Annotated in this window: 54 protein-coding genes, 1 tRNA gene, 1 pseudogene and 1 riboswitch (2 of these 57 only partly in view); of the genes and pseudogenes, 45 read left to right on the top strand and 11 right to left on the bottom strand. The window is 61.3% G+C overall.

Features of this window, described 5'->3' with window-relative positions; translation table 11 throughout:
* The 4 genes in view from HY921_10605 to HY921_10590 are tightly spaced (at most 25 nt apart) and all read left to right on the top strand, a layout consistent with a single transcriptional unit that may run on beyond the window.
* Nucleotides 1–237: the 3' portion of a copper chaperone Copz family protein gene (locus HY921_10605; protein MBI5631318.1), read on the top strand. 243 nt of this gene lie to the left of the window's left edge; 237 of the gene's 480 nt are visible here — the last part of the coding sequence; its start codon lies off the left edge, out of view; its stop codon occupies nt 235–237.
* Nucleotides 230–502 carry a glutaredoxin gene (locus tag HY921_10600; protein MBI5631317.1) on the top strand — a complete coding sequence of 91 codons (273 nt, stop codon included), beginning with the start codon at nt 230–232 and terminating at the stop codon, nt 500–502. The genes HY921_10605 and HY921_10600 overlap by 8 nt, the downstream gene beginning before the upstream one ends.
* Before the next feature lie 25 nt (nt 503–527).
* Nucleotides 528–1,742, top strand: coding sequence for a cation transporter (locus HY921_10595; protein ID MBI5631316.1), 1,215 nt, complete (start codon nt 528–530; stop codon nt 1,740–1,742).
* A complete protein-coding gene (locus HY921_10590) occupies nt 1,739–2,632 on the top strand; it encodes a transporter (GenBank protein ID MBI5631315.1) in 894 nt (297 codons plus the stop codon). Before HY921_10595 ends, HY921_10590 begins: the two co-directional genes overlap by 4 nt.
* Nucleotides 2,633–2,647: 15 nt before the next feature.
* On the opposite strand, the gene HY921_10585 is transcribed toward HY921_10590, so the two are convergent.
* The 7 genes from HY921_10585 to HY921_10555 form a co-directional block, all read right to left on the bottom strand.
* Entirely contained in the window at nt 2,648–3,205 is a 558-nt protein-coding gene (locus HY921_10585; protein MBI5631314.1) for a hypothetical protein, read from the bottom strand.
* Nucleotides 3,202–5,403 (bottom strand): thioredoxin domain-containing protein, encoded by a 2,202-nt coding sequence (locus tag HY921_10580; protein MBI5631313.1) that lies wholly within the window; start codon nt 5,401–5,403, stop codon nt 3,202–3,204. Before HY921_10580 ends, HY921_10585 begins: the two co-directional genes overlap by 4 nt.
* 239 nt (nt 5,404–5,642) lie before the next feature.
* Complete coding sequence (locus HY921_10575) at nt 5,643–6,170, bottom strand: hypothetical protein (protein MBI5631312.1); 528 nt, start codon at nt 6,168–6,170, stop codon at nt 5,643–5,645.
* Nucleotides 6,167–7,177 carry a transglutaminase domain-containing protein gene (locus tag HY921_10570; GenBank protein ID MBI5631311.1) on the bottom strand — a complete coding sequence of 337 codons (1,011 nt, stop codon included), beginning with the start codon at nt 7,175–7,177 and terminating at the stop codon, nt 6,167–6,169. Before HY921_10570 ends, HY921_10575 begins: the two co-directional genes overlap by 4 nt.
* Before the next feature lie 204 nt (nt 7,178–7,381).
* Nucleotides 7,382–8,098, bottom strand: a complete 717-nt coding sequence (locus HY921_10565) for a hypothetical protein (GenBank protein ID MBI5631310.1) — start codon at nt 8,096–8,098, stop codon at nt 7,382–7,384.
* A gap of 177 nt (nt 8,099–8,275) precedes the next feature.
* Nucleotides 8,276–8,530, bottom strand: a complete 255-nt coding sequence (locus HY921_10560; protein MBI5631309.1) for a zf-HC2 domain-containing protein — start codon at nt 8,528–8,530, stop codon at nt 8,276–8,278.
* The gene (locus HY921_10555; protein MBI5631308.1) at nt 8,527–9,111 is read right to left on the bottom strand and encodes a sigma-70 family RNA polymerase sigma factor; all 585 of its coding nucleotides are present in this window, start codon (nt 9,109–9,111) and stop codon (nt 8,527–8,529) included. Before HY921_10555 ends, HY921_10560 begins: the two co-directional genes overlap by 4 nt.
* A 180-nt stretch (nt 9,112–9,291) precedes the next feature.
* Here HY921_10555 and HY921_10550 point away from each other — a divergent pair, with 180 nt between their 5' ends.
* From HY921_10550 to HY921_10365, 38 genes and pseudogenes are all read left to right on the top strand, one after another.
* The gene (locus HY921_10550; GenBank protein ID MBI5631307.1) at nt 9,292–10,329 is read left to right on the top strand and encodes an inorganic phosphate transporter; all 1,038 of its coding nucleotides are present in this window, start codon (nt 9,292–9,294) and stop codon (nt 10,327–10,329) included.
* A gap of 12 nt (nt 10,330–10,341) precedes the next feature.
* On the top strand, nt 10,342–12,882 hold the full coding sequence (locus HY921_10545) for a methyltransferase domain-containing protein (protein MBI5631306.1): 2,541 nt from the start codon (nt 10,342–10,344) through the stop codon (nt 12,880–12,882).
* On the top strand, nt 12,882–14,285 hold the full coding sequence (locus tag HY921_10540; GenBank protein MBI5631305.1) for a DUF2029 domain-containing protein: 1,404 nt from the start codon (nt 12,882–12,884) through the stop codon (nt 14,283–14,285). Before HY921_10545 ends, HY921_10540 begins: the two co-directional genes overlap by 1 nt.
* Complete coding sequence (locus HY921_10535; protein ID MBI5631304.1) at nt 14,282–14,965, top strand: TIGR04283 family arsenosugar biosynthesis glycosyltransferase; 684 nt, start codon at nt 14,282–14,284, stop codon at nt 14,963–14,965. The genes HY921_10540 and HY921_10535 overlap by 4 nt, the downstream gene beginning before the upstream one ends.
* Nucleotides 14,966–15,020: 55 nt before the next feature.
* Complete coding sequence (locus tag HY921_10530; protein ID MBI5631303.1) at nt 15,021–15,707, top strand: TIGR04282 family arsenosugar biosynthesis glycosyltransferase; 687 nt, start codon at nt 15,021–15,023, stop codon at nt 15,705–15,707.
* Nucleotides 15,694–16,533, top strand: a complete 840-nt coding sequence (locus HY921_10525) for a DUF547 domain-containing protein (protein ID MBI5631302.1) — start codon at nt 15,694–15,696, stop codon at nt 16,531–16,533. The genes HY921_10530 and HY921_10525 overlap by 14 nt, the downstream gene beginning before the upstream one ends.
* Complete coding sequence (locus HY921_10520) at nt 16,503–17,219, top strand: TVP38/TMEM64 family protein (protein ID MBI5631301.1); 717 nt, start codon at nt 16,503–16,505, stop codon at nt 17,217–17,219. The genes HY921_10525 and HY921_10520 overlap by 31 nt, the downstream gene beginning before the upstream one ends.
* A 220-nt stretch (nt 17,220–17,439) precedes the next feature.
* Complete coding sequence (locus tag HY921_10515) at nt 17,440–18,960, top strand: mercuric reductase (protein MBI5631300.1); 1,521 nt, start codon at nt 17,440–17,442, stop codon at nt 18,958–18,960.
* Nucleotides 18,948–19,469 carry a TlpA family protein disulfide reductase gene (locus HY921_10510; protein ID MBI5631299.1) on the top strand — a complete coding sequence of 174 codons (522 nt, stop codon included), beginning with the start codon at nt 18,948–18,950 and terminating at the stop codon, nt 19,467–19,469. The genes HY921_10515 and HY921_10510 overlap by 13 nt, the downstream gene beginning before the upstream one ends.
* Nucleotides 19,466–20,395 (top strand): patatin-like phospholipase family protein, encoded by a 930-nt coding sequence (locus HY921_10505; protein ID MBI5631298.1) that lies wholly within the window; start codon nt 19,466–19,468, stop codon nt 20,393–20,395. The genes HY921_10510 and HY921_10505 overlap by 4 nt, the downstream gene beginning before the upstream one ends.
* Nucleotides 20,392–20,754 (top strand): DsrE family protein, encoded by a 363-nt coding sequence (locus tag HY921_10500; protein ID MBI5631297.1) that lies wholly within the window; start codon nt 20,392–20,394, stop codon nt 20,752–20,754. The genes HY921_10505 and HY921_10500 overlap by 4 nt, the downstream gene beginning before the upstream one ends.
* A gap of 453 nt (nt 20,755–21,207) precedes the next feature.
* Nucleotides 21,208–21,444 carry a hypothetical protein gene (locus HY921_10495; protein ID MBI5631296.1) on the top strand — a complete coding sequence of 79 codons (237 nt, stop codon included), beginning with the start codon at nt 21,208–21,210 and terminating at the stop codon, nt 21,442–21,444.
* Between the two features lie 135 nt (nt 21,445–21,579).
* Nucleotides 21,580–22,953, top strand: a complete 1,374-nt coding sequence (locus HY921_10490; GenBank protein ID MBI5631295.1) for a hypothetical protein — start codon at nt 21,580–21,582, stop codon at nt 22,951–22,953.
* Between the two features lie 29 nt (nt 22,954–22,982).
* On the top strand, nt 22,983–25,394 hold the full coding sequence (locus tag HY921_10485) for a c-type cytochrome (protein ID MBI5631294.1): 2,412 nt from the start codon (nt 22,983–22,985) through the stop codon (nt 25,392–25,394).
* Nucleotides 25,395–25,947: 553 nt separating this feature from the next.
* Complete coding sequence (locus HY921_10480; protein ID MBI5631293.1) at nt 25,948–26,436, top strand: Rrf2 family transcriptional regulator; 489 nt, start codon at nt 25,948–25,950, stop codon at nt 26,434–26,436.
* A gap of 16 nt (nt 26,437–26,452) precedes the next feature.
* Entirely contained in the window at nt 26,453–27,670 is a 1,218-nt protein-coding gene (locus HY921_10475) for a hypothetical protein (GenBank protein MBI5631292.1), read from the top strand.
* Nucleotides 27,671–27,807: 137 nt separating this feature from the next.
* A complete protein-coding gene (locus HY921_10470; GenBank protein ID MBI5631291.1) occupies nt 27,808–29,292 on the top strand; it encodes an MFS transporter in 1,485 nt (494 codons plus the stop codon).
* Nucleotides 29,289–30,161, top strand: coding sequence for a c-type cytochrome (locus HY921_10465; GenBank protein ID MBI5631290.1), 873 nt, complete (start codon nt 29,289–29,291; stop codon nt 30,159–30,161). Before HY921_10470 ends, HY921_10465 begins: the two co-directional genes overlap by 4 nt.
* On the top strand, nt 30,154–33,795 hold the full coding sequence (locus HY921_10460) for a nitrate reductase subunit alpha (protein MBI5631289.1): 3,642 nt from the start codon (nt 30,154–30,156) through the stop codon (nt 33,793–33,795). Before HY921_10465 ends, HY921_10460 begins: the two co-directional genes overlap by 8 nt.
* A gap of 28 nt (nt 33,796–33,823) precedes the next feature.
* Complete coding sequence (gene narH / locus HY921_10455) at nt 33,824–35,314, top strand: nitrate reductase subunit beta (protein MBI5631288.1); 1,491 nt, start codon at nt 33,824–33,826, stop codon at nt 35,312–35,314.
* The gene (gene narJ, locus HY921_10450) at nt 35,311–35,841 is read left to right on the top strand and encodes a nitrate reductase molybdenum cofactor assembly chaperone (GenBank protein ID MBI5631287.1); all 531 of its coding nucleotides are present in this window, start codon (nt 35,311–35,313) and stop codon (nt 35,839–35,841) included. The genes narH and narJ overlap by 4 nt, the downstream gene beginning before the upstream one ends.
* Nucleotides 35,842–35,870: 29 nt before the next feature.
* Nucleotides 35,871–36,536: a respiratory nitrate reductase subunit gamma gene (locus tag HY921_10445; GenBank protein ID MBI5631286.1), complete on the top strand. Its 666-nt coding sequence runs from the start codon at nt 35,871–35,873 to the stop codon at nt 36,534–36,536.
* A gap of 4 nt (nt 36,537–36,540) precedes the next feature.
* Nucleotides 36,541–37,881, top strand: a pseudogene (locus HY921_10440) (NarK/NasA family nitrate transporter).
* Between the two features lie 332 nt (nt 37,882–38,213).
* A complete protein-coding gene (locus HY921_10435; GenBank protein MBI5631285.1) occupies nt 38,214–38,600 on the top strand; it encodes a cytochrome c3 family protein in 387 nt (128 codons plus the stop codon).
* Between the two features lie 4 nt (nt 38,601–38,604).
* A complete protein-coding gene (locus HY921_10430) occupies nt 38,605–41,637 on the top strand; it encodes a TAT-variant-translocated molybdopterin oxidoreductase (protein ID MBI5631284.1) in 3,033 nt (1,010 codons plus the stop codon).
* The gene (gene nrfD / locus HY921_10425; protein ID MBI5631283.1) at nt 41,630–42,997 is read left to right on the top strand and encodes a polysulfide reductase NrfD; all 1,368 of its coding nucleotides are present in this window, start codon (nt 41,630–41,632) and stop codon (nt 42,995–42,997) included. Before HY921_10430 ends, nrfD begins: the two co-directional genes overlap by 8 nt.
* Entirely contained in the window at nt 42,994–43,521 is a 528-nt protein-coding gene (locus HY921_10420) for a DUF3341 domain-containing protein (GenBank protein ID MBI5631282.1), read from the top strand. The genes nrfD and HY921_10420 overlap by 4 nt, the downstream gene beginning before the upstream one ends.
* On the top strand, nt 43,518–44,108 hold the full coding sequence (locus HY921_10415) for a cytochrome c (GenBank protein ID MBI5631281.1): 591 nt from the start codon (nt 43,518–43,520) through the stop codon (nt 44,106–44,108). The genes HY921_10420 and HY921_10415 overlap by 4 nt, the downstream gene beginning before the upstream one ends.
* Entirely contained in the window at nt 44,105–45,142 is a 1,038-nt protein-coding gene (locus HY921_10410) for a hypothetical protein (protein ID MBI5631280.1), read from the top strand. Before HY921_10415 ends, HY921_10410 begins: the two co-directional genes overlap by 4 nt.
* Nucleotides 45,143–45,146: 4 nt before the next feature.
* A complete protein-coding gene (locus HY921_10405) occupies nt 45,147–45,356 on the top strand; it encodes a twin-arginine translocase TatA/TatE family subunit (protein ID MBI5631279.1) in 210 nt (69 codons plus the stop codon).
* Nucleotides 45,350–45,492, top strand: a riboswitch (molybdenum cofactor riboswitch). It overlaps the preceding gene by 7 nt.
* Nucleotides 45,493–45,534: 42 nt before the next feature.
* Nucleotides 45,535–46,011: a cyclic pyranopterin monophosphate synthase MoaC gene (gene moaC / locus HY921_10400; GenBank protein ID MBI5631278.1), complete on the top strand. Its 477-nt coding sequence runs from the start codon at nt 45,535–45,537 to the stop codon at nt 46,009–46,011.
* 2 nt (nt 46,012–46,013) lie between these two features.
* Nucleotides 46,014–46,517 carry a MogA/MoaB family molybdenum cofactor biosynthesis protein gene (locus HY921_10395; GenBank protein MBI5631277.1) on the top strand — a complete coding sequence of 168 codons (504 nt, stop codon included), beginning with the start codon at nt 46,014–46,016 and terminating at the stop codon, nt 46,515–46,517.
* Complete coding sequence (locus HY921_10390) at nt 46,504–47,718, top strand: molybdopterin molybdotransferase MoeA (protein MBI5631276.1); 1,215 nt, start codon at nt 46,504–46,506, stop codon at nt 47,716–47,718. Before HY921_10395 ends, HY921_10390 begins: the two co-directional genes overlap by 14 nt.
* The gene (locus HY921_10385) at nt 47,706–48,317 is read left to right on the top strand and encodes a molybdenum cofactor guanylyltransferase (GenBank protein ID MBI5631275.1); all 612 of its coding nucleotides are present in this window, start codon (nt 47,706–47,708) and stop codon (nt 48,315–48,317) included. The genes HY921_10390 and HY921_10385 overlap by 13 nt, the downstream gene beginning before the upstream one ends.
* Nucleotides 48,314–49,300: a GTP 3',8-cyclase MoaA gene (moaA, locus tag HY921_10380; protein MBI5631274.1), complete on the top strand. Its 987-nt coding sequence runs from the start codon at nt 48,314–48,316 to the stop codon at nt 49,298–49,300. The genes HY921_10385 and moaA overlap by 4 nt, the downstream gene beginning before the upstream one ends.
* A gap of 7 nt (nt 49,301–49,307) precedes the next feature.
* A complete protein-coding gene (locus HY921_10375; GenBank protein MBI5631273.1) occupies nt 49,308–50,381 on the top strand; it encodes a hypothetical protein in 1,074 nt (357 codons plus the stop codon).
* Entirely contained in the window at nt 50,374–50,835 is a 462-nt protein-coding gene (locus tag HY921_10370) for an MOSC domain-containing protein (protein MBI5631272.1), read from the top strand. The genes HY921_10375 and HY921_10370 overlap by 8 nt, the downstream gene beginning before the upstream one ends.
* Nucleotides 50,836–50,986: 151 nt before the next feature.
* A tRNA-Arg gene (locus HY921_10365) sits at nt 50,987–51,058 on the top strand.
* Nucleotides 51,059–51,137: 79 nt separating this feature from the next.
* On the opposite strand, the gene HY921_10360 is transcribed toward HY921_10365, so the two are convergent.
* On the bottom strand, nt 51,138–52,118 hold the full coding sequence (locus HY921_10360) for a VIT1/CCC1 transporter family protein (GenBank protein ID MBI5631271.1): 981 nt from the start codon (nt 52,116–52,118) through the stop codon (nt 51,138–51,140).
* A gap of 69 nt (nt 52,119–52,187) precedes the next feature.
* On the opposite strand from HY921_10360, the gene HY921_10355 reads away from it, so the two are divergent.
* Together HY921_10355 and HY921_10350 are read left to right on the top strand one after the other, a co-directional pair.
* Nucleotides 52,188–52,901: a two-component sensor histidine kinase gene (locus HY921_10355; protein ID MBI5631270.1), complete on the top strand. Its 714-nt coding sequence runs from the start codon at nt 52,188–52,190 to the stop codon at nt 52,899–52,901.
* A 36-nt stretch (nt 52,902–52,937) separates the two neighbouring features.
* Entirely contained in the window at nt 52,938–54,551 is a 1,614-nt protein-coding gene (locus tag HY921_10350; protein MBI5631269.1) for a response regulator, read from the top strand.
* Here the strand turns inward: HY921_10350 and HY921_10345 are convergent.
* Nucleotides 54,548–54,715 (bottom strand): hypothetical protein, encoded by a 168-nt coding sequence (locus HY921_10345; protein ID MBI5631268.1) that lies wholly within the window; start codon nt 54,713–54,715, stop codon nt 54,548–54,550. The genes HY921_10350 and HY921_10345 overlap by 4 nt on opposite strands.
* Nucleotides 54,682–55,719 carry a HEAT repeat domain-containing protein gene (locus tag HY921_10340; protein ID MBI5631267.1) on the bottom strand — a complete coding sequence of 346 codons (1,038 nt, stop codon included), beginning with the start codon at nt 55,717–55,719 and terminating at the stop codon, nt 54,682–54,684. Before HY921_10340 ends, HY921_10345 begins: the two co-directional genes overlap by 34 nt.
* 84 nt (nt 55,720–55,803) lie before the next feature.
* Between HY921_10340 and HY921_10335 the strand changes: the two genes are divergently transcribed.
* Nucleotides 55,804–56,841 carry a dipeptide epimerase gene (locus HY921_10335; protein MBI5631266.1) on the top strand — a complete coding sequence of 346 codons (1,038 nt, stop codon included), beginning with the start codon at nt 55,804–55,806 and terminating at the stop codon, nt 56,839–56,841.
* On the opposite strand, the gene HY921_10330 is transcribed toward HY921_10335, so the two are convergent.
* Nucleotides 56,838–57,155 carry the 3' end of a metallophosphoesterase gene (locus HY921_10330; protein ID MBI5631265.1) on the bottom strand. It continues 579 nt past the right edge of the window, so 318 of the gene's 897 nt are visible here — the last part of the coding sequence; the start codon falls outside the window, past its right edge; it ends in the stop codon at nt 56,838–56,840. The two genes, HY921_10335 and HY921_10330, sit on opposite strands and share 4 nt — an antisense overlap.

Genomic DNA, 57,155 nt, shown 5'->3' with positions numbered 1-57,155 from the left:
ACGATAAAGGACGGGGGAGATCAGGTGCCCGTCTGCTATTGCTTCGACTTCAAGCGCGGCGATCTCCGACAGGACCTGGCGGAGAGAGGCAAGACCGATATCCCGGAGCGAATCAAGAAGGGAATCGCCGAGGGCCGCTGCGCCTGCGAGCGCAAGAACCCGCAGGGAGCGTGCTGCCTCGGCAACGTGGCCGGAGCGATCAAGAAGATTCAAGAGGAGGTGAAAAGTCATGGCTAAAAGAAATGTCGAGGTGTTCACCGCGGGCTGTCCGGTCTGCGAGGACGCGGTCAAGACCGTCAAGTCGCTGGCCTGTCCGAGCTGTGATGTCGTGGTCTATGACCTTAATAAGGGGTGCTCCACCAACGAATGCCGGACCAAGGCAAAGGAATACGGTATCAAGCGGGTCCCGGCGGTCGCGGTGGACGGGCGTCTATTGGACTGTTGCCGTCAAGGTCAGTTGACGGCGGAGGCGCTGAAGGCCGCCGGTGTTGGACTCAGTTAAAGACTTAGGTCTGGACTATATGAGAATGATGCTGGCGCTTGTTTTCCTTGCAGTCTCCATGGCGACCGCCAGAGCCGCTGTTCCGGGCTATAGCCTCATAGCCGCGTGGGGGACGAGCGGCGCCGGCCCTGCGCAATTCAGGGAGCCCATGGGGGTTGGAGTAGACGCGCAAGGAAACGTCTACGTGGCCGATTCGCGCAACCGCCGAGTGCAGAAGCTCTCGCCGGAAGGTAAATTCCTTGCGGAGTTCGGCGGGTCGGATACGTTCAAAAAACCCGTGGATATAGCGATCAGCGTCGAAGGGACGCTCTATGTGTGCGACTACGAGGCGGACCGCGTCGAGGCTTTTTCCCCGGACGGCAAGCGCCTTTACGGCTGGGGAGAGCCGGGAGAGGGAAACAGCCAATTCCGTTCGCCTGCCGGGGTCGCGGTGGATAAGGCAGGAAATGTCTACGTGGCCGACTTCTACAACCACCGCATCCAGGCCTTCGACTCCAAAGGCAAGTGGCTCAAGTCCATCGGTAAGAAGGGGCGCGGCAAAGGCGAATTTACTTATCCCACGGATTTGGATTTTGATAACTCAGGCAATCTGGTCGTAGCTGACGCCTACAACCATCGGATCCAGAGGGTCGCGCCGGACGGACGGTCCCTGGAAATATGGGGCTCCGCCTGGAAGCGCTTCTTCTCACGCGGCGCTTTACATGTGCCCAGCGGCGTCGCGGTAGACGCCCGCGGCGACATCCACGTTGCGGACTCAGCCAACAAACGCGTCGTCTTGCTGGGAGCCAAGGGAGACTTTGAAGGCGAATGGAGGCCGGCAGACGACAGGCGTCCCAACGTCTACTCCCCGACCCATATCGCCGCCGGACCGCGAGGACGCATCTTTGCGGCCGACACCGCCAATGACCGCATCCTGGTCCTGGGCCTTGGAGCCTCCGAGGCCGCTGGCGCGGGCCGGCAAGCCCCAGAGCCTCCTGCCGCCGAGCATGTTTCCGGGGATGTACTGGTGCGGATCGAAGGCATGGCCTGCCCCTTCTGCGCCTACGGCATAGAGAAACACCTGGGCCGGCTTGCCGGCGTGCGCTCCGCCCGCGTGAACCTGGGTCAGGGCACGGCGATACTGGATCTGGAGCCGGGCAAGACCGTTTCCTTCGATGAGGTTCGCAAGGCCGTGGAGAAGGCCGGGTTCAAGGCCACGGAACTCAAGGAAATGTCGCCCGTCCGTAAGGCGCACCCATGAAAACGGCGCGGATTCTGCTCTCCCTATCCCTACTGGCCATCCCCGTCCCGCCCCTTGAGGCCGCGCCCATCAGCTTCAACACCGCCCTTCCCGTGCATGAGGGAGGAATGCTCTTTCGCGGGCAGGGAGTTTGGATGAGAATGCATAACGACCCTTCTCCCATGGGCCGGGAAATGGATGTCGCGGCGGTTCCCTCCGTGCTGGTTTACGGGGTCAGCTCCAAGCTGGCGCTGATGGGCGTGTTCCCGTACATGGACAAAAGGCTGGCGATCAAGTCGACCGGCGCCGTCCGGCGAGCTTCCGGGCTGGGAGACATCATGACCGTCGGCCGATACGAGATCTTTGCGCGCAGCAGCTCCGGACAGACCACCCGCGGAGCGGTCTTCGCCGGACTAAAGTGGCCGAGCGGCAGAAACACCGAATCCGACGCCCTCGGCGTCCTGCCGCCCTCCGTGCAGCTTGGATCGGGGTCCTACGATCCCATGTTCGGCACGGTGTGGACCGGCCAGTGGCTCGCCTTTCAGGCGGATGCGGATATCTCCTACCGGAGAAACACAAAGGCCGATGACTTCAAGTTCGGCGATGCGCTGGAGCAGAACGTTTCCCTACAGTATCGCATTTGGCCCAGGGTATTGCAGGCGGAGGGCCTGCCCAACTACCTTTACGGGGTCCTGGAAGCCAACAACGTCTACCAGGCGAAGAACGAGGCGGGCGGCGTCACGGACGGCGACTCAGGCGGCTACCAGTTGTTCCTGACGCCCGGACTGCAATGGGTCACCAAAAGGGCCGTGTTCGAGTTTGCGGCGCAATTGCCGGCCGTGCAAAGCCTCAACGGGACCGCTCTAAGGACGGACTACCGCCTGTTAGGCAGCTTTCGCCTCTGGTTTTGAACCCTCCAAGACCTGTCATCCCCAATAAAGAAACGGCACGACATTGAGGAGCCAGATTGCTGCCCACAGCGTGCGAATGCGAGCGTTCTTATGCCGGCGCAGCAGGACCGCCACCGCGACGGCCGTCACGGCCAGTTCAATGCCGCCGCCCCAGGCGCCGTAGTGGCGCGGGTCCCAATAGGAAACGGGGCTCGCGAAACGATAATCGCTGAACGGGAAGAACTGGCGGTGCGCGTCATCGTGATGCAAGGGGAAGTCCGTGCAGGCGTGCAGCAGCAGACTCAGGGAGAACCATTTGAGGACTTCGCTGCGCGCGGCCAGAGCCACGGCGAGCGCGCCCAGGATCAACGGGAAAGAATGCAGCGCGTCGAGAACAGGTTGAACAGGCGAGGCGAAGTAATCCTGGCGCCATATCCGAAGCTCAGGCGCCCGCAGGATCAGCTTCTCGTAGGCATAGAACAGATAGATGGGCGCATCGGGCAAGGCCCCGCCGAGCAACGCCGGCCAGAAACGGCGGGCCGGGCGGCTGCCGACGGCGGCGCAGCCGATCAAGACGTGGCTGGGCGTGTTCACGGACCCTTGCTTGGGGGAACCGCGGTCTTGCCGTCCAGGATCGCCTGGAAAGTCGGCAGGTCGTTGGTCGGCAGCTCGCACGCGTAATCGACGCACACGTAGGCCGTCGCCTTGCCCTTGATCGGGGTGACGCCTTTGAGGAACGGCAGCCACCTCATCAAGGTCTCGCGGTCTCCGCCTTCCCCGACGAGCATGAGTATCTTGTGCGGCAGGAACCGCTCGTGCACCTCGCGCAGCATCCTCCGGGTGTCCGGCGCGTCCGGGACGCCGGCGATGATGATCTGCTTCGGCTTTCCGAGGGCATAATCGAGCGCCGCCAGCATCTGCGGCAGCGAGCGCGGCTGCTGCTTCATCTGCGCCCCGAAGCGAGTCAAGGTCTTATCCGCGGCTTGCCGGAAGTCCTTGCGGCCGGTGAACTGCGCGAGCCTGAGAAAGTTCAACGCCGCCACCGAGCTCGCCGCCGGAATCACGTTGTCCGAGTCGTCCATGGAGCGCAACAGCAGGTTCTTGTCGTAGCCGGGCGCGGTCTGATAGAAGCCGCCCTTCCCGGCGTCATAGAAGACCTTGAGCTGCGCCTCCGAGAGCCGAACCGCCCAGCGCAGCCAGTCCGCGTCGAGGGACGCCTCATAGAGGTCGATGAGTCCCTGTGTCAGCAGGACGTAGTCGATCGCCAGACCTGAGACCTTCCTCTCGCCTTCCCGCCAGCGACGGTATAGGCGGTTCTGCTTCTCATCGTAGAGCCGGGTCCGGATGAAGCGCGCGGACTTCTCGGCGGCCCGGAGGTAGCCGGGGTCGTCCAAGACCTGAGCCGCCCGAGCGAAGGCCGAGATCATGAGGCCGTTCCAGTCTGAGAGGACCTTGTCGTCGAGGTGCGGACGAGGCCGCTTGGCGCGGACTTCGAGTAGCTTGGCTCTGGCCCCCCGCAGGAGGCCCTCGGCCTCCGCCTCGGACTTGCCGAATTTGCGGGCCGTCTCGGGGATCGTTCTGGCGGCGAATAGGATGTTCTTGCCCTTGAAGTCGCCATGGGGGTCCGACTCGGCGTTGCCGTTCGGCTCGACGCCGTAGCGGTAGCTGAACAGCTCGGCGGCCTCCTTGCCAAGGACCTGGTGGACCTCGTCCTTGGACCAGAGGTAGAACGCGCCCTCGGAGCGGTGCTCGTGACCCACGTCGTCCACCTTGCCCGCGAGTTCCGGCGGCAGGCTGTCGGCGTCCTCGGCCGAGTAGAAGCCGCCCTCGGGATGCGTCATGTCGCGCCGCACGTACTCCAAAGTCTCGCGCGCGACGTGGGCGAAGCCCTCGTCCTTGGTGACCTGGTAGGCGTCGATGTAGTTCGCCGCAAGTTGGGCGTTGTCGTAGAGCATCTTCTCAAAGTGGGGGATATGCCATTGGGCGTCGGTCGAGTAGCGATGGAACCCGCCGCCGACTTGGTCGTATATGCCGCCCTTGGCCATCTCCTTGAGCGTGTGCACGACCATGTCGAGGGCTTTCTTGTCCTTGGACCGGGCATAGTAGCGCAGCAGGAAGTTCTGGTTGACCGGCATGGGAAACTTCGGGGCTCCGCCGAAGCCGCCCTTGGAAGAGACGAAGCTGTCCTTGTAGCCCTCGAAGGCGCTCGTCAGGGCCGCGGGGTCCAAGGGCCCGCCGCGCCCCTCGACCAGGACGTAGCGCCCGAGGGCCTTGACCACCCTCTCGGCGTCCGACCGGACATCCTCGCGCTTGGTCGCCCATACCTGCGCGACCCGCTGGAGTATCTGCTTAAAGCCCGGACGGCCGTACATCGACTCGGGAGGGAAATAGGTGCCGCCGAAAAACGGCTTGAGCTCGGGAGTCAGCCACAGGGACAGGGGCCAGCCTCCGCCCCAGCCGGCGCCGCTGGCCGCGCTCATGTAGATCTCGTCGACGTCCGGACGCTCCTCCCGGTCCACCTTGATCGAGACGAAGGACTTGTTCATCACCGCCGCGATCTCGGGGTTGGAGAAGGACTCTTTCTCCATCACGTGGCACCAGTGGCAGGTGGAGTAGCCGATGGAAAAGAAGATCGGCTTGTTCTCCTTGCGGGCCTTGGCGAAGGCGGCCTCGCCCCAGGGATACCAGTCCACGGGGTTGTAGGCGTGCTGGAGGAGATACGGGCTCTTCTCCCCGGCCAACCGGTTGGGCTTGCGCTGGGGAGCGGCGGCATCGCATACCACAGTGGTCATCAAGGCCCCGACGAGAAGGCCGCAACTTCGCTTTGCCGCGTTGGGATGCTTCATGACCGGACCTCCTTCGTCAATTTCGTCAGGAATTTCTTCTCGCTAGAATAGCGGCGATGTCTTTCTCCAACTGTTCCGCTCCCCAGGGCCTCCCCCGGAACGCTCCGGGGGAGGCCTCCTGGGCCGGCGGCTAGCGCCCAGCCGTTCTCCTCTGGCGCTGTGCCGGGCGAGCTACCGAGCCCGGCCTAGTCCCTCATCAGCACCATCTTGTTTTTCTCGTTGTAGGTGTAGCGCGGCTTGCCGTTGACCTTATGGATCACGGTCTTGTCGATCTTCCAGCCCTCCGGAGTCTTGCTGGCGTAGAAGTCGAGGTCCAGCTTGTCCTTCTTCCCTTTCTCGACCGTCTTGAAGTCGGCGCAGGCGAAGAAACGCTGGTCGCCCAGATGGACGACCCGCTTCTTGTGGACCCCGATGAGCTTGAGCGCCCACTCCTTGCCCAGCTTCTCGTCCTGGATTTTGAAGGCGCCCCCTTCGGCCGCGGACCGTTGGGCGACGTGATCCTCGACGGCCTTGGTGAACTCCTTGTTCATCGCCTTGGTCCACGCCTTCGACCCGACCGGGTGCTCGTGGCCCTTGGGATGCTCACCGGCCGGAGCCGATTCGACAGTCCCGCTTGGCGCGCTTGGATGCTCCTTGGGATGCTCGCCCGCCCGCGACGCGGCGGCTGAAGCCAGCGCCAAACCAAGCGCCAGTGCCGGTATCATTTTCTTCATGTTCTCTCTCCTCCTTTGATGTCTTTGTAACGGCGTTTGAACTCGATCTCGTGGAAGGGCTTCCCTCCGATTTCCGCGTAGGGACGGATCATGTAATTCAACGGCCGTCCCTTCTGTCCGGGGAGGCGGATCTCCCGGCCGGTCGAGACCAGGACCCGGTTCGGGTCCAGGCTGCCGAAGTAATAGTCAGCCTTGGCCGGGTTCTTCCAGGCCTCGGAGATGTCCACGGGGAGCCAGCCCCTGCCCGCGACGTGGAACTCGGCCCAACAGTGGTAGGGTTTGAGCACCGGACCTTCGGCCGCCTCGGGCAGGGGATAGCCCATCTTGAATCTGGCGGGAATGCCCTCGGCTAGAGCGAGAGCGATGAAGAGGGAGTGGAAGTCCGTGCAGTTGCCCTTGCCCACCCTGCAGGCATAGACCACGTCGCCCCGGCCCCAGCCCTCGCCGCTGGTGTCGTAGCTCATCCGGCCGAGCACCGAACGAAAGAGCGCCCGCGCCTTCTCAAGGGGGTCCTGAAGGCCTCGCGTCGCCTCGCGGGCTATGCGGCGGACCTCATCGTCGATCACGACCAAACCGCGGGGCTTCAGAAAAATGGGGGGGAGCGGCTCCGCCTCCGGTTGGGGACCGCTCTGCTCCCTCCGGGTGACGCGATACCGGAGCTTGATCTCCACCGTCGCGGGCCCCGCGGATTTGGACTCAAAATAGAGCAGGGGATTCTTGAATTCGGAGTCCGCGCTCACCCGATGGGGCCAGGGCGAGTCGACCTCGACCAGCTTGGCGGTCTGGAAGGCATCGCTGGGCAGCCGTGGAATCCAAAGCCGAGCGGTTCGCTTTCCCGGGGGAAGGCTCAAGCGGACGGTCTCGGCAAGCTCCAGCGTCCGAGTCGAAGGGGACTTCGCCGGCTCGGACCGCGTCCCGGCTGCGAACCCCAGAGCCAGTACGAGTCCGATGAAGCCCGACAGAGCGCCCAGACGAATCGCCGTAAAGCTCCTGGAAACTAAGTGCATTCCGGCCTCAAAATGTTACGTAGGGCATAAGCGAAGGCGCGGCGAGAATGGATACGCCGTGCCTTCCGCATGATCAGAAGGAAACCTGGGCCTGAAGGGACCACTCGTCGTTGGTGACCGGAGATCCGCTCTCAAGCCTCTTCGTAAAATTAAGCGAGAGCTTGTTCTTACGATCCGCGGTGAAGAGATAGTCCAGGCCAGAGGTCAGCGCATCCTGGCGGCTTCCCGCCGTATCGCGGTCCGGATTCCATGACTCCCATCTGAGACCTGGACGCAAGGACCTGCCCACAGCCCACGCCATTCCATTCCCACGCGCCCGGCGACGTCCTTGCTCTCGTTGTTCTCGGCCGTGTTCTGACCCGATCCATTGAACAGTCCGACACCGTACTCAAAGCGGAAGTCGCGCAGCTTGATCTTGGTGCTGCCCACCTGAGCGCCGAAGTCCCTCTTGTCTCCGAAGGTCCCCGTTACGACGGAGCGCTCGATGAAGTCAAGGTCCCCGGAACTCCAACGCCCCTCCAAGCTCTGGGGGAATTTGTACTGCCCGAACTGCACATCGGCATACGGGACATAGCTCAAAACGATGAAGCCGTCCTTGGTGATGCTGCCGGCGAGGAATGGGTCCACCATCAACCCGCAAGATATCCTGTCAGCCACGATGTCACCAGAAAGCTTTACTTCGGCGCGTCGCCCCTTGAAGGCATCGTTCACTCCTGGAGTCTCATCATGGAAGGCTTTTACCTGCAGGAGCAGCCCGATTTTCTGTTTCCCGAGGAAAGTCCCCACGGGGTTCTTTTCCTGTTCCGCCTTCCAATTCTCAAGGGATTTGAGCCTCTGCTCCAGGGATTGGCCCTCTCCCTCCGAGGCGGGAGCCTCGGCCCCTGCGACCCCAGCGAGACCGCCGCAAATAACCAACAGCATAATGTTCAGAAATACAGATCGCATGTTGCGTCTCCTTAAAGTTATAGAAACGGCCCATTTAGGTCGAATTTCATGGACCAGAATTCCGGCCCACGGCTTACGCCTGCCCTACCAACATAGGGCTTCTATAGTCCGCAGTCAAGGCATCGGAGTGGCTCCGGTTGCTTGAGGGCTGGCCTAGATTTTGCGGAGCGCCGAAAGGATGCGGCGCTTGGCTCCGTCCAGCGTGCCCGGATCGGGCTTGCGTTTCCACGCCTTCCTCAGCGCCTCGGAGATCAGGCCGAGCTGCCGGGCGAAACGGCTGCAATGCCCGCACATCCCAAGGTGGAGCCGCGCGAGCAGCCGCCTGTGCCACGGGAGAATCTCGAATTCGCCCTCGGCGAGCTTTCGCGTGACCTCGCGGCAAGTAGGAAGCAACCCATCCATGATCATTTGAGCCGTACCCAGTTCTTCTCCAGGCACTCCCGGAGTCCCATCCTGGCCCGGCACATGAGCACCCGCAGATTGGTATAGGTCACGCCCAAGATGTTACAGATCGCCTCCGAGGACTCTCCCTCCGACTCTCTGAGGAAGAAGGCGGCCCGCTGGCGCGCCGACAGCTTCTCGGCGCACTTCTCGATCCACCCCTGGATCTCCTTGGTCAGCGCGCTGTCCTCGGGCCCCTGGGGCGGCTCGGCCCACATGCCCTTGGAATCGAAGCGCTTCTCGAAATCCTCCTGGATCTCATCGAGGCTTTCCTCGCGATGGCGCTTGCGGCGCATGTCGGAGGCCTTGTTATAGAGGATGCCGAACAGGTAGGTCTTGAGCTGGGACCTTCCCTCGAAGCGCTCCACGGCCGTCAGGAAGGCGACAAAGGTCTCCTGGACCAACTCCTCCGCGTCCGCCTCGGAGAAGCCCATGGCGAAGGCCCCCGCCATCAGCGGCTGCGTGTAGGCGTCGACGAGCTTCTCCATCGCGCCGTTCTTGCGCGTTCGGAGATCGCGGACCTGCTCCTCGATGGCCTTCTCTGTCATGGATTCGAGAATTTGCTCCTAACATCCTAGCAGTTTGGCCTACTTGCGGTCATGAGCAGAATGGGTGTAACCTTTCCGGGGTTCACCCTACTTATGACCGAGCCATATGGCGAGGAAATGCCGCCTCCACGTGCCGTTGGAAAGCGGCGGACCTGACAAAGGAGGGCTACAATGGACTTGATGACTTCCGCCGGTTTGTTTGGCGCCGCGCTGCTGGCGTTCGCAAACGGCGCCAACGACATCTCGAAGTCGATCGCCACCTTGGTCGGCAGCGGCGAGTCGGACTATAAGCGAGCCGTCGTTTTGACATCCTTCGCCGTGGCCGCCGGCGCGGTCCTGGCATCGGCCTGGGCCATCAAGATGACTTTGCTGTTCACGAAGGGGATGCTGCTGCCCCAGACGCAGATCAACCAGCTCTTCGCCATGGCCGTGCTGGCCGGCGCCATCGGCTGGGTCCTTCTCGCGACAAGGCTCGGGCTTCCCGTCTCAACCACCCACGCCATCGTGGGCAGCGTCATCCTGACGGCGGTCTATGCCTTCGGGTTTTCGAGCGTCCTCTGGAGCGGGGTCACGACGAAGGTCTTCCTGCCGCTCCTTCTATCACCCGTCCTCGCTTTCGGCTTGGCCCGCCTCGCCTTCCGGAGCCTGTTCTGGTTGTGCCGGCAGAAATACTGCCTGAACTGTCACTGGGCCCACTGGATGAGCGCCATGTCGAGCGGCTTCGCGCGGGGCTTGAACGATACCCCAAAGATCGCGGCCCTGGGGCTGGTGTTCTACTTCCTGGCCGACCCCGTCGTCTCGGTCGCCCCGCGCTGGTTTTTCCTCGTCCTGGCTCTCTCCAACGCCCTCGGCGGCATCGTCATGGGTCTCAAAGTGACGGAGACGCTGGCGCACAAGGTCACGCGGATGGACCATCTCGAAGGCTTCGCGGCCAACCTGGCGACCGCCGCCCTGACCGTCGCAACGGCGGTCCATGGATTTCCGGTCTCTACGACCCATGTCTCGAGCTCGGCCATCATGGGCATGGGGCTTCGCAAAGGCACCGCCGCGATTGATTGGAAGGTCGCCGGTGAAATCCTCGCGGCCTGGCTCATCACTTTGCCCGCCGCCGGCATTCTCGGCGCCGGCGCCTACTGGACGCTCAAATGGATGCCTGCCAGTGAGGTATACTCCCTTCTGGCAGGCACCTGGCGCACCATATTGCGCCAGGTGTTTTAAAGGAGATCGACCATGGAAACCTCGACCGCAGAACTCAAAGACGCCGCCGTGCTCTACAAACCGGACCTTCACGCCTTTGAGCGCGACGGCGTGAACTTTTTCGTGGACGCCGAGGCGCCCAACTGGATGGCCACGGACGCCAGGGGGGCGGAACTGCTCGGGCAAATCGACGGCAAGAGGACCTTGGGGGATATCCGCCGGCGCTACGCCGCGCTTCAGGATATGGACTCCGGCAAAAGCTGGCGGGACGTCCATGTCTTCGTTCGGGAGGCGCTGCGCAAGGGAATGCTGTCCTTGGAGCCCATCCACCGATCGGCCTACGTCGGACGCGCGCAACACCTGGAGCCTGAGTCGCTCAAGGAATTCTGGATACACCTTCTCCAGACCTGCAACCTCGCCTGCACTCACTGCCTGGTTTCTTCCAATCCCCAGGGCGCCAAGGGAGAGGGCGTCGCCTTCTACGCTCGGATGATCGACCAAGCCCACGAACTCGGGGTCCGGCGCTTCTACTTCACCGGCGGCGAGCCCTTCGTCCGCGAGGACATCGGCGATTTGATCCGCCACGTCACGGAGGCGAAGAAGTCGGAACTCATCATCTTGACCAACGCCACGCTTTTTGAGGGGAGCCGGCTCGAACGGCTCAAGGGCCTCGACCGCGAAAAACTCAAGTTCCAAGTCAGCTTGGATGGGACCACTCCTGCGGTCAACGACCCCATCCGCGGTCGCGGCGTGTTCGAGAAAGCCTCGGAGGGCCTGAAGGCGTTGAACCTCCTGGGCTTTGCGACTTCCTTGACCGCGGCGGTCACGCGGTCCAACCTGAAGGACCTGGAGGAACTGCCGGCTCTGGCGAGTCGGCTGGGCGCGAAATCCGTGCACCTCATGTGGCTCCACAAGCGTGGCCGGATCCTGCAGACCGCCGGAGGCGACTCCTTCCCGGCCACGGCCGAGCTTCTGGCTCTATCGCGCAAGGTGAGGGAATCCTCCGAAAAGCTCGGCGTCACTTTCGACAACTTCGCCTCCATCCGGAAGCGCGTCAACGGCTGGCCGGGGATCAAGTACGACCTGGGCAACCTGTGCTGGGAGAGCCTAGCCCTGTACATGGACGGGCAGGTCTATCCGTCGGCCGCGTTGGCCGGCGTGCCCACGTTGAGTCTCGGGCCGGCCCGGCAACTGCCCCTGCGCTCCCTGTGGCTGGAGAGCCCCGTCGCCAAGTCCTTCCGCGAAGCCAGCGTAGCTGAGATCGCGTCGCTTTCGGGGCACCCCTTCCGCTATCTGACCGGCGGTGGTGACATGGAGCACAGCTATTTCTTCAGCGCGAACGGCAAGGAAGGCAGCCTCGTGGCCCAAGACCCCTACCATGACCTGTACGTGGAGCTGATCCAGGACGCGATGGCGGAACTGGCCCTGAAGAAGAAGGCGGCCTTGAACCTCAAGTCCGGCTTCAACCCACCCCCGGTCTACCATGCCATGGGAGACGACTCCATCGCCTGCAGTTCGGACGCCCGCGACCTGCTCTCGGAGAACGGCAACCGCCGGGTCCGGCTGCTGCACACCAACTGCGTGCTCTCCTTCGACGTGGAGAAGCCCTACCGGATCATCCAGAACTTCTACGGCAAGGCGGCGATAGAGCCGCAAAAGGAGCTCTGCTGCCCCGTCAAGTACGACGAGAGCGAGGTGGGACACATCCCGCAGGAGGTCATCGACCGCTTCTATGGCTGCGGCTCGCCCATCTCGTCGGCCGAGGTCCGCCCGGGGGAGACGGTATTGGACCTCGGCTCGGGCGCCGGCATCGACTGCTTCATCGCGGCCAAGAAGGTCGGGGCGAGCGGCAAGGTCATCGGCGTGGACATGACCGACCCGATGCTCCAGACCGCGAACCGATGCAAGCCCGTGGTCGCCGAACGCCTCGGCTATGACGCGGTGGAATTCCGCAAGGGCTACCTGGAGAACATCCCGGCGGACGACAAGAGCGTGGATCTGGTGACCTCCAACTGCGTCATCAACCTGTCGCCCGACAAGAGCAGGGTCTTCTCCGAGATTTGGAGAATACTCAAGGACAACGGCCGCCTGGTGGTGGCCGACATCGTCGCGGACCAGCCGGTGCCATTGTCGCTTCAGGCGCACAAGGACCTGTGGGGCGAGTGCATCTCGGGGGCGCTGTCGGAGGAGGAGTTCATCGCCGGCTTGGAGAAGGCCGGCTTTTACGGTCTTGCTCTCCTCAAGAAGACCTTCTGGAAGGAGGTGGAAGGCTACAAGTTCCACTCGATCACCGTGCGCGGCTTCAAGTTCGAGAAGAAGGCGGGCTGTTCCTTCATTGGCCAGAAGGCAATCTACTGGGGACCCTACAAGGCCGTGATCGACGAGGAGGGCCACCTTTTCCCGCGCGGGGAGGTCGTCGAGGTCTGCACCGACACGGCGGCAAAACTCAAGGCCGCCCCTTACGTCGGCCGCTTCGCCCTGATCGAACCCGATGGCTCGCTGGAGGCCTCTTCAGGAGCCCTCTCGCAAGAAGCCTGCTGCGCGACGGGAAGCGGCGGCTCATCCTGTTGCTGATGGAGCAGCGCGATACCCAGTCGCTTTCTCGATCGGCCTCAGCGAAGTTCCTCCTCGTCATCGCGTCCTCCACCCTCGCCGGACATGCGGCATTGCGCCTGTATGCGCCCCTGCGGCAACACATCCCCGAGTTCCTCGCGATTTACGCCGCCCTCTGCCTGCTGTCCATGGCGACCGCATTTTGGCTCACGGACAACGCCCCGGTCCTGGAGCCGCTTTCAGCGCGCGCGCGCGCCGCCCTGCCTTGGCTCATCCTCGGTTGCGCGGCCCTCTTTCGCCTCGTCCTGATCTGGGGGCCGCCGATGATCTCGACCGACGTGTACCGCTATGCCTGGGACGGGCGCGTGCAGCTCGCCGGGATCAACCCCTACCTCCACGCGCCGTCGTCTGCGGAGTTGGCCTCCCTGCGGGCCTCGTGGCACGGACTCATCAATCATCCCGAATTGTCCACGATCTACCCGCCCCTGGCTCAGTGGGTCTTTCGCCTTGCCGCGACCGCCTCTCCCGCCGTGCTGGCTCAAAAGGGCGCCTTCGTCTTCTTCGACTTGCTCACGATCTGGCTGCTCATGCGTTTTTTGAGCGCGCGCGGGCAGTCCGCCGCGTGGGCGACGCTCTACGCCTGGCATCCGCTGCCGGTGATCGAGTTCGCCGGCTCCGGGCACCTTGACCCTCTGATGATGTTCGCCATGTTGGCGGGCCTTTACCTCCTCGAAAGAGGGAGGCCGCTGGCCGGCTGCGCCGTGCTCGGGCTGTCGGCCATGGCCAAGCTCGCGCCGCTCGTCATGATTCCATGGGTCCTAGTCCAACGCCGCCGCGGCCCCGCCCTCGCCTACTTCGGCGTCATCGCCCTCTGCGTCGCGCCATTTGCGGGTGACCTCTGGGAGGCCTATAGGCAAGGACTTCCCATGTTCGTAGGAATGCGGGCCTTCGCGTCGGAGTGGCTGACCAATCCCGGGCTTTTCAGCCTGGCGATAGCCGTCATTGCCGATCCCGCGGCCCGGAGGATCGCGTTCGCCGCCGCCCTGGGCACCCTCTCCATACCTTGGGCCCTCGCCAACAGGGATCGCCCGACCGCCTACGCTTTGGGCTGCCTGTTCGCGCTGCTCTTGTGCAGCCCGGTCGTCCAACCCTGGTACGTCCTCTGGCTGCTCCCTCTGCTGTGCCTGCATCGCCTCTGGAGCGCTCTGGCCTGGACCTGGCTCGTGGGCTTGGCATACCTGATGGTCGACAGCCGCCTAAGAACCAGCCCTTGGCTCGTTCCTGCCTCGACCCTTCTATGGCTGGCGCAATACGGCACCGTTCTTGGGCTCCTCCTTTGGGAAATCGGCAGGCTCATCCAGGCCGCGCGGTGTAACGTTTCCCCCGCTGCTACGACTCAGTTTCAGGAGACGAACGCACCATGAACATCTCGGTCATCATCCCCACGCTCAACGAGGAGGAAAATATCGCCCAGGCGATCGCGCGCCTTCGGCTGAGCTCAGGCCCCGGCCGAGTGGAGATCATTGTCGCCGATGGCGCAAGCTCCGACCGCACCGCGGAGGTGGCTAGAGCCAAGGCGGACAAGCTCATCCAGGTAAAGCAATCAGGGCGGGCCTTGCAGATGCAGAAAGGAGCGTTAGCCTCCAGCGGCGACCTGCTCCTATTCCTCCACGCGGACACGAGGCTTCCAGGGGACTGGCTCGATGAGTTGACTCAAGCCTGGTCGTCCGACGATGCGCCGGTCGCCACGGCCTTCCGGCTGGGGTTCGGGAGTCCAGACCCCTACTACCGCTTCGTCTCCCGGCTGGCAAGCCTCAGAACCGACCTGACCCGCGTCCCTCATGGAGACCAAGGCATCGCCTTGCGTCGGGATACCTTCCTCAGGATCGGAGGTTTTCCGCCGGTCCCTCTGATGGAAGAATACGAGCTCTTCAAGAAGCTCAAACCGTTGGGCCGGGTCATGATACTGCCGGGCTCGGTGGCGACGTCCGCCCGGCGCTACGAGAGAAACGGCAGGGTCTTCAACGCCCTGCGTAGCGTGGGCATCATCGTTTTGTATTATCTGGGGGTGCCTCCGCGCTCCCTGGCGAGGTTGTACCGATGACCGCAGCATTCGCAGTCGAATGCAAGGGAATGGTTGAGCCAAGCAGGCGAATACCATGAACACGATCATCGTCTTCGTCAAAGCCCCGGTGGCGGGACAAGTCAAGACCAGACTCTGCCCTCCGCTGTCTTTCGCCCAGGCCGCGGAACTCTACCGCGCCTTCGTCAAAGACACCCTGGCGTCCGCGGCCGGGGTTCCAGAGGCGCGGGTCGAAGTCGCTTATGCCCCTTGCGACGATCACCCGGCCCTGGACTGGATCGAGCCGCGAACCCCACTCCGCTTCTTCCTCCAGCAAGGCGTTGACCTCGGCCAGCGGCTTGAGAATGCCTTCGCCAAAACTTTCTCCGACGGCGCGGACAAGGCGGTGATCATCGGGTCGGATACGCCCCAGCTCGATTGCGCCATCGTGGCGAAGGCTTTCTCGGTCTTGGACCGCGAGGAGGCCGTCCTAGGTCCCGCGAGAGACGGAGGCTACTACCTGATCGGCCTGCGCAAGGCGCGCCCAGGCCTGTTCGCTCGCATACCCTGGTCAAGCGACAAGGTCTTCGCGGAAACGGTTGCCCGCGCGCGGTTGGAAGGCGTTTCCTTGGGACGCCTTCCCGAATTGAACGACATCGACACCTTCGCGGATCTGGAGCGTGTCGCCGACGAGCTGCGTGCCGGCAGTCCGACCAGGGCGGCATTCACGAGAGACGCGCTCGCCGCATTGCTCAGCGAGGAGAAACTCCATGACGCCGCGTAACATCAGCCGACTCTTCATGCCGTTGGTGGGGGGAATCGTTCTGGGCGCCCCGGCCTTGGCCGCGTTCGACCCATCCCACGCTCTTTGGGAACAGGTTCTCCAGTCCCATGTCCAAGACGGGCGCGTCGATTACAAGGGACTCCAGTCCCATCCGGAAGCGCTTGACCGCTATCTTGACTCCCTGGCCGCGCTCCGCCCGGCAGAGCATGATTCCTGGTCCAGCGAGGCGCAGATCGCCTTCTGGGTCAACGCCTACAACGCCTTGACCGTCAAAGCCATCCTCGACCATTACCCGATCAAGCCCTCCTGGCTTGGTTCGGTACGCTATCCGAAGAACAGCATCCGGCAGATACCCGGCGTGTGGGACAAGCTAAGATTCCGCGTCATGGGGCGCAGGGTCACGCTGGGGGAGATCGAGCACGAGACGCTGCGCAAGAGGTTCAAAGAACCGCGCATCCATGTGGCCTTGGTGTGCGCCTCCATCGGCTGCCCACCCTTGCGCGGCGAGGCGTTCACCGGACCCAAGCTCGACTTCCAACTCGACGACCAAGCCGGGCGGTTTCTGAAGTCCACGGACAAGTTCCGGATCGACCGGGACGCGGGAGTCGTCTACCTGTCGCCGATCTTCCAGTGGTTCGGCGGTGACTTCACGCAGGCCTACGCGCCCTCCTCGGGATTCGGCGGTCACAGCGCGGAGCAAAGAGCCTCGCTGAACTTCATCGGCCGCTCCTTGGGCGATATCGACCGCGCCTTCCTGACGGAGCGAGAGTTCAAGATCAAGTACCTCGATTACGACTGGTCGCTCAACGAGAGGCCGCGGCCGTGAAACTCAGGCATGTCGTCATCGCGCTCTTGGCCGTGGGGCTGTTCGTCTTCCTGCGACAGCAAGACGCCCGAACGCTGCTCGAAGGACTTCTTATCCGCGTGCATGGCCTCGGCCCCTGGGCGCCCGCCGCTTTCATAACCGCCTACGTCGCGGCCTGCGTCTTGTTCCTGCCTGGATCGCTGCTCACGCTGGGAGCGGGAGCGCTGTTCGGGCTGGTCATGGGGACGGTGTATGTCTCCATCGCCTCGGTGGCGGGCGCGACGGCTTCGTTCTTGATCGGCCGCTATATGGCCCGGGAATGGGTCGCACGGAAGCTGGAAACCAACCCGAGATTCGCCGCCGTGAGCGCGGCGGTCGCGCGAGAAGGCTGGAAGATCGTCGGATTGACGAGGCTCTCGCCCGTATTCCCGTTCAATCTCCTGAACTATGCCTTCGGGATCACGGAAGTCCGGCTGCGGGACTATGTCCTGGCTTCATGGATCGGCATGCTGCCGGGAACCGTCATGTACGTCTACATCGGTTCGCTCGCCGGCAGCCTCGCAGGTCTCGGCTCGGGCGGCCGAGCCCGGACGAGGATGGAATGGGCACTCTACGCCCTCGGCCTCGCCGCCACCGCGGCCGTGAGCGTGCTCATCACGCGCCTAGCGCGTTCCGCTCTCGACGAGCAAACCCGGGTCCAATCATGATATTCGGCATCCCGACGCTCCGTTTCGCCATCGCCATCCTGCTGGGAGCCATCGGCCTTGCCCTGATCGGCTGCGGCGTGGAAGTCTGCTGGACGCGATTCGGAGGAAGGAAACGCGGGCGCCGCAACTTTCCGGGGCATGGCCCTACTCATTTTTAGGCCGCACCGTTGCGTGGGAGGACGGCATGAAGACGGACACGACGTTGAACGACCGGAGGCTTATGGATCAGACCGTGCGCATCGAGCCCTTTGACGAACATAACCGCACGGTCGTCGCGAACGCCCATCCGCCCGCCTGGGTCAACCCGCAGCCGGCGGACCGCTACAACCTCGTCGTCATCGGCGCGGGCACGGCCGGGCTCGTGACGGCCGCCGGGGCCGCCGGGCTGGGCGCGAAGGTAGCCCTGGTCGAGAAGCACTTGATGGGCGGCGATTGCTTGAACGTGGGCTGTGTCCCGTCCAAGGCCCTCATCCGGGCCGCGCGCGCCTGCGCCGACGTGCGCGACGCGGGAGAGTATGGGGTGCGCGTCCCGCCCGGGACGACGGTAGATTTCCCGAAGGTCATGGAGCGGATGCGGCGCTTGCGCGCGGCATTAAGCCCCAACGATTCGGTCCAGAGGTTCAAGAACCTCGGCGTCGATGTCTTCCTGGGACAGGGGAAGTTCGTGTCGCCGGATTCTCTGGAGGTTGACGGCAAGCGCCTGAGCTTCTCGAAGGCCGTGATCGCCACGGGAGCGCGCGCCGCGAGGCTGCCGATCCCGGGGCTTTGGGAGGCGGAGGCGCTGACCAACGAGACGGTGTTCAGCCTGACCGAGCTCCCGAAACGCCTCCTCGTGATCGGCGCGGGCCCCATCGGCGTGGAGCTGGCGCAGGCTTTCGCGCGGTTCGGCTCGCACGTGACCCTGTTCGAGGCGATGCACGGGGTCTTGCCCCGCGAGGACTTGGACGCCTCCGAGCTTATCCGCAAGGCTTTGGGCCGGGATAAGGTAGAATTTCTGTGCTGCGTCGATATTGAGCGCGTCGAGCGTCGCGGCGGCGAGAGGGTGGTGCGGTTCAAGTCCAAGCACGGCCCCTCGGGCGAGGCGGCCTTCGACGCCGTGCTCGTCGGCGTGGGGCGCTCGCCGAACGTCGAAGGCCTCGGGCTTGAGACCGCGGGGATCAGCTACGACAAGACCGGGGTCAAGGTCGACGAGCGCCTGCGGACCTCGAATCCCAAGGTTTACGCGGCGGGCGACGTCTGCTCCGCCTACAAGTTCACGCACGCGGCCGACGCCATGGCCCGCATCGCCATCCAGAACGCGCTGTTCATGGGGCGCAAGCGGGCCGGCGCGCTGACCATCCCCTGGTGCACCTACACCGATCCCGAGATCGCGCACGTGGGCCTTTACGAGAAGGACGCCAAGGACAAGGGAATCCCGGTCGAGACCTTCGTCTCGGAATTCCGTGACGTGGATCGCGCCGTCCTGGATGGAGAGAGCGAGGGGTTCATCAAAGTGCATGTGCGCAAGGGAACGGACCATATCCTAGGCGCGACCATCGTGGCCCGGCACGCCGGAGAGATGCTCAGCGAGATCTCCGTGGCCATGACCCCGGGAGCGGGACTCAAGACCATAGCCCAGACCATCCATCCCTATCCCACGCAGGCCGAGTGCATCAAGAAGGTCGCCGACGCCTACAGCCGGACGCGCCTGACGCCTTTCGTCAAGGACGTGCTCGGCGGGTGGCTTCGATGGAGCCGATAAGCCGCCGCCTGCAAATCTGGCTGTGGAGAGCTCTCTGGCCGTTGAGGGCGCGGCTTCACCCCGGCGTCGAGGTGGGAGGGTGCTTCCCCGATTTCACCCTAAAAGATGTCGATGGGAAGTCTCATTCGCTCTATGACGGCAAGCCAGGCGGCCTGACGGTGTTGTGGCTCACGAATCTCTGCGATGACTGCCGGGCTCGCATCCCGCTGCTGGAGGAGGCGCGCCGCGAATCGGGCGGCCGCCTCCGCGTCCTAGCCGTCAGCATCCTGGACATCAACGATCCTCTGCCGCCGAAGGTCGCGCGGAATTGCGGGTTTCCGATCCTCCTCGACCCCGACGATATCGTCGCGCGCCGGCTCGGGCAGACGCACCCGCCCGGGACATGCCCGCTGCGAAACCTTTACGTCGTGGACGGCGCCGGCAGGATACGCTTCAAGCACCATCTATCGGCCGTGCGGCCGGCGGAGTTCCGCGCGGCTTTAGGCGCGCTGAGCAAGGAGCGGTCATGAAACCGCTCACGGCCTTCGTCTTGGCGGGCGGTGGCAGCCTCGGCGCCGTACAGGTGGGGATGCTCAAGGCGCTGGCGCGGGCCGGGGTCGTCCCGGACTTGGTCGTCGGGGCCTCGGTCGGCGCGATCAACGGCATGTTCTACGCGGGCGACCCGACGCCCGCGGGTGTGGCGCGCATCGAGCGCATCTGGTTCGGCTTGTCCCGCCGCGACGTGTTCCCTTTCCCGCTCGTGCAGGCCCTCCTCGGCCTCTCCGGGCGCTCCTCCCACGTCTCGGACCCAGCCCTGCTACGCAGGGTCCTGGAGCCGCGGCTGCCTTGCGACCGGCTCGAAAAGTGCGCCCTGACCTGCGCGGTCGTGGCGACCGACCTGATCGACGGAACCGAGCGCGTCTACAGGGAAGGGCCCGCGATGGACCTTTTGCTCGCCAGCGCGGCGATTCCGGCCCTGTACCCGCCGGTTCTGCACGAGGGACGATTCCTCGCCGACGGCGGCTTATCCAATAATGAGCCGGTCTCGACCGCCGTCTCCCTGGGCGCGACAAAAGTGATCGCGCTTTCGACCGGCTTCTCCTGCGCGCTCTCGACGCCTCCGCGCGGGGCCGTTGCGACGGCGCTCCACGCCTTGAACCTCCTCATCAATCGCCGCCTCGTTCGGGACCTTGAGGAAACCGCCGGCAATGTCGAGATCGCCGTCGTCCCTCCGCTCTGCCCCGTGGAAGTGACCCCCTTCGATTTCTCCAGCACCGCCCAGCTTATCCGCCGGGCCGAGGCCTCCACAAGGCTTTGGCTGCGCCATGGCGGCTTGTCGCGACGCGGAATACCCGCGGAGCTTTCGCCGCATGGCCATTCACCCGAGCCTATTCGCCCGCAGGAGTGCGCCGCGCCCCAACGACCGTCGAACACTGAAGGGAGGACGACACGATGAGCCAGTACCTTATCGTTCTGCACGCGGGAAAGGAAAGCCATGAAGGGCTGGCCCGCGCCTATCACGCGCTACTCTACTGCAAGGACTTCTTGGAGAAAGGGCACGGGGCCAAGCTCGTCTTCGATGGAGCGGGGACCGAATGGGTGCCCGAACTGATGAAGCCCGAGCACAAGCTCCATCCGCTGTTCAAGGAAATACAGGCCACGGGGTCGATAGACGCGATCTGCGATTTCTGCGCCGGCGCATTCGGAGTGAAAGACCTGGCTCAGAAGAGCTCTATCCCCATGAAGGCGGAGTTCCAGGGCCACCCGTCCATCGCGAAGTATGTTTCGGAAGGCTACCAGTTACTGGTTTTATGATGTGACCGACGATGATTCCCAAGGACTGCCCTTTCAAAAATCCTCCGACACGACGGAATCCGGCCTTGTGGCTGTGGGCGGCTCTTGGGGCTGGGGCCTTTCGCCGATTCCAAGCGCAGTTCGGGGGCCAGTGCGTATGGATTCCGAAACGAGGCGATCAATACCCATGCAAAACTTGTCCTCATCGAGTCGCCCATATTCATGCCTTGCGCCGAAAGGGAACCTCCATACGCCAAATCAGCAAACGTTTCGATATTTCCAACAAGCACGTCTACGCCCTTCTCAGGACAACTCCGACTGCGATTCACCTTTTTGATGTAAATAATACTTCCACGACGAGCCCTTTCTTTGTAAAAAGTGTTGGTTCACTGCCGTTGCGCCAACGGATGCTTCGCAAGAACCGGGCGTCCGCATGCAATGGAGGGATTGTTGCGAAATGGCATGGGGGATCTCATGAAAAACGAAAGAGCCGTTCTAATCGCCGGCAACAGCTCTTCTCATGAAGATTTGACCATCACTTATAAAGAGTGGATGCTGATTCAAAAGCTTCGCAAGGCGCGCGAGCTGGCGGCACAAGGCCATCGCTCGCGCATGGAGATCATGTTCTACGACAGCGGCAAATCCTGTGATATCACGATCGAAGACCGTGAACGTGTCGTGGAACGAATGGTGGACAAAGACATGAAATAGCGGTCGTTCCCTTGGGTAAAAATCCCGGGGGCTCTTAAACGACGATTTAATCGGTCTAGCTGAAAAACAGAGGCCGGTATCCTTAACGGGATATCGGCCTTTTTGCATTTCAGGGATATTAAGAGAGGTGATTCTATGAAGCGTCTCATAGCAGTAGGAATTTGGGCCATCCTGCCTGTTTTTATCGGAGGCGTGACAGATGCGCAGGAGGGGACCGGCTACCGAGACTTTCTAAAACTGGGAACCGCTCAAGGCTATGGGGGCGAAGACTGGCTGCGCTATGAGCGCTCGCAGATCAAGCATCAGATCAAGCAGGGGATACCCCCGAACCTGCAGCCCGCGTTTGCCGGCGACGCCTATACGCTGCCCCCCAATGCGTTCCGTATCGGCCTTTCCGGTCGCTTCGCGCGCATCGGCGGCGACGATTTCTATGATGACAACGAGGTCGAGCCGATCGATCTGACGGACAGGGTGGTCACACGGCAGTTCGGCGATCTCGACTTCTTGTACGGGTTCGACCTAAACCGACGTTTCCTTCACAGCTTCACGCTTCGGGTGAACATCCCCGTGCTCGGCAGCCGCGTTGGCGGGCAGGCTTATCCCGAGGGCTTCAAACCAGGCATGACCGTCCTCGGCGACGGCGCCACGCAGGACGTCGGCGACATCGGGATCTTCCTGAAGAAGAAACTCCAGGATCAGGCGAACTTCCCGGTCGGCGTCGCGCTGATGGGCGGCTTCACGATCCCGATGGGAAGCAACGCGCGGAAGTTCGCCAATGACGGCAAAGGCGTCCAGGTCCGGATGCCGGATATGAGCTGCATGTTCCCAGGACGCGACTTCACGACGAGCCCTCTCACCTCGGCCGATTTCGCCCCCATGCTCGGGATGGCGATGCCCGCGATGCCCTGCGGCATGAAGGTCGGGCAGTTCCCGTTTCCCTTGAGCCCGGACAACGTCTTCGACCGGTTCTCGCCCGACGGCCGCCTGCCGGCGCTCATGCAGCCTGGGCTGGGGGCGGTGAGTTACACCGCGGGCCTCTTCTTCACCAGGCAATTTCTCCAAGGCGACTGGGGACCTCTGGATTCCGTCCTCGGGCGCAGTGCCGCGCACCTGGGCGCCACGCATCAGTTCGTCTCCAAGCACGACGGCATCGACCCCGGCGACACGACGACGTTCTTCGCGTCCTTCGTCAAACCGCTGTTTAAGGACTACTTGTCGCTCGATACCACGTTCCTCGGCAAGCGGCAGGAGACGGACCACTACGATGGCCAGATCATCCACCCGTTCCCCACGCCGGGGGTGTGCGGGGGCGGCCCCTGCGTCACCTTTCGGCGCATCGACCGCCCTCCGTTCCAGGGCGGCATCAGCGGCTACATAGCGCCGAGTCTTATTTTTAGCCCTGACCCTCAGATCCGCCTGACGGCAACGGGCATGTTCAGAGTCAAGACGCCTGAATTGGGACCCGCTCCCGCCTTCATTTCCCGTCTGGCAATGGAGGTGACATTCTAATGAACAAGCAAACTTTTTCCGGAGGAACCATGAAGACCGTCATTATGTCTATGATCGTTGCCCTTCTCTTAGCCGATGGGCCCGCTGTTAACGCCAAGGTCTATCTCCACGCGCCGGACGGAACGGAAGTTGAAATCAAGGAAGGCACCCCGCAACCGGACCTCTCCGCCTATCGCAGCCCCTTGGAAAGCAAAATTGCGAGCCGACGGTTCTTCACCAACGACAACTTGTATCTTGCCAACGAGGAGTTCCTCTCGGGAATGGAGTACTTCGTTGACGCCGTCGAGGCCGGCTTTCCAATCGCGCACTGGCCCCAATTCCAATGGATCACTGCGCTTGAGAACTACTGGTATTCGCGTTATACGCTGGAGTGGGCGACGAGCAGGGCGCACGCCGGGATCAGCACGGTCCACGGTCCCTATTGGACGCTCAAAGCCCGAGAGCTCTACGACCGCAACCGCACGCTGCGCGACCGCGGCGAGCGGGTGCCGGCCAACAAGGGTGTAGTGCTGAGCCACTATATGCCGCTCTACTACCAAAGAACGGGCATGCCGCGCGTTTTTGACGATGCCGCGCCGACTTACTTAAACTTCACTTCCGCTGATCCTCATTTCATAGGCCCGGTGATCACAGCCGACAACTTTGACGACCCGATGAGCGGTAAAAAAGGAAACTGGGGCATGCCCACCTATTATCTGGACTATTTCAACACGCGTTGGAGCCGCGACCGGATGGACAAAACCATCGATATGGGGGGCACCGCTCAGGCGGCCGCCAAACAAGCCATGTGGGTCCAGTACTTCTGGCACTCCGATCATGTCAAGAAGGGCGCTTCAAACGAAGAATTCAGCGACACAAACCTTCTGGGTAACGATGCTGAGGAAGGCTTCCGTGGAATCGTACTGTCCTTGGCCGCCTTCAACACGCTGCTTGAAGCGAAGGCTGCTCTATTCTCGGATGAACGCGGAAGACTAGGCGGTATCGAGCCCTTCCAATATGACCCGGCCGAAGGCCTACGCTATCTACCCCACGCCCTCGGCTCTAACTTAGTCATGATTGGCGACCTGCCCAATAGGCCATGGTCCCTCCATGTCAAGGACGGCACAAGCCGCCTTTGGGATCAAGCCAGCTGGCTCTGGCTTTGCTCCGAATACTACAACTTGACCCAACACTTCGACCGGGCTTTTACCGCAAATCCTCCCGTAGATGAAGGCGTGGTTGAAAAGGGCTCCGGCCAAGTGGCTTTAGGGCTCGCGTCCGTCTTGATCAAAAACATCAAAACCATGCACCAGAAAGATGGAATGTTCGTTTCGGGTTGGTCGCCGCGCGCGGGGGCGGGGGATCGCATCTCCATGGAGGATTCGGCCCTATTGCTTGTTGCCCTCAAAGACGTTGTCGACCGCTTCTCTGGAAATGAAAAGACGGAGCAATGGCTCAGGAAAGAGGCGCAACAGTTATTGATCGCCCAAGCCGATTTTCTTCTGACCCTGGAGGGGACAGACGGCTCATTCGAACCTGAATACTCAATCCCTGAGCGCGCGGGGGCGGGGGGAGCCGATTTGAGCGAACCCTTGTTTTGGGGAACGCGCGGCCTTTTAGCCGCGTGGCAGGCCACCAAGGACGATAAATACTTGAGAGGAGCCTACCGGACTTTCAATCGGTTGAACGAAAAGTTCTGGGATGAAAAGTCCGGACTCTATAGAACCCGCCTAGGCGATGACACGGTAACTTTAACGCCGAAAGGGGTGGCTGCGGCGATTGGAACCTTCCGCGAAATGAGCTTTGCCGCGGAACCATCCAGGATCAGGCCATTGCTGGAGAGGTTTACCCGATTCTGGATTCAGGCCATGGATGTCTCAGGGCTCCAGATGTCTGAAAATTATCAAACCGGGGAGATCACTTACGGAACCGAAGGTGAGGACGAAGATGGCATTCCCTTCGTCGGAAAATCGCACGGCCGCTATGGCATCGCCCCCATCGCGGCTCATGAGGTTTATGTCAATATCGGCGGTCCGGACAACAAGGCTTTCAAATCCCTCCAGGGAGAGCTTCACGTGATGAACCCGAAAGTCAATTTCGCTTATCGCGCAGGCGGCGAGGACTCAACGCCGTTACGTCTAGACTCGATTCCCAAAGCAACTTCCTTCACGAAGACGGTGGGCATTTCCCAGCTTGCTTCGGACACCAGTCAGGTGCCCGCACGCGCCGACTCAAAACTTACCGGAGCGGATGTGTTTAAATTGAACTGCGCCGTCTGCCACGGAAGCCGCGGCCAAGGCATCACCGGAAAACCACTCGGCCAAATCGCCAGAGAAGGCGGGATGGGGGTCGTGGTCCTAGACGGCCGGCCCATGCAACGGATGCCGCATTGGGGCAAGATCCTTACCTCGGATGAGATATCCCGCGTCGTTGAGTACGTAAAGGACTTGTTTAAGCAATAGCTGCTCAATCACGCGATATCGCTTGTCTCCAACTCCGTTCTTCCATGTAACATTTTCCGCACTCGGGAAACTTATTATCGACTGCGGAGGACGAAAACAATGGAAGACAATGCGTTGGCCTGCAGGCGTTGCAACTATCAGGCGGAGGCAAAGCCAGAAGGCTGGCGGAAATGCGGCAAGTGCGGGATGCTCTGGTGCCCCAAGTGCGCTTCCGGCTCAGAGCGCTGCGCCAACTGCGTCGGCGGCACTCTCGTTCCCGTGTCTTGAAGGCGGGCGGGCTCGCAACATTTTCCGGGTTTGGCCGAGCAAGTCTTGGCCACATCGTTGCGAGCGTTCGTATCCGTGGTTTCATCCCGCGTTACCGTCTCCCAAGTCCGGAGCGATCCCGGAAGGAACGACACGGACTCGCCCTTTGGGTCTCCATTTCATCTGTCAAGGCCGCGTGAAACTAATTCAAGGAAGACCGCTTCGGCCAGAACTTGACAAAAATCAAACGAACGCTTGACGTTGTTCATTGCCCGTTTGCGCCGCTTCGTGGTTTCATTACTACTTAATGGACTCCGCCGATGGTTTGTTGTTTTCTAAAGCTGGAGAAGCAGGTCCAGAAATCACTCTCTTTCATTTTTCCTCCTCCTTAAGACATGCCTTAAGCGCCATCTCATGGCTGGTCCGCCAAAAGTCCGGCGCGTTCTTCACCATCGAGGACATCGCTAAAGCGCAGGGATTGCCCCCAAGCTTTCTGGCCAAAATTCTCCGCCAATTGGCCCGCTGGGGAATCACGACCGCTCAGCGTGGTCCAGGGGACGGACATGCCTTGGGGCGGAATCCCGAACAGATTTCCTTGGCCGAAGTCATAAGAGCCGTCGAAAGACCATCGGCGGAACGGCGCCAATGCCTCTTCGAGTTGCATGGGTGCGGCGGCGCATCGCCATGCGCCATTCATGACCAAGTCTGTCTTGCCGAACGCCAACTCTGGAAGGTTCTTGGCGCCACCACGGTCGCCAGTTACACGACCACCAGGTTTCACGAGAGCATGAAATGAGGGTGGAGAGGAATAGATGATCCAACTATCAGTCGCACTCATCGTAGCGGTCCTGCTCGCGGTTCCTTCACGCGCTGCCGAGATCAAGCCGTATGGCTTGGTGCTGGTCAACTACGTGCAGAACTGGAACCGGCCCAATTTCGCCGACGTGCCGACTCAAGCGATCTCGGGGTCAAACGCGCTGCCGCCCAACCAAAATTTATCGCTGTTTACCGCGCGCCAGACGCGCTTGGGCCTGAATATCTCGAAGAGCACGGGACCCTGGGACTCCGACTTGAGCGGCGTCGTAGAGATTGACTTTTTCGGATTGCGTAACACGGGTTCGGCCGGACTTGACGTCAACGCCGTGGCCCCGCGCGTGCGCCTGGCCTACATTCAGGCCAAACGCGGGAACCATGCGGTCGTATTCGGCCAAGATTGGGTCAAGGCGTTTGCCCCGTTGAATCCGGAGTCGCTCGCGCATGCCGGGATCACGTCTCTCTCCAACTCGGGAAACCTTTGGAACCGACTGCCGCAACTGCGCTGGGACGCTGACTGGGAACTGGGCGGCGATTGGAGCGCAGGCACTAAAATAGCGTTAGTGCGATCTTTCTCCGCTGACGAGGCCGGGCGCACCTCGGGAGCCGCGACCGTCGCGACCGCGTCGGATCTCGCGGGATCGGGAGAGTTCTCCGGTGGACCGGCTTACCAGGCGCTCACTGAACTCAAAAGGAAGATCGACGGCCGGACCTTCGTTATCGGCGCTTCGATGCAATACTTGCGGGAGTCATTTAACTCTGTCGTCCCGCAGCCGGCGGGCGCGACAAATCACCGGGTCGACGGCCTACTGGGCTCCGGGCACTTGCTCTTGCCGATTCTCCCATCCGTGACGCTCTCGGTGGAGGGCTTCTATGGCCGTTCTGATCAGAACCTTAACGGGCTTGGGACGGTCTACAACGACCTAGGAAACGCGCGTACGACACAGACCCGCGGAGGTTTCGCGCAGGCTCAGGTGAAGCCGATCAAGAACTGGCGCTTCAACGCAATGGCTGGGTTCGAAAGCATCGATCAAACGGGCCTCGCCGCGGGGGCGACTGCGATCTTCCGCAACGAAACGATCGCTGCCAATGCAATTTGGGACGCGACTGCGGACTTGGCGTTGTCGTTGGAGTTTGGCCGCATACATTCCTATTTCGTAGGGGCGCTTGCGGGTGACACAAAGAACCTCGGCATGGCTGCTCAGTATCGCTTTTAAGAGGAGCAGCGACATGTCTGGACCAAGGGCCTTTCTCCCAAAGAGGCGGAGGCGCTGCGGCGAAACTATCAGGAGCGCTATGGACAGTAGGGGCGGGCATTGCGGGAGGCGAGATGAGTAAAAAAACCGGCGCTAGAATGAGCTGGATGGATCTGTTCGACTTCGGGAGGGCGGACATCCTGGCCCTCCACAAGACATGGTTTGCATTTTTCCTGACGTTCTATGTGTGGTTCAACATGGCGCCGCTCGTCACGACGATCGTCAAGGACACGGGCTTCACCCTGCAGCAGTTGAACCTCCTGGCGATCTGCAACGTCGCGCTGACGGTTCCCAGCCGCCTGCTCATCGGGATGATCTCCGATCGGCTGGGGCCGCGGCGAACGTTCACCTTGGTCATGACGACTATGGCCTTTCCGTGCTTGCTCTTCGCCTTCGGCACGACCTACACGCAGATGCTGGTAGCGCGGCTTCTCTTGAGCATGGTGGGAACCGGCTTCGTCGTCGGCATCCACATGACCTCGCTGTGGTTCAAGCCCCGTGACGCCGGATTTGCCCAAGGCGTCGAAGCGGGACTGGGCAATTGGGGTTCCTCCATCGCGGCGATCACGCTGCCTCTTTTGGCCCTCAACTTCCTTGGCAGTTGGCGGTGGGCCACCGCCATCAGCGGTCTTGTCATGTTCGCCTACGGCATCTACTATTGGTTTGCCGTCACCGACGGCCCGCCCGGCTCCGTCCACCATCGCCCGAGGAAGGCCGAGGCCATCGAGGTCAGCACCTGGGGCGATCTAGTCAATGCGGTCGTCTGGACTATCCCGGTGGTTGGAGTGTTGGCAATCCTGGTTTGGCGCATCCACGGGCTTGGGTTCATGGGAACGGGAACGGCGGCCGCAGCCTACACAGCCATAGGCGCGGTGACCGTATACCAGATCGTCCAACTCTTCAGGGTCAATACGCCGTTGCTTGGAAGAGGCGTGCCGGAGGACGACCGCTACCGATTCACCGATGTCGCTTGCCTCTGCGCCTGTTACGTCGCGACCTTCGGCGTCGAGCTTGGTGTGATCTCGATGTTGCCGGCATTTTTCCAGAAAACTTTCGGTTTGAGTCCCCAACTGGCGGGTCTTATCGGTTCGACCTTCGCCATCTTGAACTTCTTCTCGCGGGCGTTGGGCGGCTTCATCTCGGACCGCGTCCCCTCGCGGCGTTGGGCCATGCTTGCGTACTTAGCCGGGGTTACGGTTACGATGGGCCTGATGGGTTTCATCGGCCCTTCTTGGCCCTTGACCCTGGCTGTCTTGGTGACCTTGGCCGCGGCGGTCTTTGTGACGGGAGGCTGCGGAACAACCTATGCCATCGTCCCCATGATCAAGAGGCGGCTGACCGGCCAGATTTCGGGCTACGTCGGCGCCTACGGGAACGTCGGCGCCACGATCTATCTGACGGCCCTGACCTTCATGAGTCCGAACCGCTTCTTCTTCTTTATCGCCGCGACGGCCGCCGCGACTTTCGTGTTCTGCATGATCTTCCTTCGGGAGCCGGCGGGCGCCTTCGCCGAGGAATATCATCTCTCCAGTGTCGACCATGAGATCGTCAGAGAACGGCAAGTTTCGAGGGCGACCCCTTGAACCGGAGTCAGGCGCTGGCCCGCGTCGGCATAGCGGCGGTTGTTGCCTCCGCCGGAGTTCTCGCGCGGGCGGATATCGCCTGGGCCAAGGCCGACCCCGCCGACTTCGCGCAGAATTGCACGAGCTGCCACACCATAGGCGGGGGACGCCTGACGGGCCCCGACCTCAAGGATGTGAGCAAGCGCCGCAGCCGGGAGTGGCTCGAACGCTTCATCAGCGATCCCAGCAGGATGCTTGAGTCCGGAGACCCGACCGTCACGGAACTCTACAAGACCCACAATAACGTCATCATGCCCGCGATCGCGGGGATGACGACTCAGCGCATTGAGGAATTCCTCGAGCTCATTGACGCGGAATCGGCCTTGCCGAAGTCTCGCTTCGCGGGTTCCCAACTCATTAACAGGCCGCTCTTGCCCAGCGACGTCGCGGACGGCGAAGCGCTCTTTCTTGGAAAATCTCGGCTTAAGAACGGCGGGCCGTCCTGCATCTCTTGCCACTCGGTCGGGGGCATGAGCTGGCTTGGCGGAGGCTTCCTTGGCCCGGACCTGACTCTGGCCTTCTCGCGCCTAGGCGGGGAAAAAGCCTCAGCCGCCTGGCTGGTGAGCCCTGGCTCCCCGATGATGAAGCCCTTGTTCGCGGGGCGGGCCCTCAACCCTCAAGAGATTCTGCCGCTGGTCGCCTATCTGAAGGATGCGGCACAGCGCGGGAGGCCCGCGGACTCCATTGCTCGGCTCTCTTTCCTAGTCATCGGTCTGCTGGGCGCTGCGGCCCTATTCGTCGTATTGGACTCGAGGTGGGGTGACCGCTTGCGCTCGGTCAGGCGAGCAATGGTCAACAAGACGGACTCTGCGGAGGATGCCAATGTCTGACGGCCACAACCCCTGGATCAAGGACGAGACGAAGCCCGAGTTGCGCTCGTGGGAAGAGTTCTATCGCAACCGTTGGCAGCACGACAAAGTCGTGCGCAGCACCCATGGGGTCAACTGCACGGGCGGCTGCACGTGGAACATACACGTGAAAGACGGCATCGTGACCTGGGAGATGCAGGGCCTTGATTACCCCTTGCTTGAGTCGAGCCTGCCCCCGTACGAGCCGCGCGGTTGCCAGCGAGGAATCTCCTACTCGTGGTACCTGTATAGCCCGCTGCGCGTGAAGTACCCCTACATCCGCGGCGCCCTGCTCGACCTCTGGAAAGAAGCTCGCGCTAGAGCCGAGGACCCGGTCGAGGCCTGGAAGAGTTTAATCGAGAATCCCGAAGCGCGCCGACGCTGGCAACGCGCGCGCGGCAAGGGAGGGTTTAGGCGAGCCGACTGGGACACCGTGCTTGAGATCATGGCGGCGGCCAACATCTACACGATCAAGAAGCATGGCCCCGATCGGATCGCCGGCTTCTCGCCGATCCCGGCAATGTCGATGGTAAGCTACGCTGCCGGCGCTCGCATGCTCCAGCTCATGGGCGGGATATCGCTCTCCTTCTATGACTGGTATTGCGATCTGCCCAGCGCCTCGCCCGAGACTTGGGGCGAGCAGACAGACGTTAATGAATCCGCCGACTGGTTCAATGCCAAGCTCCTTGCCGTCATGGGCTCAAACCTCAACATGACGCGTACCCCCGACTGTCATTTCGCGGCCGAGGCGCGGCACAACGGCACGAAGATGATCGTCTTCTCACCCGACTTCAACCAGGTCGCCAAATACGCGGATGAATGGATGGCCGTCAATGCCGGCCAGGACGGCGCGTGGTGGATGGCGGTCAACCATGTGCTCCTCAACGAATTCCATCACGAGAAGCAAACCCCCTTCTTTTTAGATTATACGGCTCGCTTCACCGACGCTCCATTTCTCGTCGAGCTGATCCCGAATTCGGAGGGAGGCTACGAGGCGGGTCAACTCGTGCGGGCCGGCCGGCTCCAGAGCTACGCCGGGATCGAGAACGGCGAATGGAAATTCCTAATCTGGGACGACGCGTCCGACAGGCCCAAGATGCCCATGGGCAGCGTGGGCTTTCGTTGGGGCAAGGAGAAAGGCAAGTGGAATCTGTTGCTCAAGGACGGCCTCGACGGGTCTGAGATCAAGCCTCGGCTGACTTTCCTCAAAGCGCGCGAGGGAGCCGTCCCGGTCCGTTTCGACGACTTCGGCGAGGGACAGAGCGTCCGGCGCGAGGTGCCCGTGCGTTACCTCGACACGGGGACCGGCAAGATCGCCGTGACGACCGTCTACGATCTCATGATGGCGCAGTACGGCGTGGGTCGCGGGTTGGGGGGGGAGTATCCGAAAGATTACGGCGACGAGAGCGCCCCCTATACGCCGGCATGGAGCGAGAAGTACACGGGCTTGAGCCGGGACACTCTCATTAAGTTCGCGCGTGAATGGGCGGTGACCGCCGAGCGTACCGGCGGAAAGTGCACGATCATCATCGGCGCCGGCATCAACCACTGGTATCACGCCAACCTCATGTACCGAGCCGGCATCCACGCTCTCGTTCTCACCGGCTGCGTCGGGGTTAACGGCGGCGGACTGGCCCACTACGTCGGCCAGGAGAAACTCGCGCCGATGGAGCCGTGGAGCGCGATCGCTTTCGGCAAGGACTGGTATGGCGCGTCGCGCCTGCAAAACGCGCCGAGCTGGCACTACGTTCATTCGGACCAGTGGCGCTACGAGAAGCATTTCACGGACTACCATTCGGTTCCGTCGAACGGCGGCCCGGACTCGCTCGCCAAGGGCCACACGATGGACATGCAGGTCCGCGCGGTCAAGTGCGGATGGCTTCCGTTCTATCCGCAGTTCAACAAAAGCCCGCTCGAGGTCGCGCGCGAGGCCCTCGCCGGAGGAGCCAAGGATGACGCCGAGATCGTTCGGCATGTTACAGACGAACTCAAGGCCAAGCATCTGCGATTCTCGGTGGAGGAACCCGACGCCGAGGCCAATTGGCCGCGCGTCTGGTATATCTGGCGCGGCAACGCGCTCATGTCGAGCAGCAAGGGACACGAGTATTTCCTTAAGCATTACCTTGGGACACACAATAACGCGATTGCCGAGGAGCTGGCCGAGGGCTCCACGAGCGAAGTCAGTTGGAGCGACAAGGCGCCCACCGGGAAGCTCGATCTTGTCGTCGATCTGAATTTCCGCATGGATACCTCGGCGCTCTATTCGGACATCGTTTTGCCCGCGGCGACGTGGTACGAGAAGAACGATCTCAACTCGACCGACATGCACAGCTTCATTCATCCACTCGCGGAGGCCGTTCCCCCGTCCTGGGAGTCGAAGAGCGACTGGGACATCTTCAAGGCAATCGCAAAGAAGTTCTCGGAACTCGCTGTGCGCCACTTCCCCGAGCCGGTCAAGGACGTGGTCGTGACCCCGCTGGCGCATGACACCGCCGCCGAGATCGCGCAGGCCTCTCCCAAGGATTGGTCGCGCGGCGAGGTTGAGGCGATCCCCGGCAAAACGATGCCGGGGATCGCAATCGTCACGCGCGACTATAAGAATCTCTACAACCAGTTCGTCTCATTCGGGCGGCTGGCGCGCGATAAGGGACTCGGCGCGCATGGGACCTCCTATGCCATCGATGACTTCTACGACAAGATGCTCGAGACCCATCCCGCGGTGGCCTGGGCAGGCAAGACCTATCCCTCGCTGAGGGAGGGCGCCCAAGTCTGCAACGTGATTCTCAACCTCGCGACGGTGACAAACGGGGAGCTGTCCTATCGTTCCTATAAGAACATGGAGGAAAAAACCGGCCTGCGCCTGACCCAATTGGCCGAAGGCGATCGCAATGTTCGAACGACCTTCAAGGACTTGCAGGCCCAGCCGCGACGCTTCGTCAACAGCCCGATGTGGTCCGGGTTGGTGACGGGTGGAAGGGCTTACGCCCCATTCACCTACAACCGTGAGCACCTCGTGCCTTGGCGCACGCTGACGGGCCGTCAGCATCTCTATCTCGACCACCCGATCTATTTGCAGTTCGGAGAGCATCTGCCGACCTATAAGCCTAAACCCGGCTCGGTGCAGTACGGGGACCTGCGATTCAGTAAAGAGGCCGGCAAGACGAAGATGCTCAACTACCTCACGCCCCACGGGAAGTGGCACATTCACTCGACGTACGGCGACAACCAGCGCATGACAACTCTTTCGCGCGGCGTGGAACCCTTTTGGATCAACGAAAATGACGCCGAGGAGATCGACGTCAAGGACAACGACTGGGTCGAGGTGCACAACGACCACGGCGTCGTCGTTACGCGCGCGGCGGTGAGCGCCCGCATTCCGCGCGGGATATGCATCATCTACCACTCCCCGGAGCGGACGTATTCGGTTCCGAAGTCGCCGCTTCGCGGCTGGCGCCGCGCCGGAGGCCACAATAGCCTCACGCGCACGCGCCTCAAGCCCAACCTGATGGCCGGTGGTTACGGGCAGTTCACGTTTCACTTCAACTATTGGGGGCCCATCGGCTGCAATCGGGATACCCATGTGCTGGTGCGCAAGCTGCCGGAGCTGCGGTGGTAGCGATGAAGACGGCTAGGAGGGCTTCCTGATGGACGTGCGCGCGCAGATATCCATGGTGTTCCATCTCGACAAGTGCATCGGCTGCCATACCTGCAGCGTCGCCTGCAAGAATATCTGGACCGACCGCAAGGGCTCCGAATACATGTGGTGGAACAACGTCGAAACCAAGCCGGGGACGGGCTTTCCCACGCGATGGGAAGACCAGGAGAAATACCGTGGCGGTTGGGAGCTTTGCGACGGAAAGCCGCAGCTCAAATCGACGAGCAAATCCAAATCCTTGACGGACATCTTCCATCATCCGGCGCAGCCGACGATGGACGACTACTACGAGCCCTGGACCTACGACTATCAAAACCTCTTCAACGCGCCGGAAGGAGACGACCAGCCCACGGCCCGCCCGCTGTCGATGGTGACCGGGGAGCCGATCAACATCGAGGCCGGACCCAACTGGGACGACGATCTTGGAGGCTCGCCTGTCTACGCGGCCAACGACCCGAACCTGGCGGCGCTAAGCCCCGAGCAGCGCCGCCAACTCTTCGCGGTCGAGCGGCTGGTGATGTTCTACCTTCCGCGCATCTGCAACCACTGTCTCAACGCCGGCTGTGTGGCCGCCTGCCCGTCCGGAGCGCTGCACAAGCGCGGTGAAGACGGCATCGTGCTGATCGACCAGGCCCGCTGCCGCGGCTGGCGCGCCTGCATCGCGGCCTGCCCCTACAAGAAGACCTTCTATAACTGGCAAACGGGCAAGTCCGAGAAGTGCATCCTTTGTTTCCCGCGTCTCGAGACCGGCCAGGCTCCGGCCTGTTTTCATTCATGCGTGGGGCGCATCCGCTATTTGGGCGTCCTGCTTTACGACGCCGATCGTATCGAAGAGACCGCCCGGAAGGCCGACGAAGAGCTCATCGAGGCCCAACGTTCGATGATCCTCGACCCCTTCGATCCCCTCGTTCTTGAGGCGGCGCGTCGCGGCGGCATCCACGAGTCCGTCATCGAAGCGGCGCAGAAATCGCCCGTGTACCAGTTCGTCAAGGTCTGGAAGATCGCGCTTGCGCCGCACATCGAGTACCGGACCTTGCCGATGCTCTTCTATGTGCCGCCGCTTTCGCCCGTTCTTTCATCGAAGGCGTCGGGCGTCCTCAAGAACGAGACCGAGTCGCTTTTCCATGAGGTCGACAACGCGCGCGCGCCTTTGGAGTATCTGGCCAGGCTTTTTGGCGCCGGCCACTCAGGAAAGGTGCGCTATGCGCTCAAGAAGCAGATGGCCGTGCGCGCGCATCGGCGGGCGGTCACGGTCGGAGACCTCGACCGCGCGACGGCCGACCGGATGTTGTGCGAGGCCGACTGCACGACAGAGGAGGCCGAGGCAATCTTCAAGCTGACCGCGCTCTGCACCTTCGAGGACCGATTCGTTATCCCGCCAGCCCATCGCGAGATGGCCATCGAGATGCTCGAGGACCCCCAGGAGCACAAAGGGGCGGTCGGTTTCGGGTTCGTCCAAGGGCCCAAGAGGGGAGCATGAAGACGACCCCGGCCGATGTCCTGACGCATATCGCGGTTCTCCTGGAATATCCCAAAGGCGACCTAATGTCCGCGATCGCGCGCGCCCGGAAGTCCGCCGTTGCCGAGTCGCTGGAGGCGGCCGCGGCGCTCGAGCCCTTCGCCGGGTTTGCTCAGGATCATTCGCAGGCCGAACTGGAGGAGGCCTTCGTCCAGACCTTCGATCTGAACCCCTCTTGCGCGCTAGAGATCGGCTGGCACCTCTACGGGGAGGATTACAAGCGCGGCGCCTTCCTCGTCGAGATGCGGGGTTTCATGCGACGCCTCGCCATCGCCGAAGACTCGGAGTTGCCGGACCATTTGCGGCACGTCTTGGAGGTGCTTGCGCGCCTGGAGCCAGCCGCAGGATGGCAATTAGCGCAGGACAAGGTGCTTCCGGCCTTGGCCAAGATGCGGCTGGCCTCGCAGGGAGCTGCCTACGACGCCGTCCTTCGCGCCGTTGAACTGCTAATTGAGACTCGCTTTGCAGCCGCGGGAGGAGCGCGATGACGCCGTCCTATCTCGATGCACTGCTGTTTGTGGCGTTCCCATACCTGGCGCTGGCGAGCTTCGCCATCGAATCGATTCGACGGTACTTTCGGCAGCCGTTTACTTACTCGAGCCTCTCCTCCCAGTTCCTTGAGAACCGGCATCACTTCTGGGGGGCCGTGCCGTTCCATTACGGACTCGGGATCGTGCTGAGCATGCATTTCGCGGCCTTCGCCTTCCCGCGGACCGTTCTTCTGTGGAATGCCGTGCCGGCGAGGCTTTATCTCCTTGAAGCGACAGGTTTCATGTTCGCGCTCTTGGCTCTGGTAGGCTTGGCGAATCTGATCGCGAGGCGGCACTCTCATTCCTCATTGAGAGTCGTTACGACGAAAGCTGACTGGTTCTTGCTCGGTCTTCTGCTGGCTCAAATCGGCCTCGGGACGTACATCGCTATTTTCAGGCCTTGGGGAACCTCTTGGTTTGCGGCGTCGTTGACGCCGTATCTGTGGTCGATCCTCAAGCTTGCTCCCGATCTGGCTTATGTGTCGCCGATGCCGATCGAAGTCAAGCTCCACATCGTGGGTGCGTTTACGATCGTAGCGGTGGCGCCCTTCACGAGATTGGTCCATGCGCTCGTCATGCCTATCCCTTATCTCTGGCGCAGGCCTCAGGTTGTCCGCTGGACCCGGCCGCGGACCGGCATTCCAAGGAGATGATTCCATGACATGGTTGACGAAGTGGGAGCCTGAGAATTCCGAGTTTTGGCTGGCCGAGGGGCGCATTGTCGCCTGGCGGACGCTGATCCTCACGACCTTCTCGCTCATTTTCTCCTTTGCGACGTGGTTCGTGCCGAGCGCCCTGGTTGTCCGAATGCCGGGGGTGGGGTTTAAGTTCAGCACGATGCAGCTCTTCTGGCTGGCGGCGATCCCCGGCTTGGCTGGGGGCACACTCAGGCTGATCCATTCCTTCCTCATTCCCATTTTTGGAACGCGAGCCACCATTTCAACGGCGACGTTCATCAAGATCATTCCCATGGCATGGCTCTTCTACGCAATCCAGAACGTCCCGGGTCCGGGAAATCCAGGCACGTCCTTCGCCACGTTCATGGCCATCTACTTTCTATGCGGATTTGGCGGCGGGGACTTTTCTTCCTTCATGCCGTCCTCAAGCCTTTTCTTTCCAAAACGTTTGCAGGGCACGGCGATGGGCATTCAGGCCGGCATCGGAAACTTCGGGGTCAGCCTAGTGCAGTTCGTTACGCCCTGGATCGTCGGCTTTGGGGCGTTCGGAGCCATCGCCGGTGGCCCGCAGGCATTCACAAAAGGCGCCGTGGTCAAGAACCTCTGGCTTCAGAACGCCGCCTTCTGCTATATGCCAATCCTCATCCTCGCTGGTATCCTCTGCGCGGTTTATCTGCGCAGCGTGCCGGTCAAGGCGTCGATCCGCCAGCAGTTGGACATCATGAAGGACAAGCACACATGGTTTTGCGTCATTACTTACTTCATGACCTTCGGCTCCTTCTCCGGACTATCGGCGGCGTTTCCTCTCATGATCGGCAAGATCTACGGAGGATTCCCAGGGGCTCCTGATGCGCTGAAATACGCCTTTCTGGGCCCTCTGGTCGGCTCGTCCATCCGCTTTCTCGGAGGACCCTTGAGCGACCGCTGGGGAGGCAGTGTCTGGACCCAAGTTTCGGGATTCGGACTTATCGCGGGATGTCTCGCGCTGATTCTTGGCGGGCTTTTGACGCCGACTTCCCTGTCCTCATTCCCCTATTTTCTCGGCGTGATGCTGTGGATATTCCTGATGGCCGGCATCGGCAACTTCGGCACATTCCGGCAGTACCCGATCATTTTCGCGTTCTCTCCTCGGCAGGGAGCTCAAGTTCTGGGCTGGACGGGGGCTTGGGCCGCCTACGGGCCGTTTGTCTTCTCGTCTTTGATCGGGAAATCGATCACACACACGGGTTCGGCGATCGCATTTTTCTGGTGCGCCGCGGCCTTTTATGCCGTCGCCACGTGCGTCAACTGGTGGTATTACACGCGGGCTGCTTCCGAGCGCTACGATTTCGGCGCGTGGGGCGGCACATGGTGGGATAAGGCGAAGGCGACTTGGCCCTCATGCTGAAAGGCAGACCGCTGACGATCTTTCTGCTGGCAGCGATTACGCTGAGCGTCATAGTCTTGATTCCTGTGGCTTTCGAGTTTCGCCTCCCCGGCGTGGACCAAGGTTATGAACCCGCGCAACCGATCGCGTTCTCGCATAGACTGCATGCCGGTGAGCTGGAGATATCGTGCCTTTACTGCCATTCCGGTGTCCGGAAAAGCCGCAACGCAGGTGTTCCATCGATGAGTCTCTGCATGAACTGCCATAAGACAGTAGCCGCCCCTTTCATGCAGATTCGGCAGGAAGCAGCGGATTCCGAGAGGGAGAACCGCGGATCTCGCCGACTCGTCTCGCCCGAAATCCGCAAGATATACCGCGCCTTGGGTCTTAATGACGATCTAAAGCCGGACCTAAGCCTAACGGCGGCTCCTGTCGTATGGAATCGGGTCCACAACCTGCCGGACTTCGTCTACTTCGACCATCGTCCCCACGTCAATGCCGGAGTGCGGTGCCAGGCTTGCCACGGCCCCGTGCAAAGCATGGAACGTGTACGGCAGTTCGGCGAGCTGACGATGGGCTGGTGCGTCAACTGCCATCGCAAGGCGGAGGTGGCTGATTCCTCGCTCACAAAGCCTCACCATGCCGCCACCGACTGCTCAAGGTGCCACTATTGATCTTATGGCCGACAAGAGATATTGGCGCAGCCTAGAAGAACGTGACGCGAAGAACTCGCCTCCCCCTGGGCCGGAATTTCCCGAGGTATCGGGAGAGGCGTCGACTTCCACCGTGAACATTGATAGGCGCACGTTCCTTAAAGCCGCTGGCTTCTCGATCGGCGGCGTGCTTCTCTCGGCTTGCGGGCGCGGGCCAATGAACAAAGTGATCTCCTACCTATCCCAGCCCGAGGAAATCGTTCCGGGGCGGGCTTACTGGTACGCGTCCTCCTGTCTCGGCTGCAGCGTGGGCTGCGCGACGCTCGTCAAGACGCGCGACGCGCGCCCGTTGAAGCTCGAGGGCAATCCCGAGCATCCATTATCTTTGGGAGGTCTCTGCGCCGTCGGTCAAGCCTCGGTTCTGGAGCTCTACGACGATCGCCGCCTCAGAGGGCCGCTGATCGCCGGTCGGACGGCCTCCTGGGAGACAGTCGACCGACGGATCGGCCAGGAGCTAGATGAAATCAGGCGCAAAGGCGGCCGGGTGAGAATCCTGTCGCGAACGATCCTAAGTCCCACGAAAAAGGCGGTTATAGGACGGTTCCTCGACCGATTCGACGGCGGACGCCTGGTCGTCTATGATCCCCTGTCATGCTCCGCGATGCTCGATGCCCATGAGAGCGCCTTCGGGGTCCGTGTTTTGCCCCGCCCGCGCTTCGACCGGGCCGGCGTCATCGCAAGCTTCGATGCCGACTTCCTCGGGACGTGGATATCACCCGTTGAATATTCCGCGGGTTATCGCTCCGGACGCGCGATTGACGGCAACCAGGCGAAGGTAGCGCGCCACATCCAGTTCGAGTCTCGCCTTTCGCTCACCGGAGCCAACGCCGACGCTCGCGTCGTCTTAGGGCCGCGTGAGATTACGGCCGCCCTGGCGAGGATGGCGCTGATGCTCGCCGGCAGGGCGGGGATTTCAGTGCCGAATATCAACCTGCCGCCGATATCTCTCGATGCCGGGGCGCTCAGGGGTTTTGCCGATGAGCTTTGGACGGCTCGCGGAAGAAGTCTCGTAGTCTGCGGACAAAACAGCGTGTCCGCGCAGCTCTTCGCGGCGCTGGCCAACCAGGCGCTGGGCAATTACGGCAAGACCCTCGACCTTGAGCATCCGTCATATCAGAAGCAAGGCGACGATAAAGCGGTTAAGGCTCTGCTCGACGAGCTGGCTCAGGGCCGCGTTGACGCGCTTTTCGTGCTGGACGGCAATCCGCTGGCAGAGCTTCCGGCGCCCGAAGCATGGGAAATGGCTCTGGGAAAGACACCGCTTGTCGTGAGTTTCACCGACCATCTCGATGAGACGGCGGCAATGGCGCGCTTCGTTTGTCCGGAGCACAATCAATTCGAGGCCTGGGGAGATCTGGAGCCCGTCTCTGGTCTTGTGGCTGTGGCCCAGCCCTCAATCGCGCCGATGGGTCTCACGCGTCCCGCGTTGGAAAGCCTTTCGGCTTGGATGGGCGAACGCAAAGAGTCGCTTGAGCTGATCAAGGAGCACTGGCGCCTAGGAATTTTCCCGCGCCGGCGGGGTTTTGCCTCTTTCGAGGAATTCTGGAACAAGACCGTGCATGACGGCTTTGCCGAGATCGAGCCTGCGAAGCAGAATGCCGGCGTTTTTCGGCCGGAAGCTCTCAGCGCCGCTTCGTCAGCGCGCAGCTCCGAGAAGATGTCGCTCGTGGTCTACGCGAAGGTAGGCATGATGGATGGTCGTCATGCGCAAAATCCATGGCTACAGGAACTTCCCGATCCGATCACGAAGATCGTCTGGGATAATTACGCGTCGATCTCCCCGGCAGGCGCCAAGAACCTCGGGGTGACGGAAGGCGACGTGGTCAAGATCGTGGGCGCCGGCGGTCGGTCGATCCAGCTTCCAGCGCACGTCCAACCGGGGCAGCACGATGGCACGGTGGCGGTGGCTCTCGGCTACGGCCGAAAGGGAACCGAACGCTTCACGGACATCGGTCCCAATTGGCTCGAGGGCAAGCCCACGGTGGCCGTAGGGGAGCGCGTTGGCATGAACGCCTCCCTCCTTCTCGATTGGGACGATGGCGCGATCTCCGAAGTGGCCGGCGATGTCTCGGTGGTCAAGACGGGCGCGTCTCGAGCCTTGGCTTGCACCCAGGCCTACCATTCCCTTCAAATGCCCGCGCGTTTGGCCGCGTTCCCAGGCGAAACGCGGCCGATCGTGCGCGAGACGACGCTCGAGGATTACCGCAAGCACCCGGCATCCGGCAATGAGCCCGAAAGGAAAGAGGAGAGCCTTTGGCCTGAGCACGCCTACGAAGGCCACCGATGGGGCATGGCCATCGATCTGGGCTCGTGCACGGGTTGCTCGGCCTGCGTGATCGCCTGCCAAGCCGAAAACAACGTGCCCGTCGTCGGCAAGGACGAGGTCGGCCGCCGCCGCGACATGGCGTGGCTGCGCATCGACCGCTACTACGCCGACCGCGGTCATGATACGGACGTCGTTTTCCAGCCGATGATGTGCCAGCACTGCGGCAACGCTCCCTGCGAGACCGTTTGTCCCGTGCTCGCGACGATGCATTCCAGCGAGGGCCTCAACCAGCAGGTTTACAACCGCTGTGTGGGGACCCGCTATTGCGAGAACAATTGCCCCTACAAGGTCCGCCGCTTCAACTGGTTCCAGTACCAGAAGGAAGGCCGACTGTCCAACCTGGCGCTCAATCCGGACGTAACCGTACGCATGCGCGGCGTCATGGAGAAGTGCTCATTCTGCGTACAGCGCATCCAGGAAGGGAAATTCGAGGCCAAGCGTCAGGGGAGACCGCTGCAAGATGGCGACATACGCCCCGCCTGCGCGCAATCATGCCCGGCGCAGGCGATCGTGTTCGGAGACCTCAACGACCCGAAGAGCCAGATTTCTCGCTTTCGAAAAGACCCGCGGCATTACCGTGTTCTCGCCGATCTCAATGTCCAGCCATCAATAGGCTACTTGGTCAAGGTTCGCAACCGCGCCGCAGATGGAGGGAGGCCGGAGGATGGCTGAGATTACGGCAGAGGTCTGGATCGACGGTCAAAAGAGCGCGGCGCAAGTGACGCGAGACATCGCCGCGCCCATGGAGCATGCCCCCACCGGGCTGTGGTACGCGTGCTTCTCGGCATCCCTTGCGGCGTTCGCCGTCGGCGCGGCCGCCATGTCCTATACGCTGTGGAACGGGATCGGGACCTGGGGGCTCAACCGCACCGTCGGCTGGGCCTTCGACATCACTAATTTCGTCTTTTGGATCGGCATTGGTCATGCGGGGACTCTGATTTCGGCGATACTCTTCCTCTTCCGCCAGAAATGGCGCACGTCGGTCAACCGGTCGGCCGAGGCGATGACGCTCTTCGCCGTGATGTGCGCGGGCATTTTCCCGCTGCTGCATATGGGGCGGCCGTGGTTTGCCTACTGGGTTCTTCCCTATCCCAACACGCGGGGGTCGCTCTGGGTGAGCTTCGCCTCGCCGCTTCTTTGGGATGTCTTCGCGATCAGCACGTACTTCACCATTTCGGCAGTCTTTTGGTACGTCGGCCTTATTCCAGACCTGGCTACCCTGCGCGACCGCGCGACGAGTGGGCGCCGGCGCGCCGCGCTGGCGGCGTTAAGCCTCGGCTGGGACGGCTCGGCGCGCGTCTGGTCTCAATACGAGAAAGCCTATCTGCTCTTGGCCGGCCTGGCCACGCCTCTGGTCATCTCCGTGCATACGATCGTGAGCTTCGATTTCGCCACCTCGGTCATCCCGGGCTGGCACGCGACCATATTCCCGCCCTATTTCGTCGCCGGAGCCATTTTTTCAGGGATGTCGATGGTGCTGACGCTGATGATCATCGCGCGCAAGGTCATGGCATTGGAGGACTACATCACCGACCGCCATCTCGACGTCATGTGCCGGATCATCCTCGCCGTCAGCTGCATGGTCGGTCTCGCTTACTCGACCGAGTACTTCATGTCTTGGTATGCGGGAAACCCGTACGAGCGCTTCGCGTTCGTAAACCGTCGCGCCGGTCCCATGGCATGGACCTATTGGACGATGGTGACTTGCAATGTGATCACGCCGCAGATTTTCTGGTTCAGCAATCTCCGGCGAAAGACCTGGCTCGTGTTTGTCGCCTCCTTGCTCATCAACGTGGGGATGTGGTTCGAGCGTTTCGTCATCATCGTGACTTCTCTGCACCGGGACTTCCTGCCGTCGAGCTGGGCCGCGTACCGGCCGACATCGATCGAGGTGGCGACCTTCATGGGCACCTTCGGACTGTTTTTCACTTTATTTCTTCTTTTCTGCCGCTTCCTGCCCGCGATTGCGATGGCCGAGGTCAAAGGCATACTCCAGCCCGAACACCACGGCCACGGAGGCGGGGCAGCATGAGCCGAACGTTCTTCATCGCCTCGTTCTCTTCGGCGAGTGACTTGCTTGACACCGTGAGAGAGGCGCGGCGCCGCGGCTGGACAATCCACGATGCCTATGTGCCGTTTCCGGTCCATGGGCTTGATGAGGCAATGGGCATCAAGCCATCACGCCTCGGCTGGGCGTGTTTTCTCTTCGGCGCTCCGGCGCTGGTGGCTGCGCTCTCGTTTCAATCTTGGGTCGCGGCGATCGACTGGCCCATCAACATCGGCGGCAAGCCTTTCTTCTTCTGGCAGATGTTCGTCCCGGTCGGCTTCGAGTTCACGGTGCTGTGCGCCGGTTTGGGTACCGTCGCGACCCTGCTCGTGGGTCAGCGATTGCTTCCGGGGCGGCGACCATCGGTGCCCGACCTGGGCGCAACCAATGACCGCTTCGTGTTGGTCTTGGTCAAGACCAACACGGCCTTTGACGAAGAGGAGGTCCTCTCGGTTTGCCGGCGCTACCGCGTTGTCGAGACCCGAGATTTCTTGGAAAACGCGCCATGAAACGGCTCACGAGACTCGATATAGCTTTGATTGTCGTTTTGCTAGGCATATGGACGGCCATCGGGGTCTCGCGGCCGGACCGAACGCGCAGGAACTACCGCTGGATTCCTCAGATGGAGGACGCTCTCACCTTCGAGTCTCAACGCGAATTTCTGCCCATCGCGGATAAGCGTTCTACGGGAGTCTCCGCGCGGGGAACGATCGCGCGCGGCTATCTGCCTATTGCCTACCCGCCGACGCGCGAGGGCGCCGCGCGAGCCGGGCGCGAACTGCTTTCTCCGCTGAAACCCTCGCAAGACCTTGTCGCCAGCGGCGGCCGGGTCTACGCGGCGTATTGCTTGCCGTGCCACGGCGCCGCCGGCCTCGGCGACGGCCCGGTCACCAAGAGAGGCGTGCCCGCGCCTCCCTCGCTGTTGGGCGACAAAACTATTGCCATTCCCGACGGCCGGCTCTTCCACATCATCACTTATGGTCAGGGAAACATGCCGCCCTATGCCTCGCAGGTGGATCGCGACGACCGCTGGAAGGCGATCCTCTTCGTCCGTTCGCTCCAGCGCTCGGCGAAAGTCAAGGAGAAAACCCCGTGAGGCTGCGTAATGCGCTCGCGGTGGCCGCAGCGCTGGGCGCGGCCGCGTTGGCCTTCGGCGCTTGGCGAGCGCCGGAGAAGTTGTTTCCGACCCTGCTTGTCGCGGGGCTCTATCCGGTAACTCTCTGTCTGGGAGCGGGCGTATTTCTTGCGATCCAGCATGTAACGGGCGCCAGATGGAGTTCGCGCCTTCGTCCAATCGCCGAGGCCATGACGCGATGCTACTGGCCGGTCGCGTTGGTCGTGATGGCCGCGCTCTGGTTTGGCCGAGGAGAACTTTACGACTGGGTCCAGGCGGGCCCGCCAAGCATCATTCCTGAAGCTCAGAAGATATGGCTTGCGCCGTCTTTTCTTCTTGCCCGCGCCATGGTTTACCTTACGGTCTGGGGCTTTCTGTTGCGGATGATTCGGGGCACGGCCTCGGCCGCGGCTTTCCTCGTTACGTTCGGCGTTACCGTTTCTCTGGCCTCCTTCGACTGGCTGATGGCGCTGGAGCCTCGCTGGTCGAGTACGATGTTCGGCGTCTACGTCTTTTCAGGGCTTTTTCTTGGCGCCTTGGCCGCTTTGGCCGCGGCGGCTTTCCTCATGGGGGACTCGGACAACGGTGCCGACGCTCTTTCCGGAGCGGAACTCCATGACCTTGGCAAGTTGATCTTCGGCTTCAGCATGTTCTGGGCCTACATCTGGTATTGCCAGTACATGCTGATCTGGTACACGAACAATCCCGAAGAGACCAGCTTCTTCTTACGGCGTCATACCGGCGGCTGGGCGGTCCTCTCGATGACGAGCGTCGGCTTGAATTGGTTCGCGCCCTTCTTGGTTCTTCTGCCGGAATGGACCAAGCGCGACGGCAGGGTGCTTTTTAGAGTGAGTTTGGCGATTCTCGCGGGCCACTGGCTGGATCTATACATCGTCGCCATGCCGCGCTTCGCCGGAGCCGGCGCTTCGTTCGCGCCTTGGGAAGCGCTTGTCTTTTTGGGAACGATCGGCGCGGCTGGATCGCTCTTGTTGCGGGAAATGAAATCGCAGAGGTGAATGAATGTTCGACATGGGGTTCGGGGAATTAGCCGTGATCTTGGCCGTCGGGTTGCTTTTGTTTGGAGCCAAGCGGATTCCGGAAACCGCAAGGGCCCTAGGACAGTCCGTCAAAGCCTTCAAGGATGGGCTTAAAGAAGCATCCCAAGATGTTGAGACGACTAAAAACGAGGTTAAGAAATTACCCCGAGGAAAACAAGGTATAGGTTCTTAGGCGGACTCCGAGCCCGCGTTCCTAATTCCCAAATAGGATATGGACGCAGGGCCAATCCCGAAAGATCGGGGAAACAGGGCCAGTTTCGAAAGGAGCTGACCTCTCAAGTTCAGAAAGGAGAATGAATGAAATTTAGGCGCGCTGGTTCCATTGTATTGTGGAGCTGGCGTTTTATTTTATGAAGGCATTGACCCATTTGGACTCCGAAGGGAATGCCCGCATGGTTGACGTTGGGTCAAAGCCCGTGAGCAGTCGGAAGGCGATTGCTTACGGCGAGATCCGAATGAGCCCCGGAGTTCTTCGGCAGATAAGAGACCGGAAAGTCCCCAAGGGCGATGTCATGGCGGTCGCCAAGATCGCCGGAATCATGGCGGCGAAACGGGTCGATGAGCTTGTTCCTCTTTGCCATACCCTGGCCCTTGATTCTGTGGAGCTAACCCTCAAGCTGAAAGCGGATCGTATATGTGTTCAGGCTCAAGTCTCATCGCAAGGCAGAACCGGCGTGGAGATGGAAGCGTTGACGGCCGTGAGCGTGGCTTGCTTGACGATTTACGATATGGCCAAGGCCGCCGACAAGAAGATGACGATCGGCCCCATCTATCTGAAGGAGAAAGAAGGCGGGCGATCAGGACACTTTGTGAGGAGCGCCAGGTGAAGATCACCGTCGGGATTCTCACCGTCAGCGATCGCTGCTCGCAGGGACTCCGCGCGGATGAGAGCGGCCCTAGCCTCCGGAGAGCGGTGGAGCGTCGGGATTGGCAGGTAATTCAATCGCGGGTTGTTCCTGATGAAGAGCCGCAAATTGAGAAAACCCTCCTGGAGTGGTGCGACCGAGATGGGGTCTCTCTCATCCTGACCACGGGGGGCACGGGACTGTCTCCGAGAGACGTCACCCCTGAAGCCACGAGAAAGGTCTTGAATAAAGAGCTGCCGGGATTTTCGGAATTCATGCGATCCCAAGGGCTCAGGACTTCGCCCATGGCGATTCTCTCCAGAGCTCTGGCCGGCTCTAGAAAACAAACTCTTATCATCAACCTGCCGGGGAGTCCTAAAGGAACCCTTGATTCTCTATCAGCGATTTTAGACCTCATTCCACATGCCCTGGCCACTCTGGCCGGGGCCGAGCATCCCGAACTGGAGACTCACCATGATCACGCCTGAAGAAGCGCTGAGACTGATCCTTGAAAATACCGCCCGGCTTTCCGCGGAGTCCGTGCCATTGGCGGATTCCGTGGGCCGGGTTCTTGCGGAGGATATTTATTCTAAAGAAGACCTTCCTCCTTTTGACAATTCAGCGATGGACGGATTTGCGGTGAGGCTCCTGGATTGTTCCCACGCTTCGCGGCAGAATCCGGCCCTTCTCACCATCAAAGAAACCGTCCGGGCGGGTACTCTAGCTCAATATGAGGTCCAGCCAGGGGAAGCGGTCAAGATCATGACCGGAGCGCCGATCCCGAAGGGCGCGGATGCCGTGGTTATGAAGGAAGTGACGAGACCTGAGGAGAATGGGCAGGTAAGCATCCTTCAGGCTCCGGAGTCCGGGGATCACATTCGATGTCATGGCGAGGATATTCGCGCGGGAGTCTTAATCTTGACTAAAGGAATCAGGATTCGCCCTTACGAAGTGGCTCTCCTGGCCGCCCAGGGAATAGATCATCTATTTGTAGTCAAGAAACCGCGTATTTCCATTTTAGCGACCGGTGACGAGCTTATGGATGTCGCCGAAAGCCTGACTCCTGGGAAGATCCGAAACTCCAATGGCCCGGCCCTGGCCGCGGCGCTTGCGCGCTGGGAAGCCGCCGTACAGCCCCACGGCATCGTCAAGGATGATCCCGTCCTCATGCGAAAAGCTCTAGAGGCCTCTTCGATCAGGTCGGACGTGCTGCTGGTCAGTGGCGGCGTTTCGGTGGGGGATTTTGACTATACCAAGATATTGTTGGAAGAGCTGGGGTTGAAGGTCGTCTTCTGGAAGGCCGCGATCAAACCAGGCAAGCCTCTTCTGTTCGGGCTCTGGAACAGGAAGCTCGTTTTCGGCCTACCGGGCAATCCCGTCTCGGCGATGGTTTGCCTTGAGGAATTCGTCCGCCCCGCCCTGGAGAAACTGCAAGGCCACGCTCCGGGATATCCCAGCTATCACCTGAGCGGCCGGGCGGCCAACGATTATCCCAAGCCCAAGGACAGACAGCAGTACCTGTTTTGCCAAGCCGAGCGGGAGGAGAACGGCTACAAACTTCAAATCATCCGGCCGCAAGGCTCCGCCATGCTTGGGATGGCATGCAAGGCCAATGCGCTGGCGATCGCTCCCCTCGGCGTGAGCCGCGTTAAGCAAGGAGACACGCTGGTTTTTAGATGGCTGAAATGATGAAAGAGATTACGGGCGTGGTGCTGGCGGGCGGCGAAAGCCGCCGGTTTGGTTCCGATAAGGCATTGGCGGCATGGAACGGTAAAACCATGGTGGAGAGCGTGGTCGAAATTATCTCAGGCATGTTTCCGTCCAACCTTGTTGTAGTGAAAAAACCGGAATCATTCCAATTTTGGGGCAAGACAAATGTTCGGGTTGTCAAAGACATGATTTCAGAGCCGCACTCTATGGGCGGGATTTGGTCCGGTTTGTCCCACGCTGAGACCGAGCATGTGTTCGTCTGCGCCTGCGACATGCCTTTTCTGCAACCGAAACTTGTGAAAGACCTTTGGGACGCAGGCCGAGGTTATGACGCCGTCATTCCTGTTTGGCGCGAGAAGCCTCAGCCATTGTGCGGAATCTACTCCAAGAAATGCCGCGGGGTCATGGAATGCCTGATCAAAGACCAACGGCTCAAGATTCAGGAGCTTTTTAGCATCGTCCGCACTCGCTTCTATTTGGAACCAGAGGTCAGATCGGCTGATCCGACAGGCCTTTCTTTTGTGGACCTCGACACCAGGCATGAATATGAAAGGGCGAGGCGGGAGCAGCCATGTTGATCGATTCCTTCGGCCGCAGGATTGATTACCTCCGCCTGTCGGTCACTGACCGCTGCAATCTGCGTTGCGCCTATTGCCTGCCGGAGTTCTATTCCGACTTCGCGGCCTCGGAGGATATTTTAAGCGCCGATGAGATCGCGCAGCTCGTTTCGTGCTTTGCGGAGATGGGTACGTCCAAAATCCGCATTACCGGCGGAGAGCCTCTGGTGCGGCCTGGAATCCCGGAGTTGATCGGGAGGCTTTCAAGAATTGACGGGGTCTCGGATATATCCCTGAGCACCAACGGGGTGCTCCTTCACAAATTCGCCGCGGAGCTTGCCCGGGCCGGTCTTAAAAGGGTCAACATCAGCATGGATTCCCTAAATTCCGACAAATTCAGCCGGATCACCCGTTTCGGCAAACTTCAAGACGTCCTGACCGGCATTGATGCGGCCCTTTCCGCCGGGCTTGCGCCGGTCAAAGTCAACGTGGTCGTGGCCAAGGGATTGAATGACGACGAGATAGGCGCTTTCGCGAAGCTGACCGAAACCGCCCCGCTTCATGTGCGTTTCATCGAGCTTATGCCGATGGGAGAAACCGGTTTCTTCTCCAAGAGGAATTGGCTGCCGCTTCCCGAGATGATGGAGAGAGCGGCCCCTTTGACGCCCTTGCCCCGGGAAGATTGGCCCATCGGCCACGGCCCGGCTCGCTACTACAAGCGCCCCGGTGGAAAAGGAACCGTTGGATTCGTCAGCGCTTTAAGCTGTGGATTCTGCTCTTCCTGCAACCGTATGCGCCTGACGGCCAAGGGAGTCTTGATGCCATGCTTGGACGGGTCCGAGGGAGCGGACTTCCGGACACTTGTGCGAAGTAAAGCCGATCGAAGGGAGATACGGCGCCTTCTCGCGGAGGTCATCCGGAAGAAACCCGAAAAACATTCCATGCTGGAAAGAGCTGATGCCTTGTCGGCTAATCCGAGGTTCATGTGCCAGATCGGAGGATGAGACACGGATGACAGCCATGAAAGAGGATCTCTTGCCCATCCGCTTCAACTTTTGGGAATGGCTGGGGGCGCTTGGAGATATGGGAACCTTCGTCCCAATCTACCTCGCCCTCGTCGCATTGAACGGCATGCCTCCCGCGCGCTCCTTGATATTGGTCGGCATGGTCTACATAGGATCTTCGCTCTATTTCCGCCTCCCGATTCCAGTGCAGCCGCTCAAAGCGATGGGCGCCATCGCCATCGCCAATGGACTGGGAATGCCCATGCTGGCGGCAGCGGGGCTCTGGATGGGAGTCCTGCTGCTGGGTCTGGCGTTTACCGGAAGGATCGAATGGTTGTCCCGGTATTTCACGCAACCCATCATCAAGGGGATTCAGCTTGGCATAGGGCTGATGCTGGTGAAAGTCGGTCTCAAACTGATAGCCTCAGGCCCTCCTCATGTCGTCTCAACCGGCTTGCCGGCCTCGCCGTTGAACTTGTTCGGGGCCATTTCTGTTCTGTGGCTATTGGTTCTGCCCCAGCTACCCCTGACCCTGGGCAACGCCGTATTCGCCGTTTCCGACGTAGCCCATGCCTATTTCTCCGAAAAGGCTCATCGAGCGACCCCGACGAGTCTTTCCATCTCCCTAGGCTTGGCCAACCTGATGATGGGCGCATTAGGAGGGCTGCCGGTCTGCCATGGCTCCGGAGGATTGACAGCGCACTACCGCTTCGGAGCCCGGACCGCCGGTTCGACCATCATTATGGGAGGGTTTTATGTCGTCCTCGCCCTCGCTTTTGCCGGTCACGCCCATAAGATACTGGGATCAATCCCGGCGGCTCTTTTGGGGGCGATGGTCATTTACGTCGGAATCTGTCATGCGCTTCTTCTCCGCGGTCTCAAGGAGAAACGTCTTCTGGCCGGGATTGTGGGAGGCATCGGGCTTGTGACCGGGAACCTCGCCTACGCCTTGGGCTTCGGGCTGATTGCGGAGCAAGCCTGCCGGAGATTCGGCGGGAGGCGTTCCATAGAGCGAAATCCGTCTGAAGTCCCGGCAGCTTCGCTCGAATCGGAAGCCGCGGGAGGAAAATACCGTGGGTAAAGTATTGGCGGTTTGCATCAGCCCTAGAAAGGGCATACGCAAACAAAACGTGGGGCAAGCCATTTTCAAGGCTGATTTTGGAATAGAGAAAGACGCTCATGCCGGCAACTGGCACAGGCAAGTAAGCTTGCTGGCCTGGGAGAGCATCGAAAAGATGCGCGCCAAGGGACTTAACGTGAACGTGGGCAGTTTCGCAGAGAATCTTACGACTCAAGGAATCGACTTGCCTGCCCTCCCGGTGGGATGGCGCATCCGTATAGGGCCGGAGGTTGAGCTGGAGGTGACGCAGATCGGGAAGGAATGTCATACGCGTTGCGCCATTTACTACTTGGCGGGCGATTGCGTCATGCCCAAGGAAGGGATATTCGCTCGCGTGATCCGCGGCGGCGCCGTTGCGACGGGAGACAGGATTAGAACGGACTGCCCGCGCACTGCCGTCCAGGGCCGAGTTTGATCGATGTCCACTCGCCTCGCGCTGTCCACGCTACCGCCCCGGAGGAGCTTGCGTGTTCATCTGGGAGATGTCGGCAAAACGCGCCGCAAGCTGGGTCTATAACGACGAGCAATTGGACCGTCCCTTAAAGGCTTTGTAAACTATGACGAAGGTCCCCATAGCTTAATGGATAAAGCCCCGACCTTCTAAGTCGGTGATGGAGGTTCGATTCCTCCTGGGGACAATTTGCCTCGCTCCATTCGAGTTATCCACAGAGCTTCGCCGCGAAGTTCTGTGGATGACTGCGGAGTTCTGATGGTTTTTTAAAGAGGTATTCCCCAGAAAGCCTTGGCGGCCAGGCCTATGGCGTAGGTCACCGCGACGGCGACGGAGAGGATGCCGAGGTTGGTGAGAAGTCTTCTCTTGACGTCCATCCCCGAGAGGGCGGCCAGGATCACGGAGACCAATGAGAATAACACGCTCGAGGCGATGATGGGCGCAAGGACGGTCTTGGCCCCGAAGGCCACCGGGAGTATCGGGATGACGGCGCCTGCGAAGTAGCTCGCTCCCACGAGGACGGCCGAAAACAGGGGGCGGGGCTCCTCAGCGGGTTTGGGTCGCCGCCCGTTCAAGAAGCTCTCCTTGCCGGCCTCGATCCGCCTCATCTCGCGCTCGGAGCTTCCCGCCACGTAGGCCCCGGCGGCCATGGAGAAGGCTCCCGCCACCGCGGTGGTGACACTCGCGGCGAGTATGGCGGAGGGCTTGCCGAAGGCCGCGAAGAAGCCGGTGATGGCCCCCAGTATCTCAACCAGGCCGTCGTTGAGGCCGAGGAAGATGCTGCGGATGCGCTCGGGGCTGATCTTGCGCTCGGCCATCTGAGACACCACGGCGTCCTCGTGCTGGAATTCGTCCCTCAATATTTCCCTCAAGGCCTGGCCGAAGGGCGTCGCCTCATGGGCATCCCACAGGCTCAAATATTTGCGCACACCGTAGATCTCTATGGCCTCTAGGGCCAAGTGGGCGGCCGTGGGATTGAAGGCACGGCATAGGCGCAGAATCAGGCGGAGCTTGATCCGACGCCGGAGGTCCAAGGCCGCGATGTCCAGGCCGAAGAATTCATTCCAGAACTGATAATGCTTGATCTCGATCGGCACGAGCTGGTCGAGAACGTCGCGCAGGCCTCCGGAGCTGATATTGCGCAATTCTTGGTACAACGTCAGATCGAAAAGTTCGTCCAGAACCAGGCTCCGGGCAACCGCGGGGTCCAAGCCCTGGGGAATCTTGCCCGCCATATGCTCGGTCATGGCGCAATTATAGTCTTTAATGGCTTCCCGGTATTGACAAAATTCGGTTCTCGCCCTATCTTCATGGTTGTGAATCCGCCTGCCCCCAGGGAAGTGGCAGACCTTAAAAAGGAGCTCGAAATCATCACCTGCTCGATTTCTCATGATTTGCGCGCTCCCCTGCGAGCCATAAACGGCTTCTCCCAAATCATGGCGGAGGACTACAGCCCAGCCCTGGATGCTGAGGGTCTCCGCCTTCTGGGGGTGATACGCCAGAACGCCCAAAAAATGGAAAGCCTCATCGAAGGCCTGCTTTACTTTTCGCGCCTGGGACGCATGCCGTTGGCCCCTGCCGCGCTCGACATGCGAGATCTCGCCGCCTCGGTGATAGATGAGATTAAGAAGTCGCCCGAGGGAATACGGACGCAATTTCGACTGGGCGAGCTTCCCGGGGCGTTCGGGGACTCAGCCCTCATCGGATTGGTCTGGAGCCGCCTTATCTCCAACGCCGTGAAATTCAGCGCGAAGAAGGACGCGCCTCTCGTGGATGTGTCGTATGAACCCTCGGAAAAAGCCTATCGCGTCAAGGACAACGGCGCGGGCTTCGACATGAAATACGCGGACAAACTTTTCGGCCTGTTCCAACGCCTCCATCCGGAAAGCGAATTCCCCGGCTTGGGAGCGGACCTCGCCATGGTCAAGCGCGTCGTCAGGCGCCATGGAGGCAAGGTTTGGGCCGAAGCAAGCCCGCGCCAGGGAGCATCGTTTTATTTCACGTTGCCCGGAGGCAGGGACGATGCCTAGGTCCTGGACGCTCTTGAATCAAATTCCAGGCAGATAATGGATAAAGAATTCCACATTCTGATACTGGAGGACGACGAAGCCGACTTGGAGCTCCTCCTCCACGCGCTCAAGAAATCCAAGATCGCCTTCCGCCACCGGCAGGCCGGGTCGCGCAAGGATTTCGAGAAAGCGTTGGCGGAGTTCCAGCCCGACCTGATCCTGTCCGACTACAACCTTCCGTCCTTCGGCGGCCTCGAGGCCCTGAAGCTGGCCCGCCGGGCGCGGGAGGACATCCCCTTCATTTTCATCTCCGGCTCCATAGGGGTCGAGGCCGCGGTCGAGGCCTTGAAGCAGGGGGCGATGGACTACCTAGTCAAGGACAAGATGCAAGGCCTTCCCTCCGCTATTAAAAGGGCATTGGAGGAAGCCCGCCGGCGCCGGGACTTCGCCCGTTTCGAGCGCGAACAGGAGAACATCCTAAAACGCGAGAGAACCGCGCGCCTGGAGGCCGAGCAGGCGAGCTGGGCCAAGGACGAGTTCCTGGCCCTCGCTTCCCACGAACTGCGCACCCCGTTGACCGCGATGCTCGGTTGGACGGCCCTTCTGCGCTCGGAAGAGCTCTCGCCCGAAGAGAAGTTAAAGGCCCTGGACATCATCGAGCGCAACATGAAGTTCCAAGCCCAGATCATCAAGGAGATACTGGACGTCTCGAGCCTCGTGGCCGGAAGGCTCCGGCTCGACCTAAAGCCGGGGCCGCTGGTGCCTCTCATCGAGGGCGTCCTGGGCGCGCTTCGCCCCATGGCGGAGTCCAAAGGCTTGAGTCTCGAAACCCGGCTGGGTCCGCTTCCAGAGCCGGTCCCTATCGATGCCGAGCGCTTTTACCAGATCCTCTGGAACTTGCTGTCCAACTCGATGAAATTCACCCAGCCCGGGGGCAAGATCAGCCTGACTGTGGGCCGCAAGGGCTCCTACGCCCAGATCATGGTCTCGGACAACGGCCAGGGAATTCCCGCGGAGTTCCTGCCCCACGTGTTCGACCGCTTCAGGCAGTCCGAGAATTCGCTCACACGCACCCATGGAGGCCTTGGCCTCGGGATGTCCATCGTGCGGGACCTTGTCCATCTCCACAACGGGACGGTGGAAGTCTCCAGCGCGGGAGTCGGCCGAGGCTCCTGCTTCACCGTGACCTTGCCCCTGGCGCAAGCCGCCTCGCCCCTAGCATCCGGAGATGAGAAGCCCGTCCAAATCCAGCCTCCCGCCGCTTTGCCCGGCCGACCCGAGCTCAATGGGCTCTCCATACTCCTGGTGGAGGACGAGACGGATCAGAGGGAAATGCTCGCGTTCATCCTGAGCAAATACGGAGCCCGGGTGACCGCCGTGTCGTGCCCGAGCGAGGCGATGGAATCAATCTCAAGGAAGGCTCCCGACGTCATCGTCTCGGACCTCGCCATGCCCGGGGAGGACGGCTACGACTTCATCCGCAAGGTGAGAAAGCTCCCACCCGCTCAAGGGGGGCATATCCCGGCCGCAGCACTCACGGCTTACGCCCGCCCGGAAGACAGGACCAAGGCGATTCTCGCAGGCTACCAAATACATATCCCCAAACCCATCCACCCCGAAGAACTGGCCGCCTTGGTGGCCAATCTGGTAGGCCGCCGCGGACCCTACTAAAAAATAAGGAAGCTCGCGATGATCAGGGCCGCGCCCCAAATCATCTTCTCGACTTCCTGGTTCCTCTTGCCCAAGGCAAGATAATGCATCCCCAGCACGCTCGTGACCAAGCCGAGGAATACCTTGCCGGCTATTTTATAGGGGATGTCTGACTGGAAATCCATTTTTCCCAGGCCTGGTAATCGCGCCGGCCGTATCTCTCCTTGGAGAGAATGGAGAGAAGGGTAAAAGCCAAGTCATGGTTGCTGGGCTGTTCGAGCTTGAGCAGGCCCAAGAGATAGGGAGTAGCGCGGCTCAGCACGTAGGGGCGATAGGTCGGATTGTCGGCCAGGCCGATGAGCACTCCCATGGCCTTGCTGCGGTCCGAGCTCGTTGGGTAGTCCAGGAGGGGGATGATTTTCTTCACCTCGATGAACAGGGAGCGGCTGTACAGGGCAATGTCGGAAAGGACTTGGAGCGCGGCAGCCCTCACCTCCTCGGAGGGGTCCTGCAGGCGGTCCATCATGAGGTCCACGACCTCCGCGCCCGAGGTCGAGTAGGAAAGGACATACAGGGCCGCGGCGCGCTTTTGCGGATCGCGATCCTCAACCGCGACACGATGTAGAAATTTCTTATTGGCCGCAACCCCATCCCTAATCTGCTTCTCGAGGGCCCCCAGTTCGGGCGTGGCCGACCCCCACAGGCAAAAGAAGGCCGGGCATGAGACGCGCTCCGTGGGAAGGGCCCCCTGCGCCGACAAGGAGATTCCAATATCGTAGTACTGTCTCCACGCGGCCAAAAGCCCCTGCGGGTCCGCCAGACTTTTCGCAGGGGCCGGCTTAAAGGGCATCCGTAAGGCGGCATCCTGGACGTCCACCAGCTCGAAAGTGATGTAGCCGCCGCGGTCGGCCGAGGTGATATACTCGGCGTAATGCATGTTGACGAAAGCCAAGCGGCCGAGCCGGCGCACCTCCCTCTCGATGCGATCCTTGAGCCGATCCGCGTTCCTAAGCACGGGAGGACGCCCGTCCTGGCGCATCCGCATGTAGGAATCGATCCAGGGCCCGACCGCCTTTTGTATCTTCTCGACCGTGGCCGTTCGGGAGCGGTAGATGTCGAAGCCTTTGTAGGTCAGCTCGGCCTGGCAGACTGTTACAAGACTTAGAAACGCCAAAATAAAGGCGGGCATCGGGTGAGAGTATACTTTATAATTCGGTGACAGTTACTTAATTCTATATTAGAATTAAGTAACTGTCACCGAATTATCCGAATTATGTTGAAGATCAAGTCATTCTCCCTAAACACGTTCGAGACCGCCCTTAAAAGGCCTTTCATCACGGCCCTCGGCCGCAAAGACTCAAGCGTCAACGTGGGCCTGACCTTGGAGCTCAGCGACGGCAGCCGCGGCTACGGAGAGGCCTCCTCCTCCCTGGCCCTGGCCCACCTCTCGGCGGGCTGCCTGGCCAAAACCATGAAGGCCTTGACCCTAGAGAACCTGGGCGAAGACCTCGCCGGGGCCGGAAGCATCATCGACAAAGCCTGGAAAACCCATGGCCGGATCAATCCCGCCGCCGCCGCCTTTGAATGCGCCCTGTGGCAGGCAGTCCTGGCTTCCATGGGAATGCCCATGGCCGAGTGGCTCGGCGGCGCGCTGCGGAAAGTCGAGACCGACATCACGCTGTCGGCCTGGGGGGAGCCCACCGCCACGAGGCAGGCAGCGCAGGAAGCCCGCAACGAGGGCTTCGGGATTTTCAAGGTCAAGGTCGGGGGGGAGTTACAAGGAGACTTGGAGCGCGTGCGCCTGGCTCATGAGGCCGGCCCCAAGGCGCGCTTGATCCTGGACGGCAACCAAAGCTTGAGCGAAAAAGGCGCCTTGAAGCTCGTGGAGGCCTGCCTCGCGAAGGGCTGGCCCGTCGAACTCCTGGAGCAGCCCCTCGGGCGCGGGCAATTCGCTCAAATGGCAGCCCTATCCCGGCGCTGCCCCGTCCCGGTGGCCGCCGACGAGATGGTAAAGACCCCGGAGGACGCGGCGCGCGTTGCCGGGGAGGGGGCGGCCCACGTCATCAACATCAAGGTCGCCAAATCGGGCATTCGCCGCTCGCTCGAGATTGCCGCCATAGCTCGGGGAGCGGGACTCGGGCTCATGATCGGCTGCATGACGGAAACGGCCGAGGGCCTGGCCCCCAGCGTCCATTTGGCGCTCGGCACTGGATTTTTCAAGCACGTGGACTTGGACAGCGACCACTTGCTCGGACCCCATCCCGAGGCTTCCTCGTGGAAGCGGCGGGGGCCGCTCCTTTCGCTCGATTAATGGGAGAGAATGACCTTCCCCGCCGGGATGAGGAAGGAGGAGCCGTCCAGGGCATGGACGCGTTCGGAGAGGCCATCGGGAGTGACCGAGACGGTGAGATAATGATGGAATTTATCCGCGGAGCCGCAAGGGAATAGGGGAGAACCCCCGCCCCCGGTCAAGACGTAGCGCACTCCCTTGTAGTCCTGCACGCCGAAGCAGTGGACGTGCCCCATGTAGAGCCGCTCGACCTGTCTGCGGGCCATGAGCTCGACGAACTCCTTGGCCCCGTCCTCGAAGCCTCCCATGCGATGAGCCGCGGCTCCGCCCCAGAG

Source organism: Elusimicrobiota bacterium (genome assembly GCA_016218575.1).
In the GTDB taxonomy this organism is placed as follows: domain Bacteria; phylum Elusimicrobiota; class Elusimicrobia; order UBA1565; family UBA9628; genus JACRDN01.
The sequence above is the reverse complement of the archived record's forward strand: the minus strand, read 5'-3'. Positions and strand labels throughout refer to the sequence as shown.

Coding starts and splice junctions, on each gene's coding strand:
- HY921_10590 (MBI5631315.1), top strand. CDS start 1,739: ATGAAAACGGCGCGGATTCTGCTCTCCCTATCCCTACTGGCCATCCCC.
- HY921_10405 (MBI5631279.1), top strand. CDS start 45,147: ATGTTCGACATGGGGTTCGGGGAATTAGCCGTGATCTTGGCCGTCGGG.
- HY921_10460 (MBI5631289.1), top strand. CDS start 30,154: ATGTCTGACGGCCACAACCCCTGGATCAAGGACGAGACGAAGCCCGAG.
- nrfD (MBI5631283.1), top strand. CDS start 41,630: ATGGCTGAGATTACGGCAGAGGTCTGGATCGACGGTCAAAAGAGCGCG.
- moaC (MBI5631278.1), top strand. CDS start 45,535: ATGAAGGCATTGACCCATTTGGACTCCGAAGGGAATGCCCGCATGGTT.
- HY921_10415 (MBI5631281.1), top strand. CDS start 43,518: ATGAAACGGCTCACGAGACTCGATATAGCTTTGATTGTCGTTTTGCTA.
- HY921_10435 (MBI5631285.1), top strand. CDS start 38,214: ATGCAGATTCGGCAGGAAGCAGCGGATTCCGAGAGGGAGAACCGCGGA.
- narH (MBI5631288.1), top strand. CDS start 33,824: ATGGACGTGCGCGCGCAGATATCCATGGTGTTCCATCTCGACAAGTGC.
- narJ (MBI5631287.1), top strand. CDS start 35,311: ATGAAGACGACCCCGGCCGATGTCCTGACGCATATCGCGGTTCTCCTG.
- HY921_10570 (MBI5631311.1), bottom strand. CDS start 7,177: ATGCACTTAGTTTCCAGGAGCTTTACGGCGATTCGTCTGGGCGCTCTG.
- HY921_10490 (MBI5631295.1), top strand. CDS start 21,580: ATGAAGCGTCTCATAGCAGTAGGAATTTGGGCCATCCTGCCTGTTTTT.
- HY921_10360 (MBI5631271.1), bottom strand. CDS start 52,118: ATGACCGAGCATATGGCGGGCAAGATTCCCCAGGGCTTGGACCCCGCG.
- HY921_10495 (MBI5631296.1), top strand. CDS start 21,208: ATGAAAAACGAAAGAGCCGTTCTAATCGCCGGCAACAGCTCTTCTCAT.
- HY921_10545 (MBI5631306.1), top strand. CDS start 10,342: ATGGAAACCTCGACCGCAGAACTCAAAGACGCCGCCGTGCTCTACAAA.
- HY921_10555 (MBI5631308.1), bottom strand. CDS start 9,111: ATGACAGAGAAGGCCATCGAGGAGCAGGTCCGCGATCTCCGAACGCGC.
- HY921_10335 (MBI5631266.1), top strand. CDS start 55,804: ATGTTGAAGATCAAGTCATTCTCCCTAAACACGTTCGAGACCGCCCTT.
- HY921_10535 (MBI5631304.1), top strand. CDS start 14,282: ATGAACATCTCGGTCATCATCCCCACGCTCAACGAGGAGGAAAATATC.
- HY921_10580 (MBI5631313.1), bottom strand. CDS start 5,403: ATGACCACTGTGGTATGCGATGCCGCCGCTCCCCAGCGCAAGCCCAAC.
- HY921_10485 (MBI5631294.1), top strand. CDS start 22,983: ATGAAGACCGTCATTATGTCTATGATCGTTGCCCTTCTCTTAGCCGAT.
- HY921_10420 (MBI5631282.1), top strand. CDS start 42,994: ATGAGCCGAACGTTCTTCATCGCCTCGTTCTCTTCGGCGAGTGACTTG.
- HY921_10600 (MBI5631317.1), top strand. CDS start 230: ATGGCTAAAAGAAATGTCGAGGTGTTCACCGCGGGCTGTCCGGTCTGC.
- HY921_10430 (MBI5631284.1), top strand. CDS start 38,605: ATGGCCGACAAGAGATATTGGCGCAGCCTAGAAGAACGTGACGCGAAG.
- HY921_10560 (MBI5631309.1), bottom strand. CDS start 8,530: ATGATCATGGATGGGTTGCTTCCTACTTGCCGCGAGGTCACGCGAAAG.
- HY921_10500 (MBI5631297.1), top strand. CDS start 20,392: ATGAGCCAGTACCTTATCGTTCTGCACGCGGGAAAGGAAAGCCATGAA.
- HY921_10575 (MBI5631312.1), bottom strand. CDS start 6,170: ATGAAGAAAATGATACCGGCACTGGCGCTTGGTTTGGCGCTGGCTTCA.
- HY921_10385 (MBI5631275.1), top strand. CDS start 47,706: ATGGCTGAAATGATGAAAGAGATTACGGGCGTGGTGCTGGCGGGCGGC.
- HY921_10540 (MBI5631305.1), top strand. CDS start 12,882: ATGGAGCAGCGCGATACCCAGTCGCTTTCTCGATCGGCCTCAGCGAAG.
- HY921_10525 (MBI5631302.1), top strand. CDS start 15,694: ATGACGCCGCGTAACATCAGCCGACTCTTCATGCCGTTGGTGGGGGGA.
- HY921_10480 (MBI5631293.1), top strand. CDS start 25,948: ATGGACTCCGCCGATGGTTTGTTGTTTTCTAAAGCTGGAGAAGCAGGT.
- HY921_10565 (MBI5631310.1), bottom strand. CDS start 8,098: ATGCTGTTGGTTATTTGCGGCGGTCTCGCTGGGGTCGCAGGGGCCGAG.
- HY921_10530 (MBI5631303.1), top strand. CDS start 15,021: ATGAACACGATCATCGTCTTCGTCAAAGCCCCGGTGGCGGGACAAGTC.
- HY921_10595 (MBI5631316.1), top strand. CDS start 528: ATGATGCTGGCGCTTGTTTTCCTTGCAGTCTCCATGGCGACCGCCAGA.
- HY921_10390 (MBI5631276.1), top strand. CDS start 46,504: ATGATCACGCCTGAAGAAGCGCTGAGACTGATCCTTGAAAATACCGCC.
- HY921_10345 (MBI5631268.1), bottom strand. CDS start 54,715: ATGGATTTCCAGTCAGACATCCCCTATAAAATAGCCGGCAAGGTATTC.
- HY921_10350 (MBI5631269.1), top strand. CDS start 52,938: ATGGATAAAGAATTCCACATTCTGATACTGGAGGACGACGAAGCCGAC.
- HY921_10375 (MBI5631273.1), top strand. CDS start 49,308: ATGACAGCCATGAAAGAGGATCTCTTGCCCATCCGCTTCAACTTTTGG.
- HY921_10515 (MBI5631300.1), top strand. CDS start 17,440: ATGGATCAGACCGTGCGCATCGAGCCCTTTGACGAACATAACCGCACG.
- HY921_10470 (MBI5631291.1), top strand. CDS start 27,808: ATGAGCTGGATGGATCTGTTCGACTTCGGGAGGGCGGACATCCTGGCC.
- HY921_10510 (MBI5631299.1), top strand. CDS start 18,948: ATGGAGCCGATAAGCCGCCGCCTGCAAATCTGGCTGTGGAGAGCTCTC.
- HY921_10505 (MBI5631298.1), top strand. CDS start 19,466: ATGAAACCGCTCACGGCCTTCGTCTTGGCGGGCGGTGGCAGCCTCGGC.
- HY921_10550 (MBI5631307.1), top strand. CDS start 9,292: ATGACTTCCGCCGGTTTGTTTGGCGCCGCGCTGCTGGCGTTCGCAAAC.
- HY921_10475 (MBI5631292.1), top strand. CDS start 26,453: ATGATCCAACTATCAGTCGCACTCATCGTAGCGGTCCTGCTCGCGGTT.
- HY921_10340 (MBI5631267.1), bottom strand. CDS start 55,719: ATGCCCGCCTTTATTTTGGCGTTTCTAAGTCTTGTAACAGTCTGCCAG.